Genomic DNA, 43,135 nt, shown 5'->3' with positions numbered 1-43,135 from the left:
CAATCAAGTTGCCGTTTTCATCTACTCCTGTTGTACCTACAGGAGCTGTGTACTCTGGCTTCTCAGACTTAGGCGCTTCATCTGGAACAGTACCTACAGGTTCAGTGTATGCTGGTTTTTCATGAACTGCTGGTTCAACTAAATTACCGCCAATTGGAGCTGTATATTCTGGTTTCTCATGAACTTCAGATTCTACCAGATTACCACTAGCTGGTGCTGTATGTTCTGGCTTCTCAGCTTTAGGCGCCTCGTCAGGGACTGTGCCTACCGGTGCAGTGTACTCTGGCTTCTCTGATTTAGTTGTCTCGTTTGGAACGGTGCTTACAGACTCTGGATTTTTAGGTTTTTCTGCTTTAGGCGCTTCATTAGGGATACTTTCCTGAGTTTCAGATACTGGAACATTTTTTGTCCCCTCAGCTTTATGTTGAATTTCTGAAATTGCATCATCATTAAGGGGTAAGTATCCAATATAACGATACCCAGCAATTTGAACTACTCCTTCATTACTTGGAGCTTTCAAAGGATTGCTTAGATCGAGAGCTTGCATACTAGAAAGACTAATCAGTCCAATCGTAGTAACTAAGAACAGACTAGCAACTTTTTTATTTTTATGAACCAAAAGGACTAAACTACCAACAGCTAATAGACCTAAAGCTGTAAGCACAGAAGTCGATGAACCTGTCGCAGGAAGAGTTTCCTGCTGATAAATAAGAGCATAAGTTACCTCATTATCAGTAGGAATTCCTGCTTGAATCTTGCTTTGTTCTTCCTTTGTAAGATCGCTTTTTTCAACATAATGATAGGTAGAAGCATGAATGATTGACGGCGCAACCAAGATACTTCCGAGTAATACCGAACCAACAATCCCACAGATTTTTCGGATCGAAAATCGTTCTTTTTTAAATAATGACAAGCGTAATCACCTTCTTTAATTTTATTTCCTAACAGTAAAAACTATTTTTTATTCTCAAAAATTGAACTTCTAAAATCATCGGTTTGGTCAAGATAAGCTTTAAAGATTGCTTTTTTCAGTTTATAAACTCTACTATTCGTATCCGGGTATTCTTGTGCTCGATAATCTTCAGCATCTTTTTTAACCGCTTCTCTAATTATACTTCTTAACTTATCGATATTATCAATAGTTATTGTCTCTTGACGACCCCAATTGTTAGGGTTTACAAAGCTAATTCTTGATAATTTATTGAATTTATTTTCTCGTTCTTTATACATCGCTTTTTTAAACTCAACCCAAGAAGAATATTCATCATTAAATACTTTTTTAAGCACTAGTTTATCTGTGACCAATCCTATTTCTTTACCATATGAATTAATCTTGCTTCCATTAGCTTTTGCTTCTTTTTCATACTGATTAGAAATATACGGAACCATACCTTCTTTATATCCTTTAGCAGCTAATAGTTCAAATGCCATACGACGCCCCATTAAATCACCTGGAGTTCCTTTATCACTACTTAAGGCAGAATATATAGGTGAGAAAAGATTAATTGTGTAGTATCCATTTCGTTTATACTCACCTTCATTTATATATTTTCTTCTTGTGATTATATCGTTTTCTATTAAACTATTGAAAGAGGTTAACTTGTTTAGCTCATCAAGATTTAATCTACGAACAACATTTGTTGCATAAACTTCATTTCCATCAGGATCAGGTTTATACTCATTCTCTATTTTCCTTAATAGCTCCCCTTTCTCATTGGTATCTAAGTTAACTACTGCTTCTCCTTCTAATTTCTCAAGTGTATAAACTAAATCAAATAAGTTATGCATATATTTACGCAAGTCTTCTGCACTATTAAATTGTTGAGTTGGATCAGCTACTTGAAGTCTTGTTGAATTTTCTGAATCCTCATATTTCAATATAGAGTTAATCGTAATAGTAGGGTCATTTGGATGATCAGGAGCTTGAAGTAATCCTTTCGCATAAAACTCTGGTCCTAATCCGCTTCTTCTTCCATATCCTCCAAGATAAATCTCTCTATCTGAGTTATGTGTCATTTCATGAGTATAAGTTACCGCTCCAGATTTATCTAACATACGATAAGCCATATAGTAGAATGCGTCACCTGTTGCATATGCACCATTAGCGTTGTGAACAACATTATTTCCAGCAGGGCCAAAGAAGTTTTTAATAGCTGGATGATTAGTTTCAAAGTTAGCTTCTTGTAACTTATTATCTTTATCATTTCCAAATCTAAATGCATCATAAACTAGTACACTTCTATATAATTTTTCTTTATTTTCTTTATCTAGAATTTTATACCAATAATCATAATGATCTCTAAATCGTTTAGCCGCTGCTTCTGCATTCTCTTCTACAAATTTATTTAATTTGTCTCCCTTAGGATAGTCAGAACTTCTATATCTATCATAAGCACCAAATCCTATAGTTGAAATATTGGCAATCATAAATATCATTTTTTCTTCTGGTAAAGTTAATAACGGTAAGACCATACTTTGATATTTCCATGATGGACTAGTTAATCTATCATATACCCCAATAGAATATTTAGTTCCCTCTTTCCCTTGTTTTTCTCTTACCTCTTCAATTGTAGATTTTTCTTCTACAATATATGCTCTTGTTTGTTTTTTAAACCACTCATTGTTAGAAGTTTTTGGTAAGAATACTTTTCTATATCCTTCTAATGCCTTGAATAAAGTTTCTGTCCCATAATTCTTCGCTAACAATACATTATAAGTAATAACGTTATTTTTAGCTAATAAATTATTAAATCCAGATCTACCTAGTTCAATAACATTATCTAGAGCTGAACTATTTGATTTACCAAAGAAATCCAAGTGATACATTATTAAATCTTTAGCATTGGTTTCTCCATAATTAAAATTATACCAGCGTTCAAGATATGTTAAACCTAACAATAAGGCTTCCTTATTATTCTTAATTTTCTCAATTACATAATTATCTATTATCTTATTGTTATTTTCAGCTACTGCCGCATCTGCTGAAAGAAGTTTTGATAAACTATCTTCAATGTTTGCTTTTGTTTTCTCAAATTGTTCATCTAGATATAATTCTGTTAGTTTTATATTACTAGAGATATCTAATACTTTTCTTATCTTATCTGAGTTGTAATTTACAGATTTCAATTCTGATACAACGCTATTAATAATATTATTGTAATTATGTAATAATGTGTTAGGTGTATACATTAGCTTTGTATTAGTTATTTCATATTCTGCTACTTTAGAGAAATCTTGTCGATATTTTATATCTAATGTTTGAGTAGTATTATCTGAATAATGAAGTAATAGTTTATTAATTCTTTGTTTATCTTTATTAATATCAGTAATTACGTCTTTATCACTCATTGGAACTACAGACACAAGCTCTTTAGTAAATAAATCATTATTAGCATCTACTAAATTACCATACTTGACTATAGTCTCTCTATTGTAGAAAGGTAATAATTTTTCAATATTTTTATATACTCTTAATCTAGAAATATCAGCATCTTTTAAGTTTTTATAATCTGTTTCATATCTAGATGAGAAGTTAAAGTCTTCTATCTTAGTATTTTTCTTAGGAACAAGTTCAGCTTTTTTCTCTGCAACTTGGTTACTTTCAAGTAATGTACCTCTTTGTTCTTCTGAATCTTTACTAAGTATTTCGTCATCTACTTGAACTACTTTTACCACCTTATTATTTTTATTACTATACGTGTTAGTTGCTTTTATACCGTCAAAATTATAACCAGCAATAGCATTACCATTTGTTACATTTACGTCGCTTAATACATTTGTAATTTGACCTGAGTTACTTACTTCAGATGAACTATTATCCCAAAGATTACCTACAACTCCACCAACTTTACCAAAAGGCTTCACATTATTAAGATTACCTTCAGTATAGCTATTACTAATCGTTGCTTTTTTATCAACAACACCTGCTATACCACCAACAACCTGATCTCCTGTATTAGCATTCGTAGCCATATCAATAGATGAAACTGATCTATCGATTAAAGCACCAGCACCTGAAAGTTTCCCTACTAATCCTCCAATTTGGTAAGTTGATTTTGTATCATAAGTATTAGTTATTCTACCTGTAAAGCTACTATTCGAAATAGTAGAATTATCAACTTGTGAAACCAATCCACCAATACTACGTTCACCAGCAATTACACCAGATGAATGAACATTAATAATTTTAGAACCTTTACTCGCCATTTTCGCTATTGTAGCTGCATCTTCTTTAGAAGAAACATTCGCTTCTTTTATTGAAAGATCTTTTACTGTAGCACGGTTTAAAGTTCTAAATAATGGTTTTTTCAGATTATATATAGCGTAGTACTTATCATTATTTTTACCAATTAATGTACCTGTAAACTCATTACTAACATAACTTTCTTGACCATCTTGAAGTTCTACTTCACGAGCATCCATAGTTGCTCCTAAACGAAACTCTCCAGAAGGATTACTATTCATTGCTTCGACTAAATTTTTGAATGATGTATAAACGCCATTTTCACTTCTCACCATCTTAGGTAGGTAGTAAGTGTAATTGTCTAAAGTACTATTGTTTTCATGTTGAATTAAATCATTAGCTTGTCCTACAATTTTATAAACATCTTGATTATCTTTTGTAGCACTTTCAATACTCTTAACGGGTAACATAACATCTTTAAAATTCTCCGATTTTACTTTCATAAAGTAGTTACTAGGATTATTTGGAACCGTATCAAATGAGGTTACATGTCGATATTTATTATTTTCTAAAGTATACAATTCTACATTAGAAATATTTCTAAGCTCTAGTTTCTTGTCGACTTGTTTTTCTTCTTTAATTTTATCTTTAGGACGTTCCGCTTCCCCATTTGTAGGACTTACCTCATTTTCAGGTTTAGTATCTTCTGCACTAGGTTGTTCGATTTTACCAGTATATTCTTTCGGTGCTTCTACTTTCTCTGGCTCGACTATCGCTCCGGCTTGCACCCCTGTGTATTCTGGCAGCGGAGCTACTTGTTCTGGTTCTACTATTGCTCCGGCTTGTGGACCTGTGTATTCTGGTAGGGGTGCAATCTGCTCAGGTTCAACAATAGCTCCAGACTGTGGACCTGTGTATTCTGGTAGTGGTGCAATCTGCTCAGGTTCAACAATAGCGCCGGCTTGTGGTCCTGTATATTCTGGAAGCGGTGCTACCTGCTCTGCTTCAACGATAGCTCCAGCCTGAACTCCTGTATATTCTGGTAGTGTTGCTGACTGCTCTGGTTCGACTACAGCTCCAGCTTGTACGCCTGTGTACTCTTTTGGTGGCTCTACTTTTTCAGGTTCAACAATAGCTCCAGCTTGTACACCTGTATATTCTTTTGATGGTTCTACTATTGCTCCGGCTTGCACTCCTGTGTATTCTGGTAGGGGTGCTACCTGCTCTGGTTCAACAATAGCTCCGGCTTGTGGTCCTGTATATTCTGGTAAAGTGGCTACCTGTTCCGGTACACCTTTATCACTTACAACTGCTTCTGGCAACTCTGGTTGAACTTCCGGTACACCTTTATCACTTACTACTGCTTCTGGTAATTCAGGCTGAATTGCTGGTTCAACAATAGCTCCAGACTGTACGTCCTTATGTTCTACACCAGTCTCAGGTTGGTCCTTTATAACTTGAGGTTTTTTGTACCTTTTTCGACTATTCTTGTAACAGGCGCAGTCGTTGAAGTTGAAATAATTTCTCTAGAAACTTCTTCCTTGTTTACAGAGAATATTCTGATGACTTCAACTTTCTTACCTAATTTACCTTCTTGTTTGACTCTTACAGTTCCTTCAGCTAAATCAGGATTCTCCTGAATTTCTTCTTGAAAATCTATTTTTGTCTCTATAGCTTCCTCACGATATAAGAGTTCAGGTTTGTTCAACTGACCTGATAAAACTTCATCCTGTGGATTTAGTGTATTTACCCCAGTCTTTTCTTTTGGAGAAACCTTCTTGTCTTTATTCGTTTTTAGATTCTTATGTTCGGCTAATTGTTCTTGAGAATTTGAAGATTGTTTCTCTTCTTTTGTTGGATTGGTTAATTCTGTAGAGAGAGGTTTTTCAACTACTTGGACTTCTGTGGACTTAGTTGAAGAAACAGGTTTTTCTTCCTGAATTGTTTGTACCTTTGATGGATTCTCTACAAAATTTGGTGTAACATTGTAATCTACCTTTTGTTGATTTTTAGAAGTAGCTACTGATTTCTCTTGATTACTTACTTCGGAATCAGAAGTAGTTTTCCCCTCTTTGATATATCCAATATAAGTGTAACCTGAAATCTCTTTAGGAAGAGGTAATTTTTCTCCTGAAGTTAATTCATAGTCCGTATTGTAATTCAGTAAGAGATTATTTTCTAAAGCATGAGCTGAAACTAAGACACCATTTCCTATCCCTGCAACCAATACTAAATGTAATACCGTTTTATTCTTAACTTTTTTCTTAGAAACAGCAAAAACTAAAATCCCCAGAGCTGCTAAGCTAGCACCAGCAACTAAGGCTTGCACCTCATTCTTGCTTCCAGTATTTGGCAATTCTCCCAATTGATTTTGGGAATTTAATTTATAAACAAGATAATAAGTCTCATCATCATTCTCCACGTATGTCGGAATATCATAGACAAGCTGCTTCTTTTCTTCTGATGATAGCTCTGAATCTGTTACATATTTATAGTGAACACCTTTAGTTTCTTGAGCATCCACAGATGAACTAGCTAATACAGACATAAAAAATAAACTTGAAATCGTTGCAGATACAAGTCCTACTGATAATTTTCTAAATGAAAAACGTTCTTGTTTTTCACCAAAATACTTTCCCATGATTCCTCCTTGAAATACAATTTATAAATGTTACAGAGACCTTTATTATATTAGTGTATTATCTATAAAAAAGGCAATATACCTTAATTATACTCTTTATTTACCGAAATGTCTTAAAATTGCGTAGCGTTTTCATACTTTGTTTTATATTATTTTGGGGATACAGTAACACCTACCATGGCATTTCCACGGCAGGTGTTACTCATATCACTAATCGTTCTAAAAATGGTTTGAGGCAGTTGAGGAGAATACCTTCTATCCAGCTTTCTTGTGCTGAGGATAGATGTTCTGTCTGGAGGCTTTCTTTTAAAAAGTCTCGGACTTGTTCTGGTGCGATTTCAAATTCAAAGGCTTTCATTTTATAGAAAAAGTCTAGCAGATGGTCTGATAAGTATTCAGTTGAAAAAGGCACTTCTCCACTTTTTCGATATTCTAATAAGAGCCGAGCAAATCTGGCTTTTTCTTCAGGAAGCTCACGAAAATAGGAATTGAGGAGCCAGGTCTGCTTCTGCTTTCTTTCAATTGGATCCTGACTAGCAATTCGTTGGTCTTTTTCCAGCTCTTTTTGGTATTGTTTGGCCTTGATAGCCCGTTCTGTCCGATTTTTACCAAAAAGAATTTTCTCCCATTTGCGTTCTTCTTGAGTCAGGGTCTCTGTAAATCCAAAGTAATCTTGATAGGCACGCTCTGCTGGGCCCATAGCTAGAACCAGATTGTCTGCATATTGCTTGGCGATTTTATCTCTCTTTTTGCGCTCTTTCTCTGCCTGAATACGGAGTTCTTGTTCGTAGTCAATTTTATCTTTTCCTAGTTTGACAAGGTAGAGTTGGTCATCTGGTTTTCCAAGTAAAAAGGGTTTGATACATTTTTCAAGAACTTCTTCCATCCGAGCCTTTTTCTTTGGTTCCGCCTTGGTCCAACTTCCTCCTTGAAAGACTTCTAGGAAGAGCTGGTAGTCTCTATCAGGGGAGAACTGATTGCCACGATTAGGTTTAAAAACACCTTTTTCCCAGAGCCACTTTAGAAGTCGCTCGTCAAAGTCACTTTTGTTAACCTTGATTTTTTCCTTTTTCTGGGCTTTTCTGGTCAGATTTTCAGCCTTTCTGAGTAGTTTTTCTTCCTCTTCCAATTGCTGGTCAAGGGTCAATCGATGAAAATGCCGAACACAATCACTACCAATCGGAAAGAGGCGTTGACCTGTGACACCGTTAAAGAGTTCGTAAGCGTATTTGATGGCATTTCCACACACACAATTGCTACGGCCGATACCGTTAAAAATCAAGGAAACTTCATTCCATTCCTTGGTAGCTTGTTCCCAAGTATCAGATTTTGAAGCCTGTAAAACCGCATCATGCAGGGATTTTCTAACCGGAAGTGTCATGAGGTCTCCTTTCTAATATTCAATGAAAATCAAAGAGCAAACTAGGAAGCTAGCCGCAGGCTGCTCAAAACACAGTTTTGAGGTTGCAGATAAAGCTGACGTGGTTTGAAGAGATTTTCGAAGAGTATAAATTATACTTTTACAACTTGAACCTCGTCTTTACCGAGTAAAATCAAGTATTTTTCAATATTTTCAATCGAATAGGCTCGTGATAAAGCCTCTTCGTATAGGGCTAACTGACCACGATAGCGGTCTATGAGTTGACTTGGATCATCATAGCGGTCTGTCTTATAGTCGAACAGAACGATTTTATCCTCGTAAAGCAGATAGCCATCAAGGATACCACGGACAACGAAATCTTCCTGACTCTTTTGGTCTCGTTTGAGCATAGAGAAAGGTTGCTCGCGATAAAGATGGTTGGTATTAGCGAGAATTTCCTGACCGAGCGCTGTGTCAAAGAATGCAAGAATTTTCGAAAGATTAATCTTGCATTTGACAGCTTGGCTGGTTTGAACTTGTTTGAGAGTTTCTGTCAGGCTAGCAAGCGTTGGTCGCTGGCTGAGGTCAATTCTCTGCATCAGTTCGTGGGTAGCACTACCAATCTCAGCTCCTGTTACCTTTTCTTTGCTTGAAAAATCTGGTAAATCAAAGTTGATTTTCTTGTCTACTGACTGGCCTTGACCTGCAATCTCGACACCTTCCATATCCATAACTGGTTCGTAGAATTTCTTGATTTGACTTGGGGTTTGAACACTAGGAAGTTCAATAGCTGCGCGATGAAGAGTATTATAAACTTCCACTTCTTTCAGCATTTCAAGAGCTTCTTTAATGGTTTCTGACTGACGATTGTCTGCTTGGGAGCTATCTTGGAGAAGACTCTTGGTTTCCAACTGACCGATAGCTTCTCTAGTCAGCTGATCTTCACCAACAAAACGATAGCTAAAGTTGAGATTATCCTTTGCAAATACTTTACTGATAGCCCAAATCCAATCTTGGAAATTACTTGCTTGAAGTCTAGTGTTGCTGTTTAGTTTTCCATTTTTAGCTGCAGGAAATTCTTTGCCCTCCAGCTTTTCACGAGAGCCCTTACCGATAAGATAGAGCTTTTTCTCAGCCCGCGTCATGGCAACATACAGCAGACGCATCTGCTCTGAGTAGCTTGCCAGCTGTAATTCCTCTTCGTTCTGTCTATAGGTCAGGCTAGGAATGGAGAGTTTGATGGTTTTAGGATAGTGATTTTCGACTGCTCCTGTATCCATCTTGGCAATGTATTTGACACCTAGTCCATTTTTACGGCTGAGAATGACTTCTGACATGCTGTCTTGCTTGTTAAAATCCTGATCCATATTGAGTATAAAGACGTAAGGAAACTCTAGCCCTTTACTCTTGTGAATGGTCATGAGCTCTACTGCATCTTTTGGCGGTGCGACGGCCACGCTTGCCAAATCGTGCTGGGCTTCTAAAACTTGGTCAATCATACTAATAAAACGTGACAAGCCTTTGAAATTACTCTTTTCAAACTGGTCAGCTCGCAGTGCTAGGGCATAGAGATTAGCCTGTCTAGCAGGACCATTTGGCAAAGCCCCAACATAATCATAATAAAAACGGTCATTGTAAATCTTCCAAATCAAGTCATAGAGGGAGTGGGTTTTGGCATACAAGCGCCAAGAATCCAAGATATCCATGAATTGGTTTAGTTTTTCAGCTAAATCAGTATGAATTAAGTTTTTCTGGCTTGTTGCAAGTTTTTGAGCATTGACCAGTTTCTCATAGAGATTTTCTTGGACTTTATCCTCTGCTTTCTGAAGGGACAAACGTGCTAACTCGTCCTCATCAAAGCCAAACATTGGAGACTTCATAAGGGCAACCAAGGCATAGTCTTGCAGGGGATTGTGAATGACACGAAGGGTGTCTAGCATGACTTGCACTTCTAGGGATTGGAGATAATTGTTTTGCTCTCCATCGGTTTTGACAGGAATTCCATACTCAGACAGGGCGAGAAGAATCTGGTCATTACGACTGCGACTGGAGGTCAGAAGGGCAATTTCTTTAAAGGAAACACCTTTCTCCTGATGAAGTTTCAGAATCTCCTTGATAACTAAGCGCATTTCGCCTGTTAGTTTCATTTCTGCCTGCCCCTCTTCTTCCTCACTTGTGTCGTCCTTGTCGTAGAGGAGAAATTCTGCCTTATTGTCTGTATTAGGAATCAGTTTGGTATTGGCAAAAACAAGCTGGTGCATGTTATCATAGTTGATTTCTCCGATTTCTTGGTCCATAAGACGTTCAAAAACATCATTGGTTGCTGATAGCACTTCTGAACTACTACGGAAATTTTCCTTTAGGAGAATCAGCTTGCCTTCTTGGGGATTTTGCGCATAGCGTTGGAATTTTTCATTGAAAATCTGCGGGTCTGCCTGACGGAAACGGTAGATAGATTGCTTGATATCCCCCACCATAAAGCGATTATGGCCATTAGACAGCAATTCCAGCATCCGTTCTTGAATGTGATTGGTATCCTGATACTCATCGACCATGACTTCGTGGAAACGCTCCTGATAAGCCTCACGGACTTGCGGGAAATTCTCTAAAATCTCGATAGTGTAATGGCTTATATCAGCGAATTCAAAGGCATTTTCCTGTCGTTTTCTCTGACGATAAACCTCCACAAAATCACTCATGAAGGTTTGGAAGGTTTTAGCTAGTTTCCAAGTGTCTCCATGATAACGTTCTTGATAGTCGAGAATGGTTATCTGGTCTGCTAGTTGTCCTAGCCTAGCAAACTGGGTCTTTCTCTCTTCGTTGTAAGCATCAGCCAGAAGCTTCAAATCAGCCTTACGACTGGCATTCGTCAGAGCTCGACCATTTTTTTCCTTAGAGATTGCGACAACACGCGCAAGCCCTGCTTGATAAGCCTGCCTATCAGACTCTTGATTTAAGGAGCCAATTTCATCCAGAACTAACTGAACATTTTCTAAATAAGCAGCCTTTACAAATTCCTTGGCATCATTATCCAGATGATAACGGAAGAAACTTTCCAAGTCCCAAAGGGCTTGCTGGATTTGCTCAGTTAGTTTTTCTTTTTCATTCGTAAAATCAGCTTTCTCAAAGCCTTTGAGGAAAGATTCACTCAGCCATTTCTGAGGATTGCTGGTGGATTGGAGAAAGTCATAGATTTTATAGACCTGCTGGCGTAGCCCCCGTTCATCCTTGCCACGTCCAGCAAAGTTTTTCAGTAAATGACTAAAGGTCTCTTTCTGTTTACCTTGGTAATGGGCTTCAAATACCTCATGGAAGACTTCGTTTTTGAGAAGAAGTTGCTCGCTCTGGTTTTGTAAAATACGGAAATTAGGCGCAATATCAATCAGATAGCCATGTTTACCAAGGAATTTTTGTGTGAAAGAGTCCATGGTTCCGATGGCAGCGTTGGGTAGGTCTGCCAACTGGCGACCCAAGTGTTGTTTGAGGTCAACATCGCCACTTTCTTGAATTTGTTGGCTGATTTTCTTCTCCAAACGTTCTTTAAGTTCAGTCGCAGCCTTGACGGTAAAGGTTGAGATAAAGAGTTGAGAAATTTCGACACCACGCGCCAATTGGTCCAGAATGCGCTCGGCCATGACAAAGGTCTTTCCAGAACCAGCCGATGCTGAGACCAGAATATTCTGGCCAGAAGTGTAGATAGCTTCGATTTGTTCGGCAGTTTTCTTTTGTTCCTTGCTCGAATTTGCTTCAGCTTCTTGCAATTTTTGAATTTCTTCCTCAGTTAAAAAGGGAATGGACTTCATCGTTTCAACTCCTTTCTCATTTTTTCAAACCAAGCTTGCTTGAGTTTTTCTCCGATCAGGCGCTTGCCATCAGCTAAGTCCAACTTTTCTAGGAAACGGGCTTGGCCCAAGTGATAATTGGCTTCAAATCCTGTGATGGCTTGGTGTTGCTGGACGTATGGGGCAATACTTCTGCTATTTTCGGTATAAGGGTTAATGGCGAACTGGCCTGCTAAAATCTTCTCAGCAGCTTTCTTGTAAAGACAGGCATTGTAGTCCAGTAGGAGCTGAAATTCCTCATCTGTCAGCTGATTAGCCTTGTTTTTGTTGTAAAAATCGCCCAAATGACTGCTTTCTTTTTCTAAAAAGAGTCCTTGGTATTTCATAGATTTGCTGGCTTCTACGACTGCACCTGCCAGACTTTTAACCGCCATCAAAGATTGGACGGGTTCAGCCATTTCCAAGTACATGGCACCAAAAAAGTTCTGCTCCCCTTCTCTTTTTAAGGCAGCTAGATAGGTTGGCAACTGGGAATTGAGCCCATTAAAGAAATGAGGAAACTGGAACTGAGTCAGACTGGATTTGTAGTCTACTACTCCTATCGCTCCATCAGCTTTCAAACGGTCAATCCGGTCCACCTTGCCTCGTACAAAGACACTGCGACCACTGTCCAATTGAATAAAGGCCTGCTCTTTTCCACCGAAATTCGCTTCCTCTTTGATGGTTTCGATGGCTGGATTGTGTCGGAGAATATGTCCAGTCGTCCGTGCGACATCAAGCAGAACTTCCTTGGTGAACTGGGCTTCTAAACTTTCTTGATAAATAGCCTCAAATTCGCGTTCTTGACTGGTTTCTTGAATAGCTTGTTCTAAACGTTGGTCAAAAGAATCTTCGTCAGGCAACTGCAAGGCACGTTCAAAAATGCGGTGCAAAAAATTCCCGTGACTACGGGCATCTGGACGCAGGCGTAATTCTTCTTGCAAGCCTAAAACGTAGCGAAGAAAATAACTGTATTGGTTCCGGTAAAACTCCGTCAAACCAGATGTAGACAGGTAAAACTCCTGATCAGCAGGATAGAGCGCCTGCAAGGTGTCCTTAGCCAACTGCTTACTGTTTGGACTGGTTGGGAGAGCTGGATTTTCCAGACCTTGCTGATCTAGTTTTTTACCCATGACACGCGCCAGAACCTTAACAAAAGTCAAATCTTGCTCAGTATCGCTCGCATCTCCCTGCTGGTGATAGGCAACTAGACTAGACAAAAGACTATGATAGGACCCAATATCTTCCTTAGACAGCCCTTTGTGATTCATCCTCTTCTCTTTCCGACTAAATCCAAAATGGACCAACTCTTGAAGATAGGCAGATTCCTTACTTTCACTTTCGTTAAAAAGGCTTGGAGCCGACAAGACCAACTGCTTACGAGCAGAATTGACCAAGGAAAGCATAGTATAGCGATTTTTCTTGAGATTTTCACTACTAGCAATCAGCAATTGAACGCCTTCTTCGGTCGCTTGATTTAGGTTTTGCCTTTCTTCATCTGTCAAAAGGCTAGTATTTTGCGCAATTTTTGGTAAATTGTCCTGAGTCAGCCCTATGGCGTAGACAAAGTCAGCCGTTAAGGGAGCAATCAAATCGTAACTCTGCACCAGAACGGTGTCCACTGTTGCTGGAATGGTACGGTACTGAGATAGGCTCATTCCAGAATGGAGCAAGGCTAGGAAGTCCTCCAGACTAACCTGTGAACCAGCAAAAACAGTCGCAAATTGTTCTAAAACATGACAGAATGCCTTCCAAACCTCGGCTTGTCTTTCCTGTTCAAGAGCTTCCATAGTGGCTGTCAAATCTTGCAACTGCTTGGTCACAGCTCCTTCTTTTAGAAAGCTATTCCACTTGTACAAGAGATTTTCAGCCTTTTGTTTTCGGCTAGCAAAAAGAGTCTCAAGAGGGGTTAAAATACGCAAACGAAGAGCATTCAAACGTTCCAGATTAAATTTTCCATGGTGGGATTTGGTGAAGGTTTGCTGAAAGGCTGGTAAGCCATTGATACCAAGATAGCGAATATATTGCTCAAAAGCATCAATATCAGCCTGACTAAGGTCGGTATATAGACCTGTTCTAAGAAGGTTTATCAAATCCTCTTGACGGAAACGATAGCGTTTTAAAGCTAAAATAGACTCGACAAACTGAGTTAAAGGGTGGTGCGCCATGGATTCGCTTCTACCAAGATAGAAAGGAATCTGATACTGGTCAAAAATGGTTTTGAGAGATAACTGATAAGAGGCCACATCCCCCAAGAGAATACGAAAATGCTTGTAGCTCAGGTCTGAGTTCTCATGTAATTTCTGGCGAATGCTGCGGGCTACTAGCTCCAACTCCTCCTTTTGTGTCAAACAAGACCAGATTTGTAAGTTTTCACAGTCTTCATCATTCACCTCCAATGTTAATTCTGAAAAGTCATAGGACGATTCCAATAAACGAGAGGCCTTATCAAAACTATCCATCTTCTCATGAGTCTGAGAACGGTCTTGAGCAGGAATTTGGTATTTAGAGGCTAGATGATGGAGAAACTCCACACTGGCTTGATAGAGATTGCCCTCGCTAAAGGGACTGGTATAAGCTTTCTTACTAGCATAAGCCCCGATAACAATCTCAACACCCTTGCCATGAAGTAGGTCCACAATTCGCTCTTCCTCAGCAGAAAAACGGGTAAATCCATCAATAACCAAGGCGATTTGAGTAAAATCACTACTTACCTTGTCATTCTCAATAGCCGCAATCAATTGAGACAATTGACTTCCCTGAGCCAACTGCCCCTGATTGAGATAAGCCGTTACCTTCTCAAAAATCAAGAGTAAGTCTGCTCGCTTGTCCTCATCCGTCAAACTCTCCAAGTCCAAAAAATTCATCTGAGCTTTGGTCATCTCGTGGTAAAGCTCGATCAACTGCTGGATAAATTGAGGATCCTGCTTGATGGCACCGTATACTCGTAAGTTTTTGGGATCAAGTTCGGCAAGACATTTGTAAAAGGCCATCCCAAGACCAATGTCATCTAGACTGGTCTTAGCAGGTAAGTCATTCAAGACTAGGTAACGAGCCATTTGAGCAAAGCGCGTAACAGTAATCTCAAAAGAAGCATACTGGGACAAGCATTCCAGCACGGCGCGTTCCTTTTCAAAAGAAAGAGAGTTGGGGGCGATGTAGAAGACCCGCTTGCCCGCAACAACTAGCTCCTCCGCCTCTCTGGTTAGAATTTTAGTCAAAGAAGTCCGAATATCAGTATAAAGTAATTTCATCTCTGCCTCGTTGGAATTTTTCATTACCTTTTATTATACCATGATTAGCCTCGTAAATCCGTTAAAATATTTAGGCCATCCTTTCTTTTCTTCATCATCTGCTAAATCTTAAATACTTAGCTTTACTTGTATTAGATAGAATAAATCTGCCTACTGAAAATCACATAATGAAAAAAGCCTCGGTAACAAGGCTTTGAGTTTTATGATTGTTTCTTAGGTACGGAATACACTTCAATGTGTTGTCCTAGTACCTTGATGTCGACTGGTAGATTATCTGATTTATCGCCATCAACATCCGACTCTAATTCGATATCAGAAGAAATTTTAATAGTACGCGCTTTTATATATTCAATATTTTCATTCTCTACAAGATCTCCTTTTAACAAATTCGGAATCAAAGATAATTTAGAGAATATAGAAGCATCTTTCAAAATTAGAATATTTGCATATCCATCCTTGTTTTCTTCAAAGATTTTTTTATCTGCAAAATAATTTGTTAGAAGTACTAAAACATGACTTGCTTCCCCAAGGTAATTTCCATTTTCGGTTTCAACTTTAATGTTAAAGACTTGATCTGTCATGACAGACTTCATGGTATTAACTGCATAAGCCAAGATACCAAATTTCGTTTTATCTTCAATTTCAACATTATGAATGGCTTCAGGGAGAGACCCGATACTAAAGATATATCCAAAATAGTGACCATTTGCTTTTCCGATATCAATCTTATCAGTTAAATTGAAATCTAGTTCTTCAATAGCTCCGTCAATATCTTGATTGATTTCTAAAAGTTTTGTAATCAGGTTACCAGTACCACCTGGTATAATTCCCAGTTTAGGAATATAGTCCCTTTCAGCAATCCCTGAAATAACTTCATTGACTGTACCATCTCCACCAAAAACTAGAATTGATTCATATCTTTCTCTAGCAGCTTCTTCTGCGAAATTTGTAGCATCTTTGGCTTTTTGAGTAATTTTAGTTTCCACATCATCAAAATACTCTCTTGCTTTATTCTCCAGCTTCTCTTTGTAATCTAAAGCTTTTTCTCCTCCAGAAGTTGGATTGATAATTAGCATTATTTTTTTCACTCTGTATTTTCTCCTTAAAATTGAAATAGAAAGGTTATTCTCGATGAAAATCAAAGCGTAAACTAGGGAACTAGCCGTAGGCTACTCACGACACTGGTTTGAGTCTGTATATTAGCCTGATGTGGTTTAAAAAGATTTTCTAAGAGTATTAACCTGATGACACATGATATTTGCGTATATTGCTATTATACAATGAAATGTTAAAAAATAGAAATAAATTGCTTTTAATATCGGTTTTTATCTTATATTAAAAAATGATCTATTTTTTACTAGTAGGTTGTTCTTAATCATCCAAATTAGTCTCTCTCCTCCACACGATGGAATATAGGTCGTAGATATTATTGCTATTTTCTAGTTCCGGATAAAGATAAAACTCACTTGAAAGAAGATTTTCCCCATATATAAGTCAGTCTTTGTCTGACTAGCTACTAGCAAATAGATGAGTTAATGTTCATTGTCTACTAATCTGAATATGAAAATACTTCAGAGGCAGGCACAGCTAAGGATGAAAAAACTCAATTTTTAAGAGAATATGAAATGATACTCAATCAAAATCAAATAGCAAACTAAAAAGCTAGCCACAGCTTGCTTAAAGCAGGACTTTGAGGTTACAGATCAAACTAACGCGGTCAGCTCAAGACACTGTTTTGAATGTGTAGATTAGACTGACATGGTTTGAAGAAATTTTCGAAGAGGATGAATATCTCTATAATAAAAGGCATCTTATCAAGTGTTTTTGATACCTGATAACATGCACTTTTCTGATTTTAAAGATTTTGCCAGTTTTATTATCATTTAAGATAAGACGCTTCCATCATGTTTTGCATCATCATCAACAAACTGTTCTTTTACCAAATCCTTGATATCACTTTTGATACTTTTAGTATCTATAATAGAATCTTCACCGAGTTGGTGAAATGTCGCTTTATCTCTAATAGTATATTCTTGTTCATCGTCATATTTTTTAGTTATCAATCGAATCATCTTTCGTCTTAAAGATTTTTCCCCTTTGATGTTTCCTCTTTCTTTTATCCATGCCACTGCTAAAATGACCAGCATTAGACAACCGACATAACCTAAAAGAGGATACATAATGGAGACTAATTCTTTAAATCCCATAAAAGATAAACCATATCCTATAGCGACCGTAGCAATTAGAATAGGGTAAAAGCGCTTAGGTTTGTTTGAAGAGAAACGTTTTGCCAAGGCATAAAATAAACTGAAAGCTGTATTAAAAATAAGTCCAAAAATAATTAGAGCATACAACAAAGAAAATAGAGGATGAATTTGCTCCGCAATGGTTAACATAGGAATATCAACAGTTGAAACAAGTTTTATATTGGCGTATAAAATACCAGTTGCTACGGTAATAATCAAACTAACTACAAGTCCACCTAAGAGACCACTTTTTTCCGCAACACCAATTCTCATGACAGAACCTCCTAAGACAAATGCCATGGATACACCAGTCATAACAGTTAGTGCGAAATAATTTAGTAAAGAAACCCATACATTGGGCATCGGAGAAGAAAGTGTAGCTGTGATTGCTTCTAATTCTTCAAAATCAAAACTTTTCCCTACGAAAGTATGGACTGCCATAATGATAATCATGACAAAGACCAAAGGAGTAAATATCCCAAGAACGCTGGTAATCTTTTCAAAATTAAGAAAACTGACAATAATGACCAAGATAGCACAAATCAATCCTCCCAACCAAAATGGCAAACCAAATTGTTGGTTAAGGTTTGAACCAGCCCCAGCAATCATAACAAAACCAATTACAAAGCAGGAAACAATTAAAGCAAAATCAAGAATCTTATTAGTAATAGGCCCGGCAATTTGGGAAAGAACTTCAAAATGATCATTTGAACGGAAATAACTTCCTAAGGTAATGATAATTTTACCAAAAATAACACTTATGATTCCAAGAACAATCGTTCCAATGATACCCCATTTACCAAAACTAACAAAGTATTGCATTAAATCTTGGCCTGAAGATAGTCCAGCACCAATAACAACGCCTACATAAGCCAATGCTATATTTAAAATACGTTTTAACACTATTTTCTCCTAACCGTTATCACTACAATCAATGATTGTCTATTTAGTATACTATTTTCTTATATTATTGTCAAAAATATAGGTATTAGAACCATGTACATAGAAATATTTCTGTACGATATAGCAAGATAACACAAGGACTAGTCAGCTACTAATCAAACTTCTATCCTCCTAAATTGTTTGGAGATATTAGCTGCTCTTACGTCAGACAAATATCACAAAGATAGCAAGACATTAGACATCCACACAACATTCAACCGATACATTCCAGATGATGACGGTACTAAGACTTTTGCAAGATTTCGAACTACCCACTTAACTAAAAGAGAAATTGAGATACTAGACAAAATGATTGAACTGAACCAGCTCAGTGAAAATACTGACCTAAATTGGTACAAAAGCACTCGTATATTCGTCACAAACATTGGTAGGCCAATCCATAGTTCTATTCTAAGTAAATCTCTCCATCAAACAAACGAACGCCTTAAAAAACCAATCCCCAAACATCTGTCCCCTCACATCTTCAGACATACAACTATTAGCATTTTAGCTGAAAATAAAATTCCGCTAAAAACAATCATGGACAGGGTTGGTCATTCCGACTCTGAAGTCACTACTTCCATCTACACCCACGTCACAAAGAACATGAAAGATGAAGCAATCAATGTACTGGATAAAGTTATGAAAAAGATTTTTTCAAAAGTTTTGTCTCTCAAATACAAAAATAGCCCTTCGGAAAAAATCCGAGGGGCTAGAAACGTTGTTAAATCAACGGCCGAACTTTTAAATTTCAAGGTTCGAGATAAAATAGTTCACTGAACTATTTTATTTTTTCAAGTTGTAGAATGATTTCAATCCACGGTATTCAGCTACTTCACCAAGTTGGTCTTCGATGCGAAGCAATTGGTTGTATTTAGCGATACGGTCTGTACGTGAAAGTGAACCAGTCTTGATTTGTCCTGCGTTAGTTGCAACTGCGATGTCAGCGATTGTTGAATCTTCAGTTTCACCTGAACGGTGTGATACAACGGCAGTGTAACCAGCTTCTTTCGCCATTTCGATAGCGTCAAATGTTTCAGTAAGAGTACCGATTTGGTTAACTTTGATAAGGATTGAGTTAGCAGCACCTTCTGCAATACCTTTTTCAAGGTAAGAAGTGTTTGTTACGAAGAAGTCGTCACCAACCAATTGAACTTTACCACCAAGACGTTCAGTAAGAGCTTTCCAACCGTCCCAGTCATTTTCATCCATACCATCTTCGATAGTGATGATTGGGTATTTGTTTACCAATTCTTCAAGGTAGTCGATTTGTTCTGCAGCAGTACGTACAGCTGCTCCTTCACCTTCAAATTTAGTGTAGTCGTAAACTTTACGTTCTTTATCGTAAAATTCTGATGAAGCACAGTCAAATCCGATAAATACGTCTTTACCAGGAACATATCCAGCAGCTTCAATAGCAGCAAGGATAGTTTCAACTCCGTCTTCAGTTCCTTCAAAACGAGGAGCAAATCCACCTTCGTCACCTACGGCTGTTTCCAAACCACGAGATTTAAGGATTTTCTTAAGAGCATGGAAGATTTCAGCACCCCAACGAAGAGCTTCTTTGAATGATGGCGCACCAGCAGGTACGATCATGAATTCTTGGAAAGCGATTGGAGCGTCAGAGTGAGAACCACCGTTGATGATGTTCATCATTGGAGTTGGAAGAACTTTAGTGTTGAATCCACCAAGGTAGCTGTAAAGTGGGATTTCAAGGTAGTCAGCAGCAGCACGAGCTACAGCGATAGACACACCAAGGATTGCGTTTGCACCCAATTTACCTTTGTTAGGAGTACCGTCAAGAGCGATCATAGCACGGTCGATAGCTTGTTGATCACGTACATCGTAGCCGATGATAGCTTCAGCAATGATGTTGTTTACGTTGTCAACAGCTTTTTGTGTACCAAGACCACCGTAACGAGATTTGTCACCGTCGCGAAGTTCAACTGCTTCGTGTTCACCAGTAGAAGCTCCTGATGGAACCATACCACGTCCGAAAGCACCTGATTCAGTGTAAACTTCTACTTCAAGTGTTGGGTTACCGCGTGAGTCTAGGACTTCGCGAGCGTAAACATCAGTAATAATTGACATTTTTTACTCTCCTTATGAGTTAAATTTTTTACACCTCTATAATACCTTAAAACCCCTCCTTTTTCAAGAAAAAACGTTATCTTTGTGCAAATTTTCCTTAACTTTATAAAGTAATCGCTTTCTTTTGTCTGTTTTATTCTAACTTTTATGATATACTATTTTCATGACAGATTTATCAAAACAATTACTTGAAAAAGCTCATGGTGGGCCAAAATTAAATCCGGATGAGCAAAGACGCTATCTTGGTACCTTTGAGGAAAGAGTCCTTGGATATGCAGATATTGACACGGCAAATAGCCCTCAGTTAGAAAAAGGTTTTTTATCTATTTTAGAAAATCTTCAGGAAAAAGCAGAACCACTATTTGTGAAGATTTCACCAACTATCGAATTTGACAAACAAGTTTTCTACTTAAAAGAAGCAAAAGAAACTGATAGTCAAGCTACAATAGTTTCTGAAGACCACGCTTCTTCTCCTTTTGGACTGATTATTCATACCAACGCACCCGTTCAAGTAGAAGAAAAGGATCTTCGACTTGCTTTTGCAAAACTTTGGGAAGTTAAAAAGGAAGAACCAGTCAAAACATCCTTCTGGAAGAAATGGTTTGGCTAAATCTTGTGCATAGTTAATAAGTGCCCGATATTGGCTGCCGTGCGCTCCAAATAGAGGCTGGCATTTTTCAAACTCTCTTCTAAAGGTTCGCTTTTCTCTAAAATAGAAAAGGCAGCTTGGATATTTTCAAATGGCAGGGAAGGTAAATCTTCAGCAAGACTACCACAAATAGCAATGACAGGAACTCCGACAGGGGTTCTTTTTGCTACGCCTATCGGCGCTTTCCCAGCAAAGCTTTGACTGTCTAGTCTGCCTTCACCAACGATAACCAAGTCAGCATCTGCAACTTTCTTATCAAAATCAATCAAATCTAAACAGGTATCAATTCCAGACACGATATTTGCCTGAGCAAAGGCACACAAACCGCCAGCAAGGCCTCCACCAGCTCCTACTCCTTTAATTTCCAATGTTACAGGTGAGGCTTTTTCATAAAAATCTTGGATTGCCTGATCTACGACTGCAAACATAGTAGGATGTAAACCTTTTTGTTTGCCAAAAGTGTAAGTCGCACCTTGATGACCACATAAGGGACTCACGACATCTGCTAAAATACGAATTCGAACATCTTCAGGAATTTCATAGCGATTTTCTGTTGACATAGAAGCTAAGTTTAATAAGGACTGACCGCAAGCGGGCAAGACATTTCCATCCCTATCATAAAATCGATAACCTAAACCAGCAGCAATCCCAATACCTCCATCATTACTGGCCGTGCCACCAACGCCGATATAGATATCTTTAATCCCTTGAGCAATGAGATGACGAATCAACTCTCCAATACCACGAGTTTGGATTTTAAGTGGATTTCGTTTCTCTAGCGGAATCTTTTCAAGGCCAACTAAATCAGCAACTTCAAATAGCGCCAGTTCCCCTTTTTGAAAATAGCGCATGGCTTCTTGTTGTCCAAAAGGTCCTGTCACTTGGATCCATTTTTCTTCTAGGTCAAGAGAATGTCGGATGGCATCTACAGTACCTTCTCCCCCATCACCAATAGGGCAGAGGAGACAGTCTACATCTGCTATCGATTGTTGGAAGCCTCTTTTTATTGCTTCAGCTACCTCTTCAGAGCTCAAGCTTTCCTTAAACGAATCTGGTGCAATTACAATCTTCATATTTTCCCTCATTCTAAAAAATCAATCAAAGGCAGAACTTCTAAAAAATCCCTCTTGTCAATATAATATTGTATTTCTTTTTTGAGCACTTCTTTGGCACAAAATGCGATTCCCAGTCCTGCTGACTTCAACATTAATAAGTCATTAGCCCCATCACCGATTGCAACTGTTCTATCTTTAGAAAGTTTTAGTTCCTTTCTCCATTGTTCTAGAGTCTCTTTTTTAACCTGGGGACTAATAATTTGTCCAACTAATTTCCCTGTTAGAAAGCCACCTTTGACTTCAAGTTGGTTGGCAGAGAAATAGGCAATTCCAAGAGATTTTGCTAATCTCTCAACTATCAGTGTAAATCCACCGGACACCAGACCAACTAGGATGCCATTCTTTTGGAGAATAGAGATGAATTCTTGAACATTTAGCGATAGATGAATTGAGTTGAAGACGTTATCAAAGACCGAATCAGGAAGACCTTCCAAGAAGGACACTCTTTTTCGTAAACTGCTTTCAAAGTCTATCTCTCCTCGCATTGCCTGACTTGTAATCTGCGAAATTTCCTCCTCACGACTTACCTCTCTTCCCAAAAAATCAATCACTTCTTCTAGGATTAAGGTTCCATCCACATCCATAACACACAAGCCTTTTACTTGAGACATCAGTTCTCCTCTCTAAACAGCCCAAAAATCGTATGAAGTCATCATACGATTTTATCTATTAGTTAACTAAACTATGGTACAAGTCAAGATATGACTTGCAGGCTGTATCCCATGAGAAATCACACTCCATAGCTTGTTTTTGTAGATTTCTCCATACGTCTGGATGATTTCTATACAAGTCCAAAGCTGTTTGGAAAGTCCAATTTAACCAATAAGGAGATAGGTTGTCAAAGCTAAAGCCAGTACCGCTTCCTTCAATTGGATTAAAGGCTCGAACAGTATCTCGCAAGCCACCAACTTCATGAACCAATGGCAAGGTTCCGTAACGCATCGCCATCATTTGAGACAAGCCACACGGTTCAAAACGACTTGGCATGAGGAAGAGGTCGCAAGCAGCGTAGATTTCTTGAGCTAGTTTGACATCAAAAGTGATATTTGCTGATAGCTTGTCTGGGTAAATCTGAGCAAACCATGAGAAAGCTCCTTCAAAGGCTGGATCTCCAGTTCCCAAAAGAACAATCTGGACATCTTCTTGCAAGATATGGTGCAGACTTTCTACCACCACATCAAAACCTTTTTGACGTGTCAAACGAGAAACAATTCCCACCAGTGGAACGTCAGCTCTAACTGGCAAGCCAACTCTTTCTTGTAATTTTGCCTTGTTTTGGGCTTTCCCAGACAAATCTTCCTGATTAAAATGATAGTCTAAAAGGACATCCGTCTGAGGATTATACAGATCAGCATCAATCCCGTTCACGATACCAGACACCTTGCCAGATTCCATTCGAAGAATCTGATCCAAGTTACATCCGAACTGACTGGTCATAATTTCATGAGCATAGCTAGGTGAAACGGTTGAAACACGGTCAGCATAAAGAATACCAGCCTTCATCCAGTTCAGACAGTTGTTCCAGCGAAGGGTACCATCAGCATAACGTTCAAAGCCGACTCCAAACAAATCCCATAACATTCCTTCTGAAAATTGTCCTTGAAATTCCAAATTATGAATGGTTAAAACAGTTTTTATTCCTTGATAGGCTTGAATCCAACGGTATTTTTCCTTTAACAAGAAAGGAATCATAGCTGTATGGTAGTCATGAACATGGAGAAGGTCAGGAATGAAGTCAATCCTTTCCATAGCCTCAATGGCAGCCAGTTGGAAGAAAGCGAAACGTTCCCCATCATCAAAATCACCGTAAACATGACCACGGAAGAAATAATATTGGCTGTCAATAAAGTAGAAGGTTACACCGTTTAAGACGGTTTTCTTAATCCCACAATACTGTCTGCGCCAACCAACACTCACCTCAAAATGAAGCACATCTTCAATCTGATTTCCAAATTTAGACTCTACCATGTCATAGTAGGGTAAAATCACTGCAACTTCATGTCCCGCTTTTACCAGTGATTTAGGAAGAGCGCCAATGACGTCTCCCAGACCACCTGTTTTTGAAAAGGGTGCACCCTCTGCTGCTACAAATAAAATTTTCATGAATGAATATCCTCTGTTACTTTGCTACCTTTCTTAACGACAACTGGATGTTCTGCAGTTCCTCGAATCACAACACCAGGCTCAACTTCAACACCCTTGTCCAAGATAGCATATTCGATCTGAGCACCTTCTCCAATAACAACACGAGGGAAGAGTAGGCTATCTTTAACCAAGCTATCCTTATGGACATGAATATTACGTGATAGAACAGAATTAGCCACTTGACCTTCAATGATACTACCAGACGCAAACTGAGAAGTGCTTACTTTAGATGTATTAGCATAATAAGTTGGTTCTTCGTTTTTGACCTTTGTATAAATCTTTTGATTTGGTGAGAAGAGAGAATAGAATTTCTGTGATTCAAGCATATCTTTATTAGCTTGGTAATAAGACTCTACAGAATGAATATTTGCAAGGTAGCCTGTATACTCGTAGGCGAAAGCTCCCTCTTTTGCAGCCAAATCCCGTAAAACATAACGCAACTTCTCTGGATGTTCTTTTTTAGCTTCTTCTTCCAAGCGTTCAATCAACCAAGGTGTATCAACGACAAAGATATCTGTAGACATATTGAACGTTTCAGCTGCTGACTTGCTATCAAAGAGTTTATGAGAACGAACATGGTCTGTTTCATCCACTTCTAAGATTGCATTTACTTCTGAAATATCTTTCTTAGCTAGTTTTTTATAAACTACAGTGATAGGCCCTTTTGTTGTACTATGTAGGTGGAAAACTTGGTTCAAATCAATGTTAATCAAAACATCACAGTTGAGTGAAACTGTTTGGTTTGACCCAGAACGTTTCAAATAAGTGAGAAGCTGCTGGTAGTACTCTTTTCCAACTGTGCTACTTTCTACACGGGTATTGTAAATTCCTAGATAGTAATGGCTAAGAAGGGTTGATAAGCCCCACTCGCGTCCTGAACGAATATGGTCAAAGACTGAGCTGATATTATCCTGCTGGAAAATACCAAAGACACTACGAACACCTGCATTAGCAAGACTAGAAAGCGGGAAGTCAATCAAACGATATTTCCCACCAAATGGCAAACTTGCTACTGGACGGTGGTCCGTCAATGTCGACATATCATGAAAACCAACTGTATTTCCTAAAATGGCAGAATATTTATCAATCTTCATCTGTTGCTACCCCCACTACTTCATTATATCCTACAACTTGTACTTCATCTGTTCCATCAATTTCGACACCGTCAGAAATAATCGCACCTTCACCAATAATGGCACGTTTAATCTTAGCTCCTTGACCAATGATAGCTCCACTCATGATAACTGAATCAACAACTTCCGCTCCTTCGCGAACTTGCGCGCCTGTTGAAAGGATAGAATGTTTAACAGTTCCATCAACGAAACATCCGTCTACAACTAATGAGTCTTCCACATCAGCATTTGCACCGAGGAAGTTTGGTGGTGAAATCAAGTTTCTTGAGTAAATCTTCCATTGACGGTTACGGCTATCCAAGGCATTTTCTGGAGAAATGTACTCCATGTTCGCTTCCCAAAGTGACTCAATCGTACCGACGTCTTTCCAATAACCACTAAATTCGTAAGCATAAACACTTTCACCTGACTCAAGGTAATTTGGAATGACATTTTTACCAAAGTCTGACATATCTACATTGCTCTTTTCAGCAGCGACTAACATATTACGAAGGCGTTGCCAATCAAAAATGTAGATTCCCATAGAAGCTTTTGTAGATTTAGGTTGAGCTGGTTTTTCTTCAAATTCAACAATACGATTGTTGGCATCAGTATTCATGATACCAAAACGGCTTGCTTCTTTAAGAGGGACGTCTAAAACTGCTACTGTCAAGCTGGCATTATTATCCTTATGAGACTGGAGCATATCATCATAGTCCATTTTGTAGATGTGATCCCCAGACAAAATCAAGACATACTCAGGATTGACACTGTCGATATAGTCGATATTTTGGTAAATAGCGTGACTAGTCCCCTCAAACCAACGATTTCCTTCACTGGCAGAATAAGGTTGGAGAATAGAAACACCAGAATTAATACCATCTAGTCCCCAGCTTGAACCATTCCCAATATGATTGTTGAGAGCAAGTGGCTGGTACTGTGTAATGACTCCAACATTGTGAATCCCTGAGTTGGCACAGTTTGAAAGGGCAAAGTCAATGATACGGTAGCGCCCACCAAATTGCACAGCTGGTTTTGCGATGCTTTGAGTGAGTTTACCGAGACGAGTTCCTTGCCCACCAGCAAGAATCAAAGCTAACATTTCATTCTTCATTTTCTACTCCTTTTTGGTTTTTACTTGTGACGGTTTTTGCAGATTTCAAGCGACGTTTGATTTTCCAGACACTAGCCCCCATAGCCGGTAGGGTAAAGGTTAAGGTCTGCTCATAATCTTTCCATAGTCCTTCTTGCGTTTGAACAGTTTGATTATGTTCTTTCCAAACGCCTCCCCACTCTTCTAACTCAGTATTCCAGACTTCTTCATAAATCCCTGCAACAGGCAGACCGATTGTAAAATCTTTTCGTTCAACAGGTGCCATATTAAAGACGCAGACTAGCATGTCGCCCTTCTTACCCTTACGGATGAAGGAAAGAACACTCTGGTCTCGATTATCCGCATCAATGATTTCAATACCATCATAGCTGGTATCAATTTCCCACAAACAGCGGTTGTCTTTGTAAAACTGGTTTAGCTGAGAAGTGAAATACTTCATCTTAGCATTCATTGGGTCTTCTAGGTTAGACCATTCCAACTGTTCTTCAGATTTCCATTCTAGGAATTGACCATATTCGCTACCCATGAAGAGCAATTTCTTACCAGGGTGACAAATTTGGTAAGTGTAGAGATTGCGCAAACCTGCAAATTGATTGTAACGATCTCCCCACATCTTATGCATCATACTCTTCTTGCCATGAACCACTTCATCGTGCGAGAATGGTAAGAGATAGTTTTCATTGAAAACATACATAAAGCTGAAAGTCACCAAATTAAAGTCATACTTACGGTAAATTGGGTCTTCTTCGTAGAAACGGAGGATATCATTCATCCAGCCCATATTCCATTTGTAGTCAAATCCTAGACCACCAAGCTCTTTCATTCCCGTAATCTTGGTTGCAGACGAACTTTCTTCTGCAATCATCATCACATCTGGATATTCTAACTTAATAATGTCATTCAAGCGTTGAAGGAAATAATAACCTTCATAGTTGAGATTTCCCCCATCTTTGTTAGGTGTCCATGGAGCATCATCATAGTCCAAATAGAGCATGTTGCTAACAGCATCCACACGAATACCATCCAAATGATAGACATCGATCCAATGCTTAATACAAGAAATCAAGAAGGACTGGACTTCATTTTTTCCAAGGTCAAAATTGAGAGCGCCCCAACCATAGTTATGAGCCTTATTATGGTCTTGGTACTCAAAAGTCGGTGTCCCATCATAATAGGCTAAGGCATCATCATTGATGGTAAAGTGACCTGGTACCCAGTCTACGATAACCCCAATATTATGGATATGACACTCCTCGACAAAATCTTGAAACTCCTCTGGTCTACCATAAGCATGCTCTAAAGCGAAGTAACCCATAAGCTGATAACCCCAACTCAACCCCAAAGGGTGGGACATCAAGGGCATAAACTCAATATGAGTATAGTTCATTTCAACGAGATAAGGAATGAGTTCATCCTTGAGCTGGGCAAAACTATAAGGACTACCATCAGGATTTCTTTTCCATGAGCCAGCGTGAACTTCATAGATATTGACAGGACGTTCAGCAAAGCCCCAACGTTTTCTTCGTGCCAGCCAAAGTCCATCCCTCCATTTCTTCTCAGGAAGCTCTGTTACGATTGCCCCTGTTCCTGGACGCGCCTCATATCTGACAGCAAAAGGGTCAATCTTCATCAGTTGATGACCATTTTGACGTGTGACATGATATTTGTAAATATGCCCTTCTTGAGCCATATTGGTAAAGACTTCCCAGACCCCAAAGTCATTTCTTACCATTGGAATCTGACCCTCAATCCAGTTGGTAAAATCCCCCACCAAGTGGACAGCCTGAGCATTAGGTGCCCAAACACGGAAAGTATAGCCATACTCTCCATTCACTTGCTCTTTATGTGCTCCTAGATAATGCTGAAGGTGAAAATTCTCTCCTGTCATAAAGGTGCGCAAAGCTTCTCTTTTATCCATAATACCCCCTCTTTTCTGTAAGCGTTTTCTATGTTTTTATTATACTACCTTTTTAGAGAAGATTCAAGTAAATTACTATACTTATTTAAAATTATTTTGAAAATCTACAAAAAGTTCACTTTCTCGTTCAATTGTAAAGCAATATTTTTTCAAAAAAATGTGAAAACGCCTTTCTTTTCTCTACTATAATACCAAAAAGTTCGGATTTTTTCTATGATTATTATTGTTTTATAGCAAAAAAATAAAACCAGGAAAACAATTTCCTGATTTTACACATTTGATGAAAATATTTATCAACTTTTCTATACAAGTGAGTTGTTAGCTAAGCTCTTTCTATTCGTTCACTTCCAATAATGTGTTAGAATAGCGAGATAGATGGTCTTTATAAAACACTCAAGACGGCTAGACTAATATCATCTAAAACATTATCTTCTTTTGAACGACTATTGGTTACCAACATGGCTAAATTTCCTGCATTCTCAAACTGATAGGGTTCGGATTTAGCATTCACAACAACCAAGAGGTGTTCTTTCCCATGAACTTCATAGATAAGGCAGCCGCTATGTTCAATCGCAGAATGCACAAAGACATGATGGTAAATTTCATCATAGCTAGAGTAAGAAAAGGCACCAGTTTTTGTCTTCAATCGGATGACTTGACGGATAAACTCAATACTATCTTGACGCTCATTGATCAAATCCCAGTTGACTTGGTTCACACTGTCAGGAGCATTATAGCTATTCATCGCACGCTCTCTATCATCATGGGTCAACTCACCATTCTCACCAGTCGCAACCAGTTTGGTACGACCAAATTCTTGACCGATTTCCATAAAGGCCATTCCTTGCATGAGCAGATTCATGGCTGTGGCTGTCTCAACCTTGCGCATGATTTGTTCTGAACTTTGGTCTGGATGAAGAGTTGCCAATAAATCGTGAAGATTGTAATTGTCATGGGCTTCTACATAGTTAAGCACCTGATTTGGATGTGTATAGGTTCCTAATTCACGACTTCCTAGGATTGCTTTAGCTAGAATTGGCTCTGTCGCAGCACCACTGACAAAACCTGATTTAATTGCACCGTAAACTTCTCCACCTTTGACAGCATCACGCTGATTGTCATTAAAGAAACCAATGTTTGGCATTTCGTAGGCGTTGTCTTTCTTAGCCTTATCATAAGGGGCAAGACCTGTTCCCATATCCCAACCTTCTCCATAGAGGATAATGTTAGGGTCAATTTCATCCAAACTCTGACGAATCATCTGCATGGTCTTGACATCATGAATCCCCATCAAGTCAAAACGGAATCCGTCAATATTGTATTCCTGCACCCAGTATAGAAGAGAATCAATCATATACTTGCGAAACATTTCGTGTTCACTGGCTGTTTCATTTCCAACACCCGTTCCATTCTGGAAGGTACCGTCTGGATTCATACGATAATAGTAATCAGGGACAGTTGTTTGGAAAGGTGCATCAACAACTGAAAAGGTATGGTTATAGACCACATCCATAATGACACCAATACCCGCATCGTGGTAAGCTTGAACCATGGTCTTCAAATCACGAATGACCTGAGCTGGATCATCTGGATTAGTTGAAAAACTAGTTTCTGGTGCGTTATAGTTTTGTGGATCATAACCCCAGTTGTAGGTTACATTCCCGTCCTCATCGTATTCTTTGTGACGGTCTGCAATTGGTTGCAACTGAACATAATTGTAGCCCAACTTCTTGATATGATCAAAAGCAGTTGACTGACCGTACTGGTTAACCGTTCCAGTCTGAGCAGCACCCAAGAACGTTCCTCGAAGATGTTCATCCACACCTGAGGTCGGTGATTGGGTCAAATCACGAATATGCATTTCACAAATAACTGCCTTACATGGATTTTCCAAACGCCAAGCAGCATCAGAACCATGCTTGACCTCGAAATTTTCGACTTGTTTTTCTGCATGGCTCAGAATAGCAGAACGTTTGCCATCAGGGCTGGTCGCTATTGTATAAGGATCACGTGTCAGTGTTTCGTGATGAGGGAATTGGACTTGATACTGATAAGCCTTACCAGTCAAATCTTCCTCAACATCCAAACTCCAGACACCAATAGTATTGTCCTTATGGTTATAAGAGTAGCGATTGCCTCTCTCCATATCAAAAGTCTTCCAAACAGGTGCATCATTAGTAGCTGATTCATAAACCACAACCTGTACTGCTGTCGCTGTTGGTGACCAGAGGGAAAAATGAGCCTGATTGTCCTCTACATGGCAACCCAATTCCCCTTGGTAACCCCAATGATGGTCAAAACTAGCGCTGTTAATGGCCTTATCAAAGGCAAAAGGATTTTGATTTTTATAGAAAGGACTGGCAATAGCAGGATTTTCAGAGTAATAAATCCGATCATCGCCTTCCAAAATCCAGACCTCTGTTAAGAGGGGATAGTGATTAAAACGGATAGCATATTCTTTACTGATTTGGCCGGTATGAACCACAAAATTCAAGCTTTCTAAGGGATGAACACTTGGGTGTTCAAAGCTAAATAAGGCACCAAAATAATCTTCTTGGTAAGTTAGTAAATCAATTCGTTGATCCTGGCTTTTTACAAAAGAGCAAGTGTCATATTCACCATTCTTGCGATGGTAATGAATGCGCATAGGGTAGGTATACATTTTTATTTTTCCTTTTTATTTTATTTCTGTTTCACTAATAAATTCTTGACCGATTTTGTCCCGATTAACAAATATTGTCATTCTATCTAAACTCTATTTTTAAAAGATCATTACAAACTTTCTAGCCATGCCTCGTCTCTAACCTCAATACCAAGTTCTTGTGCCTTTTGAAGTTTACTTCCAGCATCTGCTCCTGCCACGACGAGGTCGGTCTTTTTAGACACACTGCCTGTTACCTTGGCACCCAGACTTTCGAGTTTACTTTTGGCTTCTGAGCGCTTGAGACGTTCCAATTTTCCAGTCAATACCACGGTCAAACCTGACAAGGCTGCATCCGCTACTACTGTCTGACCTTTATAGTCCAGATTGACCCCAGCTTCTTTTAATTCTCTGAGAAGAATTTCAGAGCCTTCTGTAGCAAAGTAAGTCTGAAGACTCTTGGCAATCACACCACCCAGGCTTTCAATACTAGCCACTTCCTCTGGATCTGCCTGAGCCAGATTTTCGATTGAGAGAAAATGTTGAAGTAAAAGCTGACTGGCCTTACTGCCGACATGACGAATTCCCAAACCAAACAAGAGTTTCTCGGCTGAATTTTCCTTAGATGCTTGGATAGCCTGATATAGTTTAGAAGCGGACTTTTCCTTGACCCCCTCTAAAAGGAGAAAATCTTCTTCTTTCAAACGGTAAATATCTGCCACATCCTTGACTAGATCTGCAGCAAATAATTTCTCAACTACTGATGGTCCAAGGCCTGTAATATTCATGGCATCTCGAGAGGCAAAGTGGATCAAACCTTCCATGATTTGAGCAGGGCAACGCGGATTGATACAACGGAGAGCCACTTCATCTTCAAAGTGCAACAAGTCAGAGTTACAACTTGGACAGTTTGTAGGAATATCTAGTTTCTCTTCAGAAACCCGTTTGGACTCTACCACACGTAAAACGGCAGGGATGATGTCCCCGGCCTTATAGACGATGACCGTGTCGTCTTTGCGAATATCTTTTTCAGCAATATAATCCACATTGTGCAGGGTCGCACGGCTAACAGTTGTACCAGCAAGCTGAACAGGTGTCAGATTTGCAGTTGGGGTTACAACACCGGTACGACCAACTGTCCAATCAACTGATAAGAGTTGAGCTTCTTTTTCTTCAGCAGGAAACTTGTAGGCTACTGCCCACTTTGGAGCCTTGACGGTAAAACCAAGTTCTTCTTGGCTTGCTAAGTCATTGACCTTGATTACAACTCCATCAATATCATAAGGCAGATTTTCCCGTTCCTCTCCTACTTCTTGGATAAAATTCCAAATCTCATCCATGCTTTCAGCCAGAATTCGTTTAGAATTGACTACAAAACCAAGTTGTTCTAGGTGCTTCAAAACCTTTTCTTGGCTGTCACGAGTTGACGGGCTGGCTTCTTGATAGAGAAACGTTGCAAGATTGCGCTTGGCAACTACTGCTGTATCCAGCTGACGTAGTGTGCCTGCCGCCGCATTACGGGGATTGGCAAATTCAGGCTCTCCATTTTCTTGGCGAGCTTGATTAACCTGGTCAAAAGAAGCGCGTGGCATATAACATTCCCCACGAACTGTGATATCTAGTTCTTCTGGCAAAGTTAAAGGAATGTCTTTAACACGCTTAAGATTTTCTGTGATGTTCTCCCCAACAGAACCGTCTCCACGTGTTGCACCTGCAACTAAAATCCCCTTTTCATACGTCAGCGAGATAGATAAGCCATCGATTTTCAGCTCACAAATATAGGTTGGATGAGCCACTTCCTTACGAACACGCGCATCAAAAGCTTCAAGCTCCTCACGTGAAAAAGCATCCTGCAAACTATAAAGAGGATACTGATGACTGTATTTTTCAAAACCATCTAAAACCTTACCACCAACACGATGGGTCGGACTGTCTGCTAATACTTGATCTGGATAGGCAGTTTCTAACTCAACCAACTCTCGGTAAAGACGGTCATACTCACTGTCTGAAACCGATGGATTATCGCTGGTATAGTACTCAGTCGCATAGCGATTGAGCAAGGCGACTAACTCATTCATTCTTTTATTCATAAGACCATTTTACCATAAACTAAGCCCTCCTCACAAACGAGAAGGGCGGAAAAAATACTTAGTTTGAAATTATTTTTGAAACTCAAGCAGCCTTATATCAATTTTTCAAAATGAGTTCGAACATAAATAAACGATATACAAGACAAGATGATAACACCACTTCCAATTATCAGGAAAGAAGAGAGATGTACACTTGGCAAGAATGTCATAAATCCTTTTGCAATAGGCATAAATAGAATAGCTAAGGTAAAAATTGTACTCAGTACTCTCCCAAGAAATTCGCTCTCAACCTTGGTTTGTACTTGAGTAAAAAAGTGAATATTAAAAATCGTCATAAACAATTCACAAACTAAATTTCCAGAAAAGGAAAGAAAAGTTGGCAGTGGTAATCCCATCATAAAAACTCCGACACCTGTCAAAGCCAGTAAAATCAAAAGATTATAAACATTAGCTTTAATTTTACTAGCTAGAAGAGCCCCAATGATGGAACCAATAGCCCCCATAGTTAAAATACTTGCATAGACTCCTTCTGACCCGTAAAGCTGATTCGAAAAGGGGAGGAGAAATTCAAAAGCTGCAAAAAAGAAATTAACGCTGGAAGCTACCAGCAAAAGGAAGAAAATTTCTTGCTGATGCCAGATATAGTGTAACCCATTCTTGATATCTACAAACATATCTCTCCCAGTAAAAGCCTTTTTCTCTTGAACTCCTGCTTCCTCTTTTGGAAGGAGAGCCACTAGAATAAAAGCAATGAAAAAAGTCAGCGAGTCTAGCAGTAGCGTCATATGGAGACTTGCAAACTGTAAAACAAGGAAGGAAAGAACAGGAGAGCTAACACCTACAACCTGCAAAATCAGCTCTAGGCGAGAATTATAGATCACAATCTCATCTTTCTCCACCACTTCAGTTATGATAGCTTTATTGGCTGTACGAGAAAAGGCAAAGGCAATCGACTGCACAATATTAGCAAAAATCAAAGCGCCAATCATCCAGCTGTCATTCCTTATGAAAGAAATAGCCAGACAAAGAATCCCACAAACAAGGTCTGTCACCATTAAAATCTTACGACGAGAAAAACGGTCTGAAATCACTCCGCCAAAGGGATTGATCAGAATAGATGTGACGAGTTCAGAAATCTGATACATTCCTAAAACTGTCTGTCCGATAGTCCCCATGGAAGCCAACCAGACACTATTTCCATAATCATAGAGCATATTCCCTATCTTGTTAACAGCTCCGCGACTAATCAACTGTACGGCATAGCGATTCATATAAAAACTCCTCTCAAATTTTGAAACTATTGTATCAAAACTGAAAGGAGCTTTTTTCTTTTTCCCTTATTTGGGAAAATTAATTTTTGATAAATTTTTCGTAGTGTTCCTGATAGTAGGCTACTTGCTCTGGAAGACCTAGCACGTCAAAAATATGCATGGCCTCTTGCATTTGGCTACAACCTTCTTTACACTTTCCTTTTTGATATAAGGCAAAACCTTTTAAATAATGGAAAACATTACGCTCATAAAGCTTAATACCTTTACCAATAATCTTCTCTGTATAAGTCTCAAAATAGCTTGCATTGTCAAAAGAAAGATGCTCTAAACAATGCTGGTAACAATTGAGGGCCAAAATCAACACTAATCTCTTATGGCGACCAATCTCTTGGTAAAATTCCTCCCTCTCCATAACTTCTCTACCAATCCGAGTGACATAGTCCACATCGTAGAAACTATAGAGGTTCCCGAAAAGAATCAATTCATACATGGTCCATTCTTCTGTTTTGAAGAGATAATCTGCTACCTTATCCAAATCATCCTGCTTCATCTCATAAGTCGAATCTCTTTGACAAATCAAACCTTGTAGCAAAATCCAGTTCAACTCAAAATAAAGGGGATTCGTCGAACTCTTAGCCTTTTCAAGTTGTTCTCTTTGAAGCTTTTGAAAACCTGCAATATCATTTGAGTAGTAAAGAGGTATAATTTGTGCCATCATAGAAACATGTTCATGATTATGAAAATCCCTTGCCTTATCCATGAAATTTTCGATTGTGACATGAATGTTGTCCAAAATCTCAAAGAAACGTGAGACTGCTAAGTCAGACTCCCCAAGCTCAAAGCGAGATAACTGAGAGGTAGAGCAGGACTCGCCTGCCGCCTCCTTTAAAGAATAATTTCCACTTGTCCGAAATTCACGAAATACTTTTCCAAGATGTTCCATCTTTACACCTGCTCTGATAATTCTTCCCACTCAAGCATAGCTTCTTCCTGACGGTGGCTGATTTTGTCCAGTTCAGCCTGCAATTCCATCAGTTTGCTGGCATCGTTTGTTTCTAACATTTTTTCAGAAATGGCTTGACTTTGACTTTCTAGCTCTTCAATTTCAGCTTCTAGACTTTCTATTTGTCGCATGAGCTTACGAACTTCTTTTTGACTTTCTTTCTGAGCTTGATAGTCATTAACTGGGCTTGCTTCTTTTGCTTGATTACTGGTTGAAGCTTCCTCAGTTTGAATCATTTCTACTTCTGATTTCTTCTCAACATAGTAATCGTAATCTCCAAGATAGAGAGTTGATCCATTCTCGGACAATTCCAGTACATGAGTTGCTACACGATTGATAAAGTAACGGTCATGGCTGACGAATAGAAGAGTTCCATCAAAGTCAATCAAGGCATTTTCTAGCACTTCCTTGCTATCAATATCCAAGTGGTTGGTCGGCTCGTCCAGAATCAAGAAGTTGTTGTTTTCCATAGACAATTTAGCCAAAAGCAAACGAGCTTTCTCTCCACCAGACAGCATGCCGACTGATTTTTTAACATCATCTCCTGAGAAAAGGAAGGCACCTAGACGGTTACGGATTTCAACTTCCGGTGTCAATTTGAAATCATTCCAGAGTTCATCTAGGACCGTATTACTTGGTGTTAGCTTGCTTTGAGTTTGGTCATAGTAACCAACCTCAACATTAGCGCCAAAGCGCTTTTCTCCCTTGATAAAGGGAATCTGGTCCACAATAGATTTGATAAAGGTTGACTTGCCAATACCATTGGGACCAACGATAGCGACAGCATTCATTTTACGAAGGTCTAGGTTGATAGGCTCTGACAATATTTCCCCATCATAGCCAATAGCTGCATTTTCAACAGTTAATACAACATTACCAGACGTTTTTTCAGACTGGAAGGTCATGTTGGCTGATTTCTTGCCAGCTTCAGGCTTGTCCAAACGCTCCATTTTTTCCAGTTGTTTGCGGCGAGATTGGGCACGTTTGGTCGTCGAAGCACGGACTAGATTACGATTGACAAAGTCTTCCAGAGCAGCGATCTCCTTCTGCTGCTTTTCATAGTTTTTTGCCTCAGTAGCTAGCTTTTGCTCTTTCAACTCGACAAAACGAGAGTAATTACCCACATAGCGATCCAAAGAATGCTTGGTCAAATCTAGCGTAATTGTCGCAACCTTATCCAAGAAATAACGGTCGTGGCTGACGATAATAAGGGCACCACTATAGTTTACCAAGTAATTCTCTAGCCAGGCAATGGTTTCAATATCCAAGTGGTTGGTTGGTTCGTCCAATACCAAAAGATTGGGCTTTTCAAGTAGCATTTTGGCTAGAGCCAGACGGGTGTTTTGACCACCAGAAAGCTCAGCAATTTTCATCTGCCACATAGATTCGTCAAACTTGAATCCATTTAAAATCGCTCGTATATCAGCTTCATAGGTAAAGCCACCTGCTTGGCGAAAATTTTCAGATAAGCGGTCGTAATCTGACATCAGTTTATCCAAATCAGCACCAGACTTTTCTCCCATCTCCAACTCCATCTGACGCAGTTGTTTCTCAGTCCGACGCAAATCATCAAAGACATGAAGCATTTCATCGTAGATAGTGTTTTCAGATTCAAAACGGCTATCTTGGGCTAGGTAAGATAGAGAAATATCTTTTTTCTTATTGATTTCTCCACTAGTTGGCTCCTCTTCTCCAACCAAAATCTTCAAAAGAGTAGACTTACCTGCACCATTTTTCCCAACGAGGGCAATTCGGTCTCGTTCATCAACCTGCAGGTTGATATTATCAAAAAGAACCTCTCCTGCAAAAGAACGTTCAATTTTATTAGCTTGTAAAATAATCATACAAGTAGTATAGCATGTTTCCCTAAGGCATTCAAGATAATCGTAAGTCTTTTAGTACAATTTTTGTAACATAAAATAAATTATGTATATTTCATGTTATATTCCTTCGCTATCTTGTTGGATTTTCTAACCAGCTAATCTTGCTTCAAATAGTTATCGCACAATTCTATTATTTAATTCTTTTCATTATATACATACGTATAGCGGATTGAAATAAGATGAGAACAAATCGATTGAGGAAGTAAAATTAATTTCTATAAATGTTTTAGAAATTGTTTCGTACTATTTTAGATTCAACTACTATATATACAATATTTTCGGAGCATTCAACTTTTTAATTCTATTTATTACTAGATTTCATAATTAAAAAGCCTACTGACCAAGCTAGAAAGCTTGATACAATAGGCTTTTTAAAGACTGATTATTTAACAGCGTCTTTAAGAGCTTTACCAGCTTTGAATGCTGGAACTTTAGAAGCTGCAATTGTCATTTCTTTACCAGTTTGTGGGTTGCGACCTTTACGTTCTGCACGCTCACGAACTTCAAAGTTACCAAAACCGATCAATTGAACTTTTTCACCAGCTGCAAGATAGTCAGCTACCGCTGCAAATACAGCTTCAACTGCTGCTGCTGAGTCTTTCTTAGTCAATTCTGTAGCTTCTGCTACTTTAGCGATCAAATCTTGTTTGTTTGCCATGTTAACGATTCCTCCAAATAATTTCTAATTAACAAATATAATCATATCCTAAAATCCCTTTTAGGTCAAGTTAAAAACGCTATTTCTTCCCATTTTCTTTATTTTTTTAGGAGTGGTAACGTACCAAAATAGCCCAAGCATTCTCACCTGTGTGCGTTTGAATAATGGAACCCGTTTCCAAAACAGAAATTGGCTTTTCAACATAAGCTTGTAAGCTTTCTTTCATCTCTTTTGCCCAATCATCACTACCAGAATATGAAATTCCAATCTCTGCTACAGAACGTTCAGAAAGCGATGTTATCAACTCATCTAACCATTTTTTAAAAGTTTTAGCTCCACGACCTTTAACCATTGGCTGCAATTCATGGTCTTTCATTTGCATGACAACACGGATATTGAGAAGTGAGCTCAACAATCCAGTTACACGGCCAATTCGTCCACCTTTGACAAGATTTTCCAAAGTTGAAACGCCAATATAAAGTTCTGTGTTGTTTTTAACCTCTTCTACATGAGATAAAATTGTCTCCATATCTTTGCCTTCTTGTGCTAATTTAGCAGCTTCGACAACTTGGAATTTCAAGGCTTGGTCAGTGAAGGAACTATCGATAACTGTCACATCGGCAGTAGATAAACTAGCACCTTGGCGCGCTGCTTCTACAGTCCCCGAAAGAGCATGGGACATATGAATAGCAAGAATTTGGCTACCATCCTTGCATAGGTCTTCAAAAACTTCAGCGAAGACACCTACAGGCGGCTGGCTTGTTTTTGGAAGATTCTTAGCTTCTTGCATCAAGTGAAGAAATTTACCTTCTTCTTTCAAATCAGCATCAGAATAAACAACATTATCAATCATTACAGATAATGGAACAATTGTAATATCTAATTGTTTTACGAGTTCTGGTTCAATAGTAACAGATGAATCGGTTACAATCTTAATTTTTGTCATAGTATCAATCTTTCTATTTTAGGATTCAGATTGGTTTTCTTACTTTTAATTATATCAAAAAAAGATTAAAAATCCTAATGGAGTCACTCAAATTTTCCGTAAAAATTTGATATAATCAACTTATAAGAAAAGAGGTGTCCTATGATTAAAAAAATTTACCCCATTTTTACCATTTTACTAGGTGCTGCTATTTATGCTTTTGGCCTGACTTATTTTGTAGTTCCTCATCATCTCTTTGAAGGAGGGGCGACAGGTATTACCCTCATCACCTTTTATCTTTTTAAAATCCCTGTTTCTCTCATGAACCTGCTGATTAACATTCCCCTTTTCATCCTAGCTTGGAAAATCTTTGGAGCAAAGTCCCTCTATTCTAGTTTACTAGGAACCTTAGCCTTGTCCGCCTGGTTGGCCTTTTTTGAACGTATTCCCCTTCATATTGACCTTCAAGGTGATTTACTAATCACAGCCCTTATAGCGGGAATTCTATTGGGAATTGGCCTTGGAATTATTTTTAATGCTGGAGGTACAACTGGCGGAACTGATATTCTAGCTCGTATTCTCAATAAATACACTCATATATCCATGGGAAAACTGCTCTTTATCTTAGATTTTTGTATTCTCATGCTCATTCTCCTTATCTTCAAGGATTTGAGATTGGTTTCCTACACACTCTTATTTGATTTTATTGTTTCTCGTGTCATTGATTTGATTGGTGAAGGAGGATATGCTGGCAAAGGCTTCATGATTATTACAAAACGTCCTGACCACCTTGCTAAGGCAATCAATGATGACCTAGGAAGAGGTGTTACTTTCATCTCAGGTCAAGGCTACTATAGTCAAAAAGATTTGAAGATTATCTACTGTATTGTCGGCAGAAATGAGATTGTGAAAATGAAGGAAATGATTCATCGAATCGATCCGCAAGCCTTTATAACCATTACAGAAGCCCATGAAATCCTTGGAGAAGGATTTACCTTTGAAAAAGAATAAAAAGAGGTAATGTCGTGACATCAAAAGTTAGACTACATCATCTATCTTTTGGGTTACAGACAACCTCTTTTCTTTACTCAAACTCTTAAGACCAATTCCTAGCGACTTCTTCATCAGCCTTTAACTGATCCACTAATTGGTCAACTGAGTCAAATTTGGTCATATCTCGAATGCGATCAAGCCAATAAACCATGACGGTTTCCCCATAAATATCTTGATTAAAATCAAAAATATTGACTTCAAAACGTGCTTCTTCTCCATCAAAGGTCACATTTTTCCCGACACTAGCCATAGCACGATACTTCTGTCTTTGAATCTCAACATCAACAACATAAACGCCATCTGCTGGCATATAAGTACGGTCTAAAAGCACTAAATTAGCTGTTGGATAACCAATCGTACGACCACGAGCATTACCATGAACCACCATACCTCTGGATGGAAGCGGTGCCCCCAAAAGTTCTCCTGCTTCTTTCACATTTCCATCTAAAATAGCTTGACGGATACGAGTTGAACTAATCTTTCCTTTCTCATCTTCTACAGGTGGAACAATGATAACTTCTCCATCAAAGTAATCCTTTAAATTTTCTGCTGTTTTTTTGTCAGAACCAAATGTATAATCAAAACCTGCAACAATAATTTTGGCATTCATAGCCTTGATATAGGTTGCAAAAAATTCTTCTGCCGTGAGACTAGCGAATTGACTACTAAAATCAAGGAGATATAATTCTTCTACGCCTTCACGCTTTAATTTCCTCTCACGTTCAGCAGGGTTCAAAATATGTAAAAACAGATCAGGATGATAAGGCTCTAAAGCGATCTTTGGAGATTCATTAAAGGTCATAACGACGATAGGTAATAAATCTTTTCTCGCAGCCTTATTGGCAACACGAAATAATTCTTGATGCCCCTTGTGTATACCATCAAAATAGCCGAGAACAACGACTGAATCAGATGGTGTGCCAATATCTTTTTGGTTTTTTATAGGAATAGTAATAATCATAAAATAATTATATCATAGCGATAGCTATTTCTGGAACAGAAAATCTGAAATATCGTTTTTTTCACCTGAAGTGTACCTGTTTTCAAAAAGCACTTCACTCTATCGTTGCTTAACTATGAACTTTGCAATATTCTTCTCAAAAACTTGTAGGACATCTTCAAAAGTTTGAAAGGAGTGATTAGACTTGTTAGGTAACCATAAAGTGTCATACTATGCTTATGTATGAAAAAGCAATGCAACTAACTCCTGAGAACTTTAAATTACTAATTGGTGTCGAAAAGGTAGAATTTAGAATCGAGGTACACCTATGGCTGTAAAATTTACAAAACGAGACAACTTGGTCAAGATATTTGAAGAGTTTCCTAAACTCCCTGATTTGAAGCAAGTCACTTTCCCTGATGACAAAGAAAAAAAGCCAAAGTAGAAAAGAAAAACTAGATGACTGCTTTTCAACAACTCCCATCCAGTGTGCTTCAGATTGGAGCTATTTTTCTCTCCGTCTGTTAGCTTGGATTCTCAGACAGTTTCAGCTAAAGAATATCTTTTCCCTTATCAGAAGGAACGGCTCAAGCCATTCAGACAAGTTAAGGGACGACAAGCCAATATTTGAAACCGGATACCAGTTCTTATAGTCAATTGAAATAAAATCTGAAGAAATCGAGTAGGAAACTCAAATCAATTTTTAGCAGTGTTCTATTCCAGATTCAATCCACTATACATATTAAAAAGTATGGGTACCAAAACAAAAAAACAGGCTCTCCGAAAACTCGGAAAGCCTTATTTAATGCTACTTCGAGCTTCCTCACCTTTACAATTCAAGGCTCTGGATAAAAAGGTTCACTGGAACTTTTTATTTAGCGATTGGGTAAACAGAAACTTGTTTTTTATCGCGTCCTTTACGTTCAAAGCGTACTACGCCCTCAACTTTAGCGAACAAAGTATCGTCTCCACCACGTCCAACGTTTACACCTGGGTAGATATGTGTACCACGTTGACGGTAAAGGATTGATCCACCTGTTACAGTTTGTCCGTCAGCTGCTTTAGCTCCAAGACGTTTTGCTTGTGAATCACGTCCGTTTGATGTAGAACCTCCACCTTTTTTGTGGGCGAAAAGTTGCAAGTTGTTAAGAGTCATTTTTAACATAATGTTTTCCTCCGTGTTAGTTTTCTGTGATAACTCTGGTTTGGACGAACTCAGAAGAGTTCTCCGATAAGTTTGCCATACCTAAGAAAAATGATTCAAAGAATAACTGGGTCATTTCTCTCTGGTGTGAAGGCAGGTCTTTTGGAATCTCAACCATCAGATAGCCACCTTCATCTTCGTTTAATTCTAGGATTGGTTCATAGCCTGCAAATTTCTCAATGGAATTGATAAAGTTAATGGCAAGCGTAGAAACCGATGCACACACGACATCTAAGCCGTATTCGCCACTCTCGGCGTGTCCAGTAATTTCCGCACTCCTCAGCTCGCCATCTTCGGCTCTCTCAAAGACTGCCTGTATCATGTGTTCTCCTTAAAATTAAGCGTTAATTGCGTTGATGACAACTTTTGTATATGGTTGACGGTGACCTTGTTTACGGTGGCTACCTTTTTTAGGTTTGTACTTGTAAGTAACAACTTTCTTTTGTTTTCCTTGTTTTTCAACAGTTCCAACTACAGTAGCTCCAGCAACAAGTGGAGTTCCGACAACAGTGTTTTCACCACCAACAAGAACAACTTCGTTAAAAGTAACTTCTTGACCAGCTTCAACGTTCAATTTTTCAACGTAAACTGCTTGACCAACTTCAACTTTAACTTGTTTTCCGCCAGTTTTGATAATTGCGTATGTGCTCATTATGCACCTCCTATGATTTTTATGGGTTTCCCCGATTTTTTGTGAAGACTCGCCTAGCATCGTGGGACGAACCACTTAAACTTGAATAATCAAGCAACGATGTTCGTGCGGTTGCACAGGAACGTGCATAGTCAACTCTCTAAGTATAGCATATCTCCTATTTTCTTACAAGTAATAACACCTAAAATGAAGCTTTTTCTTTTACTTGCTAACTTCTCAAAGTA

The 43,135-nt window shown here is 38.6% G+C and carries 27 protein-coding genes, 2 pseudogenes and 1 other annotated feature; of the genes and pseudogenes, 4 read left to right on the top strand and 25 right to left on the bottom strand.

Annotated features, from left to right (window positions below; all coding sequences use genetic code 11):
- The 7 genes and pseudogenes from HT697_RS01545 to HT697_RS01515 form a co-directional block, all read right to left on the bottom strand.
- On the bottom strand, positions 1–913 hold a 913-nt coding region (locus tag HT697_RS01545; RefSeq protein ID WP_173261838.1), incomplete at its 3' end, for an SIALI-17 repeat-containing surface protein.
- 41 nt (positions 914–954) lie between these two features.
- Positions 955–6,824: pseudogene (locus HT697_RS01540) on the bottom strand (ZmpA/ZmpB/ZmpC family metallo-endopeptidase).
- 202 nt (positions 6,825–7,026) lie between these two features.
- The gene (locus HT697_RS01535; RefSeq protein ID WP_173217868.1) at positions 7,027–8,205 is read right to left on the bottom strand and encodes a hypothetical protein; all 1,179 of its coding nucleotides are present in this window, start codon (positions 8,203–8,205) and stop codon (positions 7,027–7,029) included.
- A 131-nt stretch (positions 8,206–8,336) separates the two neighbouring features.
- Positions 8,337–11,987 carry a helicase-exonuclease AddAB subunit AddA gene (gene addA, locus HT697_RS01530; protein ID WP_173217866.1) on the bottom strand — a complete coding sequence of 1,217 codons (3,651 nt, stop codon included), beginning with the start codon at positions 11,985–11,987 and terminating at the stop codon, positions 8,337–8,339.
- Entirely contained in the window at positions 11,984–15,259 is a 3,276-nt protein-coding gene (rexB, locus tag HT697_RS01525; RefSeq protein ID WP_173261835.1) for an ATP-dependent nuclease subunit B, read from the bottom strand. The genes addA and rexB overlap by 4 nt, the downstream gene beginning before the upstream one ends.
- Before the next feature lie 200 nt (positions 15,260–15,459).
- Positions 15,460–16,347, bottom strand: a complete 888-nt coding sequence (locus HT697_RS01520; RefSeq protein ID WP_173261831.1) for a YegS/Rv2252/BmrU family lipid kinase — start codon at positions 16,345–16,347, stop codon at positions 15,460–15,462.
- A gap of 795 nt (positions 16,348–17,142) precedes the next feature.
- Positions 17,143–18,408 (bottom strand): hypothetical protein, encoded by a 1,266-nt coding sequence (locus HT697_RS01515; protein ID WP_164226178.1) that lies wholly within the window; start codon positions 18,406–18,408, stop codon positions 17,143–17,145.
- 348 nt (positions 18,409–18,756) lie between these two features.
- Between HT697_RS01515 and HT697_RS10150 the strand changes: the two are divergent.
- Positions 18,757–19,104 (top strand): annotated as a pseudogene (locus tag HT697_RS10150) (tyrosine-type recombinase/integrase); the annotation flags it as partial.
- Between the two features lie 129 nt (positions 19,105–19,233).
- Here the strand turns inward: HT697_RS10150 and eno are convergent.
- A complete protein-coding gene (gene eno / locus HT697_RS01505) occupies positions 19,234–20,538 on the bottom strand; it encodes a surface-displayed alpha-enolase (protein ID WP_000022821.1) in 1,305 nt (434 codons plus the stop codon).
- Between the two features lie 163 nt (positions 20,539–20,701).
- Between eno and HT697_RS01500 the strand changes: the two genes are divergently transcribed.
- Positions 20,702–21,148, top strand: a complete 447-nt coding sequence (locus HT697_RS01500; protein ID WP_173261829.1) for a DUF1694 domain-containing protein — start codon at positions 20,702–20,704, stop codon at positions 21,146–21,148.
- Here the strand turns inward: HT697_RS01500 and HT697_RS01495 are convergent.
- The 13 genes from HT697_RS01495 to HT697_RS01435 form a co-directional block, all read right to left on the bottom strand.
- Positions 21,145–22,260: a glycerate kinase gene (locus HT697_RS01495; RefSeq protein ID WP_173261826.1), complete on the bottom strand. Its 1,116-nt coding sequence runs from the start codon at positions 22,258–22,260 to the stop codon at positions 21,145–21,147. The genes HT697_RS01500 and HT697_RS01495 overlap by 4 nt on opposite strands.
- Before the next feature lie 8 nt (positions 22,261–22,268).
- Positions 22,269–22,913, bottom strand: coding sequence for a phosphoserine phosphatase SerB (gene serB / locus HT697_RS01490; RefSeq protein ID WP_173261823.1), 645 nt, complete (start codon positions 22,911–22,913; stop codon positions 22,269–22,271).
- A 58-nt stretch (positions 22,914–22,971) separates the two neighbouring features.
- Positions 22,972–24,405, bottom strand: coding sequence for a glycogen synthase GlgA (glgA, locus tag HT697_RS01485; RefSeq protein ID WP_173217852.1), 1,434 nt, complete (start codon positions 24,403–24,405; stop codon positions 22,972–22,974).
- Positions 24,402–25,541: a glucose-1-phosphate adenylyltransferase subunit GlgD gene (glgD, locus tag HT697_RS01480; protein ID WP_173217850.1), complete on the bottom strand. Its 1,140-nt coding sequence runs from the start codon at positions 25,539–25,541 to the stop codon at positions 24,402–24,404. The genes glgA and glgD overlap by 4 nt, the downstream gene beginning before the upstream one ends.
- Entirely contained in the window at positions 25,531–26,673 is a 1,143-nt protein-coding gene (locus HT697_RS01475; protein ID WP_000787253.1) for a glucose-1-phosphate adenylyltransferase, read from the bottom strand. The genes glgD and HT697_RS01475 overlap by 11 nt, the downstream gene beginning before the upstream one ends.
- Complete coding sequence (gene glgB / locus HT697_RS01470) at positions 26,663–28,591, bottom strand: 1,4-alpha-glucan branching protein GlgB (RefSeq protein ID WP_173217848.1); 1,929 nt, start codon at positions 28,589–28,591, stop codon at positions 26,663–26,665. The genes HT697_RS01475 and glgB overlap by 11 nt, the downstream gene beginning before the upstream one ends.
- 382 nt (positions 28,592–28,973) lie before the next feature.
- Positions 28,974–31,253, bottom strand: coding sequence for a type I pullulanase (gene pulA / locus HT697_RS01465; protein ID WP_050971579.1), 2,280 nt, complete (start codon positions 31,251–31,253; stop codon positions 28,974–28,976).
- A 110-nt stretch (positions 31,254–31,363) separates the two neighbouring features.
- Complete coding sequence (ligA, locus tag HT697_RS01460; RefSeq protein WP_173217846.1) at positions 31,364–33,322, bottom strand: NAD-dependent DNA ligase LigA; 1,959 nt, start codon at positions 33,320–33,322, stop codon at positions 31,364–31,366.
- Positions 33,323–33,414: 92 nt separating this feature from the next.
- On the bottom strand, positions 33,415–34,593 hold the full coding sequence (locus HT697_RS01455) for an MFS transporter (protein ID WP_112443680.1): 1,179 nt from the start codon (positions 34,591–34,593) through the stop codon (positions 33,415–33,417).
- 79 nt (positions 34,594–34,672) lie between these two features.
- A complete protein-coding gene (locus tag HT697_RS01450; protein ID WP_173217844.1) occupies positions 34,673–35,536 on the bottom strand; it encodes a MutR family transcriptional regulator in 864 nt (287 codons plus the stop codon).
- Between the two features lie 2 nt (positions 35,537–35,538).
- Entirely contained in the window at positions 35,539–37,440 is a 1,902-nt protein-coding gene (locus HT697_RS01445) for an ABC-F family ATP-binding cassette domain-containing protein (RefSeq protein WP_173252900.1), read from the bottom strand.
- A 421-nt stretch (positions 37,441–37,861) separates the two neighbouring features.
- Positions 37,862–38,137: an HU family DNA-binding protein gene (locus tag HT697_RS01440; RefSeq protein ID WP_001284639.1), complete on the bottom strand. Its 276-nt coding sequence runs from the start codon at positions 38,135–38,137 to the stop codon at positions 37,862–37,864.
- A 106-nt stretch (positions 38,138–38,243) separates the two neighbouring features.
- A complete protein-coding gene (locus tag HT697_RS01435; protein WP_061439431.1) occupies positions 38,244–39,083 on the bottom strand; it encodes a DegV family protein in 840 nt (279 codons plus the stop codon).
- 141 nt (positions 39,084–39,224) lie between these two features.
- Here HT697_RS01435 and HT697_RS01430 point away from each other — a divergent pair, with 141 nt between their 5' ends.
- On the top strand, positions 39,225–40,073 hold the full coding sequence (locus HT697_RS01430; protein ID WP_173217840.1) for a YitT family protein: 849 nt from the start codon (positions 39,225–39,227) through the stop codon (positions 40,071–40,073).
- A gap of 85 nt (positions 40,074–40,158) precedes the next feature.
- Here HT697_RS01430 and HT697_RS01425 read toward each other — a convergent pair whose 3' ends face one another.
- Positions 40,159–41,076, bottom strand: a complete 918-nt coding sequence (locus HT697_RS01425; protein ID WP_173217838.1) for a bifunctional riboflavin kinase/FAD synthetase — start codon at positions 41,074–41,076, stop codon at positions 40,159–40,161.
- A gap of 307 nt (positions 41,077–41,383) precedes the next feature.
- On the opposite strand from HT697_RS01425, the gene HT697_RS10440 reads away from it, so the two are divergent.
- On the top strand, positions 41,384–41,500 hold the full coding sequence (locus HT697_RS10440) for an SPJ_0845 family protein (protein WP_267240009.1): 117 nt from the start codon (positions 41,384–41,386) through the stop codon (positions 41,498–41,500).
- Between the two features lie 426 nt (positions 41,501–41,926).
- On the opposite strand, the gene rpmA is transcribed toward HT697_RS10440, so the two are convergent.
- Genes rpmA through rplU form a run of 3 tightly spaced genes read right to left on the bottom strand, consistent with a single transcriptional unit; the run spans position 41,927 to position 42,911 of the window.
- Positions 41,927–42,220, bottom strand: coding sequence for a 50S ribosomal protein L27 (gene rpmA / locus HT697_RS01420; protein ID WP_000916509.1), 294 nt, complete (start codon positions 42,218–42,220; stop codon positions 41,927–41,929).
- A 16-nt stretch (positions 42,221–42,236) separates the two neighbouring features.
- Positions 42,237–42,581, bottom strand: coding sequence for a ribosomal-processing cysteine protease Prp (locus HT697_RS01415; protein ID WP_000613699.1), 345 nt, complete (start codon positions 42,579–42,581; stop codon positions 42,237–42,239).
- 15 nt (positions 42,582–42,596) lie between these two features.
- Positions 42,597–42,911, bottom strand: a complete 315-nt coding sequence (gene rplU, locus HT697_RS01410) for a 50S ribosomal protein L21 (protein WP_000109141.1) — start codon at positions 42,909–42,911, stop codon at positions 42,597–42,599.
- Between the two features lie 35 nt (positions 42,912–42,946).
- Positions 42,947–43,034: a sequence feature (ribosomal protein L21 leader region), on the bottom strand.
- Positions 43,035–43,135 lie beyond the last annotated feature (101 nt).

It is taken from the genome of Streptococcus sp. 1621 (assembly GCF_013276615.1).
Taxonomy (GTDB): domain Bacteria; phylum Bacillota; class Bacilli; order Lactobacillales; family Streptococcaceae; genus Streptococcus.
This window is presented reverse-complemented; position numbering and strand designations above follow the sequence as displayed.

Excerpts from the sequence above, each read along its gene's own strand:
- HT697_RS01430 (WP_173217840.1), top strand. The coding sequence starts at position 39,225 with ATGATTAAAAAAATTTACCCCATTTTTACCATTTTACTAGGTGCTGCT.
- HT697_RS01440 (WP_001284639.1), bottom strand. The coding sequence starts at position 38,137 with ATGGCAAACAAACAAGATTTGATCGCTAAAGTAGCAGAAGCTACAGAA.
- addA (WP_173217866.1), bottom strand. The coding sequence starts at position 11,987 with ATGAAGTCCATTCCCTTTTTAACTGAGGAAGAAATTCAAAAATTGCAA.
- HT697_RS01455 (WP_112443680.1), bottom strand. The coding sequence starts at position 34,593 with ATGAATCGCTATGCCGTACAGTTGATTAGTCGCGGAGCTGTTAACAAG.
- rpmA (WP_000916509.1), bottom strand. The coding sequence starts at position 42,220 with ATGTTAAAAATGACTCTTAACAACTTGCAACTTTTCGCCCACAAAAAA.
- rplU (WP_000109141.1), bottom strand. The coding sequence starts at position 42,911 with ATGAGCACATACGCAATTATCAAAACTGGCGGAAAACAAGTTAAAGTT.
- HT697_RS01495 (WP_173261826.1), bottom strand. The coding sequence starts at position 22,260 with ATGAAGATTGTAATTGCACCAGATTCGTTTAAGGAAAGCTTGAGCTCT.
- glgD (WP_173217850.1), bottom strand. The coding sequence starts at position 25,541 with ATGAAGATTGATAAATATTCTGCCATTTTAGGAAATACAGTTGGTTTT.
- HT697_RS01475 (WP_000787253.1), bottom strand. The coding sequence starts at position 26,673 with ATGAAGAATGAAATGTTAGCTTTGATTCTTGCTGGTGGGCAAGGAACT.
- HT697_RS01425 (WP_173217838.1), bottom strand. The coding sequence starts at position 41,076 with ATGATTATTACTATTCCTATAAAAAACCAAAAAGATATTGGCACACCA.
- glgB (WP_173217848.1), bottom strand. The coding sequence starts at position 28,591 with ATGGATAAAAGAGAAGCTTTGCGCACCTTTATGACAGGAGAGAATTTT.
- serB (WP_173261823.1), bottom strand. The coding sequence starts at position 22,913 with ATGTCTCAAGTAAAAGGCTTGTGTGTTATGGATGTGGATGGAACCTTA.
- HT697_RS01415 (WP_000613699.1), bottom strand. The coding sequence starts at position 42,581 with ATGATACAGGCAGTCTTTGAGAGAGCCGAAGATGGCGAGCTGAGGAGT.
- HT697_RS01445 (WP_173252900.1), bottom strand. The coding sequence starts at position 37,440 with ATGATTATTTTACAAGCTAATAAAATTGAACGTTCTTTTGCAGGAGAG.
- glgA (WP_173217852.1), bottom strand. The coding sequence starts at position 24,405 with ATGAAAATTTTATTTGTAGCAGCAGAGGGTGCACCCTTTTCAAAAACA.
- HT697_RS01450 (WP_173217844.1), bottom strand. The coding sequence starts at position 35,536 with ATGGAACATCTTGGAAAAGTATTTCGTGAATTTCGGACAAGTGGAAAT.
- pulA (WP_050971579.1), bottom strand. The coding sequence starts at position 31,253 with ATGTATACCTACCCTATGCGCATTCATTACCATCGCAAGAATGGTGAA.
- eno (WP_000022821.1), bottom strand. The coding sequence starts at position 20,538 with ATGTCAATTATTACTGATGTTTACGCTCGCGAAGTCCTAGACTCACGC.
- rexB (WP_173261835.1), bottom strand. The coding sequence starts at position 15,259 with ATGAAATTACTTTATACTGATATTCGGACTTCTTTGACTAAAATTCTA.
- ligA (WP_173217846.1), bottom strand. The coding sequence starts at position 33,322 with ATGAATAAAAGAATGAATGAGTTAGTCGCCTTGCTCAATCGCTATGCG.
- HT697_RS01535 (WP_173217868.1), bottom strand. The coding sequence starts at position 8,205 with ATGACACTTCCGGTTAGAAAATCCCTGCATGATGCGGTTTTACAGGCT.
- HT697_RS01435 (WP_061439431.1), bottom strand. The coding sequence starts at position 39,083 with ATGACAAAAATTAAGATTGTAACCGATTCATCTGTTACTATTGAACCA.
- HT697_RS01500 (WP_173261829.1), top strand. The coding sequence starts at position 20,702 with ATGACAGATTTATCAAAACAATTACTTGAAAAAGCTCATGGTGGGCCA.
- HT697_RS10440 (WP_267240009.1), top strand. The coding sequence starts at position 41,384 with ATGGCTGTAAAATTTACAAAACGAGACAACTTGGTCAAGATATTTGAA.